The 54,735-nt window shown below is 72.8% G+C and carries 57 protein-coding genes (1 of these 57 only partly in view); 34 read left to right on the forward strand and 23 right to left on the reverse strand.

Annotated elements, in window-relative coordinates; genetic code table 11:
* Positions 1-100: 100 nt before the first annotated feature.
* The 3 genes from AB0469_RS13130 to mshD form a co-directional block, all read right to left on the reverse strand.
* Positions 101-1,057 (reverse strand): CHAD domain-containing protein, encoded by a 957-nt coding sequence (locus tag AB0469_RS13130; RefSeq protein ID WP_366451432.1) that lies wholly within the window; start codon positions 1,055-1,057, stop codon positions 101-103.
* Positions 1,038-3,407 carry an RNA degradosome polyphosphate kinase gene (locus AB0469_RS13135; RefSeq protein WP_366451434.1) on the reverse strand — a complete coding sequence of 790 codons (2,370 nt, stop codon included), beginning with the start codon at positions 3,405-3,407 and terminating at the stop codon, positions 1,038-1,040. The genes AB0469_RS13130 and AB0469_RS13135 overlap by 20 nt, the downstream gene beginning before the upstream one ends.
* A gap of 482 nt (positions 3,408-3,889) precedes the next feature.
* Positions 3,890-4,819 carry a mycothiol synthase gene (gene mshD, locus AB0469_RS13140; RefSeq protein ID WP_366451435.1) on the reverse strand — a complete coding sequence of 310 codons (930 nt, stop codon included), beginning with the start codon at positions 4,817-4,819 and terminating at the stop codon, positions 3,890-3,892.
* 138 nt (positions 4,820-4,957) lie between these two features.
* On the opposite strand from mshD, the gene AB0469_RS13145 reads away from it, so the two are divergent.
* On the forward strand, positions 4,958-6,775 hold the full coding sequence (locus tag AB0469_RS13145; protein ID WP_366451436.1) for a bifunctional metallophosphatase/5'-nucleotidase: 1,818 nt from the start codon (positions 4,958-4,960) through the stop codon (positions 6,773-6,775).
* Positions 6,776-6,893: 118 nt separating this feature from the next.
* Here the strand turns inward: AB0469_RS13145 and AB0469_RS13150 are convergent, their stop codons facing one another.
* Positions 6,894-7,679: an alpha/beta hydrolase gene (locus AB0469_RS13150; protein ID WP_366451437.1), complete on the reverse strand. Its 786-nt coding sequence runs from the start codon at positions 7,677-7,679 to the stop codon at positions 6,894-6,896.
* Positions 7,680-7,811: 132 nt separating this feature from the next.
* Here AB0469_RS13150 and AB0469_RS13155 point away from each other — a divergent pair, with 132 nt between their 5' ends.
* Both AB0469_RS13155 and AB0469_RS13160 read left to right on the forward strand, forming a co-directional pair.
* Positions 7,812-8,399 carry a helix-turn-helix domain-containing protein gene (locus tag AB0469_RS13155; protein WP_366451438.1) on the forward strand — a complete coding sequence of 196 codons (588 nt, stop codon included), beginning with the start codon at positions 7,812-7,814 and terminating at the stop codon, positions 8,397-8,399.
* Between the two features lie 89 nt (positions 8,400-8,488).
* Positions 8,489-9,415 (forward strand): phosphatidylinositol-specific phospholipase C, encoded by a 927-nt coding sequence (locus AB0469_RS13160; RefSeq protein WP_366451439.1) that lies wholly within the window; start codon positions 8,489-8,491, stop codon positions 9,413-9,415.
* On the opposite strand, the gene AB0469_RS13165 is transcribed toward AB0469_RS13160, so the two are convergent.
* The 5 genes from AB0469_RS13165 to AB0469_RS13185 all read right to left on the reverse strand — a co-directional run bounded on the left by AB0469_RS13165 (position 9,395) and on the right by AB0469_RS13185 (position 15,018).
* Positions 9,395-10,849 carry a HAMP domain-containing sensor histidine kinase gene (locus AB0469_RS13165; RefSeq protein ID WP_366451440.1) on the reverse strand — a complete coding sequence of 485 codons (1,455 nt, stop codon included), beginning with the start codon at positions 10,847-10,849 and terminating at the stop codon, positions 9,395-9,397. The genes AB0469_RS13160 and AB0469_RS13165 overlap by 21 nt on opposite strands.
* Positions 10,846-11,580, reverse strand: coding sequence for a response regulator transcription factor (locus AB0469_RS13170; RefSeq protein ID WP_042816738.1), 735 nt, complete (start codon positions 11,578-11,580; stop codon positions 10,846-10,848). Before AB0469_RS13170 ends, AB0469_RS13165 begins: the two co-directional genes overlap by 4 nt.
* Before the next feature lie 73 nt (positions 11,581-11,653).
* The gene (locus AB0469_RS13175) at positions 11,654-13,006 is read right to left on the reverse strand and encodes a trypsin-like peptidase domain-containing protein (RefSeq protein ID WP_366451441.1); all 1,353 of its coding nucleotides are present in this window, start codon (positions 13,004-13,006) and stop codon (positions 11,654-11,656) included.
* Between the two features lie 126 nt (positions 13,007-13,132).
* Positions 13,133-14,155 (reverse strand): LacI family DNA-binding transcriptional regulator, encoded by a 1,023-nt coding sequence (locus AB0469_RS13180; protein ID WP_366451442.1) that lies wholly within the window; start codon positions 14,153-14,155, stop codon positions 13,133-13,135.
* Positions 14,156-14,229: 74 nt separating this feature from the next.
* Positions 14,230-15,018 carry a response regulator transcription factor gene (locus AB0469_RS13185; protein WP_042812371.1) on the reverse strand — a complete coding sequence of 263 codons (789 nt, stop codon included), beginning with the start codon at positions 15,016-15,018 and terminating at the stop codon, positions 14,230-14,232.
* 470 nt (positions 15,019-15,488) lie between these two features.
* Here AB0469_RS13185 and AB0469_RS13190 point away from each other — a divergent pair, with 470 nt between their 5' ends.
* The 13 genes from AB0469_RS13190 to AB0469_RS13250 all read left to right on the forward strand — a co-directional run bounded on the left by AB0469_RS13190 (position 15,489) and on the right by AB0469_RS13250 (position 25,804).
* On the forward strand, positions 15,489-15,743 hold the full coding sequence (locus tag AB0469_RS13190) for a MoaD/ThiS family protein (RefSeq protein WP_042812370.1): 255 nt from the start codon (positions 15,489-15,491) through the stop codon (positions 15,741-15,743).
* 790 nt (positions 15,744-16,533) lie between these two features.
* Complete coding sequence (locus AB0469_RS13195; RefSeq protein WP_366451653.1) at positions 16,534-17,823, forward strand: hypothetical protein; 1,290 nt, start codon at positions 16,534-16,536, stop codon at positions 17,821-17,823.
* Positions 17,824-17,944: 121 nt separating this feature from the next.
* Positions 17,945-18,661, forward strand: a complete 717-nt coding sequence (locus AB0469_RS13200; protein ID WP_366451443.1) for a DUF2993 domain-containing protein — start codon at positions 17,945-17,947, stop codon at positions 18,659-18,661.
* Positions 18,662-18,822: 161 nt separating this feature from the next.
* Positions 18,823-18,906: a putative leader peptide gene (locus tag AB0469_RS13205; RefSeq protein ID WP_350206375.1), complete on the forward strand. Its 84-nt coding sequence runs from the start codon at positions 18,823-18,825 to the stop codon at positions 18,904-18,906.
* A gap of 196 nt (positions 18,907-19,102) precedes the next feature.
* Positions 19,103-19,948 (forward strand): sulfurtransferase, encoded by an 846-nt coding sequence (locus AB0469_RS13210; RefSeq protein WP_366451444.1) that lies wholly within the window; start codon positions 19,103-19,105, stop codon positions 19,946-19,948.
* A 69-nt stretch (positions 19,949-20,017) separates the two neighbouring features.
* A complete protein-coding gene (locus AB0469_RS13215; protein ID WP_042813059.1) occupies positions 20,018-20,308 on the forward strand; it encodes a DUF1416 domain-containing protein in 291 nt (96 codons plus the stop codon).
* A 140-nt stretch (positions 20,309-20,448) separates the two neighbouring features.
* Positions 20,449-20,715 (forward strand): DUF3099 domain-containing protein, encoded by a 267-nt coding sequence (locus tag AB0469_RS13220; RefSeq protein WP_042813060.1) that lies wholly within the window; start codon positions 20,449-20,451, stop codon positions 20,713-20,715.
* A gap of 114 nt (positions 20,716-20,829) precedes the next feature.
* Positions 20,830-21,570, forward strand: a complete 741-nt coding sequence (locus AB0469_RS13225; RefSeq protein ID WP_366451445.1) for a hypothetical protein — start codon at positions 20,830-20,832, stop codon at positions 21,568-21,570.
* Complete coding sequence (locus AB0469_RS13230) at positions 21,567-22,460, forward strand: hypothetical protein (protein ID WP_366451446.1); 894 nt, start codon at positions 21,567-21,569, stop codon at positions 22,458-22,460. The genes AB0469_RS13225 and AB0469_RS13230 overlap by 4 nt, the downstream gene beginning before the upstream one ends.
* Positions 22,457-23,395 carry a hypothetical protein gene (locus AB0469_RS13235; RefSeq protein WP_366451447.1) on the forward strand — a complete coding sequence of 313 codons (939 nt, stop codon included), beginning with the start codon at positions 22,457-22,459 and terminating at the stop codon, positions 23,393-23,395. The genes AB0469_RS13230 and AB0469_RS13235 overlap by 4 nt, the downstream gene beginning before the upstream one ends.
* A gap of 266 nt (positions 23,396-23,661) precedes the next feature.
* Positions 23,662-24,234, forward strand: coding sequence for an FABP family protein (locus AB0469_RS13240; RefSeq protein ID WP_366451448.1), 573 nt, complete (start codon positions 23,662-23,664; stop codon positions 24,232-24,234).
* Between the two features lie 82 nt (positions 24,235-24,316).
* Positions 24,317-24,784: a Fur family transcriptional regulator gene (locus AB0469_RS13245; RefSeq protein WP_366451449.1), complete on the forward strand. Its 468-nt coding sequence runs from the start codon at positions 24,317-24,319 to the stop codon at positions 24,782-24,784.
* A gap of 51 nt (positions 24,785-24,835) precedes the next feature.
* Positions 24,836-25,804 carry a folate-binding protein gene (locus AB0469_RS13250; protein WP_366451450.1) on the forward strand — a complete coding sequence of 323 codons (969 nt, stop codon included), beginning with the start codon at positions 24,836-24,838 and terminating at the stop codon, positions 25,802-25,804.
* An 11-nt stretch (positions 25,805-25,815) separates the two neighbouring features.
* Here the strand turns inward: AB0469_RS13250 and dtd are convergent, their stop codons facing one another.
* Positions 25,816-26,241 (reverse strand): D-aminoacyl-tRNA deacylase, encoded by a 426-nt coding sequence (gene dtd, locus AB0469_RS13255; RefSeq protein ID WP_042801357.1) that lies wholly within the window; start codon positions 26,239-26,241, stop codon positions 25,816-25,818.
* Between the two features lie 132 nt (positions 26,242-26,373).
* Here dtd and AB0469_RS13260 point away from each other — a divergent pair, with 132 nt between their 5' ends.
* The 4 genes from AB0469_RS13260 (at position 26,374) to AB0469_RS13275 (ending at position 30,179) form a co-directional block, all read left to right on the forward strand.
* The gene (locus tag AB0469_RS13260) at positions 26,374-27,015 is read left to right on the forward strand and encodes an AmfC protein (protein ID WP_366451451.1); all 642 of its coding nucleotides are present in this window, start codon (positions 26,374-26,376) and stop codon (positions 27,013-27,015) included.
* 109 nt (positions 27,016-27,124) lie between these two features.
* The gene (locus tag AB0469_RS13265; protein WP_366451452.1) at positions 27,125-28,369 is read left to right on the forward strand and encodes a GNAT family N-acetyltransferase; all 1,245 of its coding nucleotides are present in this window, start codon (positions 27,125-27,127) and stop codon (positions 28,367-28,369) included.
* Between the two features lie 36 nt (positions 28,370-28,405).
* The gene (locus AB0469_RS13270; protein WP_366451453.1) at positions 28,406-29,185 is read left to right on the forward strand and encodes a putative protein N(5)-glutamine methyltransferase; all 780 of its coding nucleotides are present in this window, start codon (positions 28,406-28,408) and stop codon (positions 29,183-29,185) included.
* A gap of 103 nt (positions 29,186-29,288) precedes the next feature.
* Complete coding sequence (locus AB0469_RS13275; RefSeq protein WP_366451455.1) at positions 29,289-30,179, forward strand: sigma-70 family RNA polymerase sigma factor; 891 nt, start codon at positions 29,289-29,291, stop codon at positions 30,177-30,179.
* Positions 30,180-30,245: 66 nt separating this feature from the next.
* Here AB0469_RS13275 and AB0469_RS13280 read toward each other — a convergent pair whose 3' ends face one another.
* Positions 30,246-30,584 carry a DoxX family protein gene (locus AB0469_RS13280; protein WP_366451456.1) on the reverse strand — a complete coding sequence of 113 codons (339 nt, stop codon included), beginning with the start codon at positions 30,582-30,584 and terminating at the stop codon, positions 30,246-30,248.
* 178 nt (positions 30,585-30,762) lie between these two features.
* Between AB0469_RS13280 and AB0469_RS13285 the strand changes: the two genes are divergently transcribed.
* The 3 genes from AB0469_RS13285 (at position 30,763) to AB0469_RS13295 (ending at position 32,304) form a co-directional block, all read left to right on the forward strand.
* Complete coding sequence (locus tag AB0469_RS13285; protein WP_366451457.1) at positions 30,763-31,242, forward strand: helix-turn-helix transcriptional regulator; 480 nt, start codon at positions 30,763-30,765, stop codon at positions 31,240-31,242.
* A gap of 22 nt (positions 31,243-31,264) precedes the next feature.
* The gene (locus AB0469_RS13290) at positions 31,265-31,846 is read left to right on the forward strand and encodes a hypothetical protein (RefSeq protein WP_366451458.1); all 582 of its coding nucleotides are present in this window, start codon (positions 31,265-31,267) and stop codon (positions 31,844-31,846) included.
* A 116-nt stretch (positions 31,847-31,962) separates the two neighbouring features.
* Positions 31,963-32,304: a DUF2516 family protein gene (locus tag AB0469_RS13295; RefSeq protein ID WP_366451459.1), complete on the forward strand. Its 342-nt coding sequence runs from the start codon at positions 31,963-31,965 to the stop codon at positions 32,302-32,304.
* Between the two features lie 7 nt (positions 32,305-32,311).
* Here AB0469_RS13295 and AB0469_RS13300 read toward each other — a convergent pair whose 3' ends face one another.
* From AB0469_RS13300 to AB0469_RS13310, 3 genes are all read right to left on the reverse strand, one after another.
* The gene (locus tag AB0469_RS13300) at positions 32,312-33,544 is read right to left on the reverse strand and encodes a SpoIIE family protein phosphatase (RefSeq protein WP_366451654.1); all 1,233 of its coding nucleotides are present in this window, start codon (positions 33,542-33,544) and stop codon (positions 32,312-32,314) included.
* Positions 33,545-33,997: 453 nt separating this feature from the next.
* Positions 33,998-35,095, reverse strand: a complete 1,098-nt coding sequence (locus tag AB0469_RS13305; protein WP_366451460.1) for an NlpC/P60 family protein — start codon at positions 35,093-35,095, stop codon at positions 33,998-34,000.
* A 212-nt stretch (positions 35,096-35,307) separates the two neighbouring features.
* Positions 35,308-36,120, reverse strand: coding sequence for a class I SAM-dependent methyltransferase (locus AB0469_RS13310; RefSeq protein WP_366451461.1), 813 nt, complete (start codon positions 36,118-36,120; stop codon positions 35,308-35,310).
* A 211-nt stretch (positions 36,121-36,331) separates the two neighbouring features.
* Here AB0469_RS13310 and mshA point away from each other — a divergent pair, with 211 nt between their 5' ends.
* The gene (mshA, locus tag AB0469_RS13315) at positions 36,332-37,714 is read left to right on the forward strand and encodes a D-inositol-3-phosphate glycosyltransferase (RefSeq protein ID WP_366451462.1); all 1,383 of its coding nucleotides are present in this window, start codon (positions 36,332-36,334) and stop codon (positions 37,712-37,714) included.
* Complete coding sequence (locus tag AB0469_RS13320; RefSeq protein WP_366451463.1) at positions 37,707-38,207, forward strand: YbjN domain-containing protein; 501 nt, start codon at positions 37,707-37,709, stop codon at positions 38,205-38,207. Before mshA ends, AB0469_RS13320 begins: the two co-directional genes overlap by 8 nt.
* A 24-nt stretch (positions 38,208-38,231) precedes the next feature.
* Here the strand turns inward: AB0469_RS13320 and AB0469_RS13325 are convergent, their stop codons facing one another.
* Positions 38,232-39,542 carry an MFS transporter gene (locus AB0469_RS13325; protein ID WP_366451464.1) on the reverse strand — a complete coding sequence of 437 codons (1,311 nt, stop codon included), beginning with the start codon at positions 39,540-39,542 and terminating at the stop codon, positions 38,232-38,234.
* Between the two features lie 151 nt (positions 39,543-39,693).
* Here AB0469_RS13325 and AB0469_RS13330 point away from each other — a divergent pair, with 151 nt between their 5' ends.
* The gene (locus AB0469_RS13330; protein WP_362055608.1) at positions 39,694-40,455 is read left to right on the forward strand and encodes a phosphoglyceromutase; all 762 of its coding nucleotides are present in this window, start codon (positions 39,694-39,696) and stop codon (positions 40,453-40,455) included.
* Between the two features lie 78 nt (positions 40,456-40,533).
* Here the strand turns inward: AB0469_RS13330 and AB0469_RS13335 are convergent, their stop codons facing one another.
* The 5 genes from AB0469_RS13335 to AB0469_RS13355 all read right to left on the reverse strand — a co-directional run bounded on the left by AB0469_RS13335 (position 40,534) and on the right by AB0469_RS13355 (position 45,765).
* Positions 40,534-41,769 carry a tyrosine-type recombinase/integrase gene (locus tag AB0469_RS13335; protein ID WP_366451465.1) on the reverse strand — a complete coding sequence of 412 codons (1,236 nt, stop codon included), beginning with the start codon at positions 41,767-41,769 and terminating at the stop codon, positions 40,534-40,536.
* A 273-nt stretch (positions 41,770-42,042) separates the two neighbouring features.
* Positions 42,043-42,279, reverse strand: a complete 237-nt coding sequence (locus AB0469_RS13340) for a helix-turn-helix domain-containing protein (protein WP_366451467.1) — start codon at positions 42,277-42,279, stop codon at positions 42,043-42,045.
* A 251-nt stretch (positions 42,280-42,530) separates the two neighbouring features.
* A complete protein-coding gene (locus AB0469_RS13345; RefSeq protein ID WP_366451468.1) occupies positions 42,531-44,174 on the reverse strand; it encodes an ATP-binding protein in 1,644 nt (547 codons plus the stop codon).
* Complete coding sequence (locus tag AB0469_RS13350) at positions 44,171-44,959, reverse strand: HNH endonuclease (RefSeq protein ID WP_366451469.1); 789 nt, start codon at positions 44,957-44,959, stop codon at positions 44,171-44,173. Before AB0469_RS13350 ends, AB0469_RS13345 begins: the two co-directional genes overlap by 4 nt.
* Entirely contained in the window at positions 44,956-45,765 is an 810-nt protein-coding gene (locus AB0469_RS13355; RefSeq protein WP_366451470.1) for a sigma factor-like helix-turn-helix DNA-binding protein, read from the reverse strand. Before AB0469_RS13355 ends, AB0469_RS13350 begins: the two co-directional genes overlap by 4 nt.
* Before the next feature lie 326 nt (positions 45,766-46,091).
* On the opposite strand from AB0469_RS13355, the gene AB0469_RS13360 reads away from it, so the two are divergent.
* Both AB0469_RS13360 and AB0469_RS13365 read left to right on the forward strand, forming a co-directional pair.
* Positions 46,092-46,850: a GntR family transcriptional regulator gene (locus tag AB0469_RS13360; protein ID WP_366451471.1), complete on the forward strand. Its 759-nt coding sequence runs from the start codon at positions 46,092-46,094 to the stop codon at positions 46,848-46,850.
* Positions 46,847-47,407: an ATP-binding protein gene (locus AB0469_RS13365; protein WP_366451472.1), complete on the forward strand. Its 561-nt coding sequence runs from the start codon at positions 46,847-46,849 to the stop codon at positions 47,405-47,407. Before AB0469_RS13360 ends, AB0469_RS13365 begins: the two co-directional genes overlap by 4 nt.
* A gap of 1,205 nt (positions 47,408-48,612) precedes the next feature.
* On the opposite strand, the gene AB0469_RS13370 is transcribed toward AB0469_RS13365, so the two are convergent.
* Entirely contained in the window at positions 48,613-48,915 is a 303-nt protein-coding gene (locus AB0469_RS13370; RefSeq protein WP_366451473.1) for a hypothetical protein, read from the reverse strand.
* 513 nt (positions 48,916-49,428) lie between these two features.
* On the opposite strand from AB0469_RS13370, the gene AB0469_RS13375 reads away from it, so the two are divergent.
* Complete coding sequence (locus AB0469_RS13375) at positions 49,429-49,644, forward strand: hypothetical protein (RefSeq protein WP_366451474.1); 216 nt, start codon at positions 49,429-49,431, stop codon at positions 49,642-49,644.
* A 255-nt stretch (positions 49,645-49,899) separates the two neighbouring features.
* Here the strand turns inward: AB0469_RS13375 and AB0469_RS13380 are convergent, their stop codons facing one another.
* Both AB0469_RS13380 and AB0469_RS13385 read right to left on the reverse strand, forming a co-directional pair.
* A complete protein-coding gene (locus AB0469_RS13380; RefSeq protein ID WP_366451475.1) occupies positions 49,900-50,637 on the reverse strand; it encodes a VOC family protein in 738 nt (245 codons plus the stop codon).
* A 53-nt stretch (positions 50,638-50,690) separates the two neighbouring features.
* Complete coding sequence (locus AB0469_RS13385) at positions 50,691-50,948, reverse strand: hypothetical protein (RefSeq protein ID WP_366451476.1); 258 nt, start codon at positions 50,946-50,948, stop codon at positions 50,691-50,693.
* Between the two features lie 492 nt (positions 50,949-51,440).
* Between AB0469_RS13385 and AB0469_RS13390 the strand changes: the two genes are divergently transcribed.
* From AB0469_RS13390 to AB0469_RS13410, 5 genes are all read left to right on the forward strand, one after another.
* On the forward strand, positions 51,441-51,725 hold the full coding sequence (locus AB0469_RS13390; protein WP_366451477.1) for a hypothetical protein: 285 nt from the start codon (positions 51,441-51,443) through the stop codon (positions 51,723-51,725).
* A complete protein-coding gene (locus tag AB0469_RS13395; protein WP_366451478.1) occupies positions 51,718-52,776 on the forward strand; it encodes a hypothetical protein in 1,059 nt (352 codons plus the stop codon). The genes AB0469_RS13390 and AB0469_RS13395 overlap by 8 nt, the downstream gene beginning before the upstream one ends.
* A 500-nt stretch (positions 52,777-53,276) precedes the next feature.
* Positions 53,277-53,537: a hypothetical protein gene (locus AB0469_RS13400; protein WP_366451479.1), complete on the forward strand. Its 261-nt coding sequence runs from the start codon at positions 53,277-53,279 to the stop codon at positions 53,535-53,537.
* Between the two features lie 54 nt (positions 53,538-53,591).
* Positions 53,592-53,891 carry a hypothetical protein gene (locus AB0469_RS13405; RefSeq protein ID WP_366451480.1) on the forward strand — a complete coding sequence of 100 codons (300 nt, stop codon included), beginning with the start codon at positions 53,592-53,594 and terminating at the stop codon, positions 53,889-53,891.
* Positions 53,892-54,157: 266 nt separating this feature from the next.
* Positions 54,158-54,735 carry the 5' portion of a helix-turn-helix transcriptional regulator gene (locus AB0469_RS13410; RefSeq protein ID WP_366451482.1) on the forward strand. It continues 310 nt past the right edge of the window, so only the first 578 of its 888 coding nucleotides appear in the window; it begins with the start codon at positions 54,158-54,160; its stop codon lies beyond the right edge, outside the window.

The raw sequence follows: 54,735 nt of genomic DNA on the forward strand, positions 1-54,735 counted from the left end.
GCCCCCGCCCACCGCCCCGCCCCGGGGGTGGGGGTGGCCACCCCCCGGCCCGCCACCCTCCCCCCCTCGTCGAGGGGGGGGAGGGTGGCGGGCCTGTGGCTCACGATCCCGCCGGCACCGGCTGCCACAGGGTGTGGAAGGTGAGGCGGCTGGCCTCCACCGCGTGGCGCTGGTCGGCGTGCAGGACGCCCAGGGCGTAGGCCGTCGCCGGGGCGATGCGCGGGGTGCGGGCCGCCGTCGCCGAGGCGGTGGCCGCCTCCGAGGCGTCCCGGTGCTGGTTCAGGGCCTCGCTCGCCGCGGCGAGGCGGGGGGCGTCGTCCCCCAGGGCCTCCTGCGCGTACCGGTGCACGCGCAGCAGGCGGCGCACCTCGTGCCAGGCGGCGTCCGCGTGCGCCGAGTACGGGGCGGAGGCGTCCGTGGCCGGGAGGGAGTCGACCGTCGCCGCCAGGCGGGTCCGGGCCACCTCGGCCAGCGGGGTCAGGACGTCGTCCACGCGGCCGCCCGCAGCCACCGGGTCCAGCGGGACCTCCGAGGCGAGCACCGCCACCGCGTCCGCCACCGCGTGGAACCGCGCCGACCCCAGCGCCTGGAGGGTCGCCGAGTGCGCGCGGGTACGGGCGAGGGTCAGCTGCCGTTCGAGCAGGGCGCCCGCGCGCGCCGAGCCGACCGTGAGCGCGCCCGCGGCGGTGCCGCGCGGCGCCGGGACCTCGGGGGAGGCCGAGAGCCGCTGCAGGGCCTCCATCAGGCGGGACAGCCGGGCCGCGTACGCGTGCTCGTCCGCCAGGGTGGCGGAGAGCCAGACCAGCTCGGTGCGCAGCGGGTCCGCCCAGCCCGACCGGGTGACGACCCGGAACGTGCTCAGGGACGAGGCGATGCGGCGCGCGGCCCCCCGCAGGCCGTGCGCCGCCTCCGCCCCGTCCCCGGCGTCGGGGCCGGCCCCCGCGCCCGCCGCGCCTGCGTCATGCAGGCGCAGCGCGCGCAGGAAAGCGGTGGCCTGGGAACGCAGGTACGCGCCGAGCACGTCACCTGCGGTCGGGTCATGGTTTGGCTGAGCCACGCCGGCGCCTCCGGGCGTCTATGAGCATCTCCTGTACGTGCCGCAGCGGCTGGCCCTCGGCGTCGGTGCTGTGCCGGGTCCATTCGCCGTCCGGGCCCAGGTGCCAGGAGGAGGTGGCGTCGGACATGCCGGTCTCCAGCATCCGGTCCAGGGCCGCGCGGTGGCCGGGGTCGGTGACCCTGACCAGCGCCTCGATGCGGCGGTCGAGGTTGCGGTGCATCATGTCGGCGCTGCCGATCCACACCTCGGGCTCGCCGCCGTTGCCGAAGGCGAAGACCCGGGAGTGCTCCAGGAAGCGGCCGAGGATCGAGCGGACCCGGATGTTCTCCGAGAGCCCCGGGACCCCGGGGCGCACGGCGCAGATGCCGCGCACCCAGATGTCGATCGGGACCCCCACCTGCGAGGCCCGGTAGAGGGCGTCGATCAGGGCCTCGTCGACGATCGAGTTCATCTTCAGCCGCACGGAGGCCGGGCGGCCGGAGCGGTGGTGGTCCGCCTCCTTGTCGATGCGCGCGATGAGACCGTCGCGCAGGGACTTCGGGGCGGTCAGCAGCCGGCGGTAGGTCTCGCGCCGGGAGTAGCCGGACAGCCGGTTGAAGAGGTCGGAGAGGTCCGCGCCGACCTGCGGGTCGGCGGTGAGCAGGCCGAGGTCCTCGTAGAGGCGGGCGGTCTTGGGGTGGTAGTTGCCCGTGCCGACGTGCGAGTAGCGGCGCAGGGTCTCGCCCTCCTGGCGGACCACGAGGGAGAGCTTGCAGTGGGTCTTGAGGCCGACCAGGCCGTAGACCACGTGGCAGCCGGACTCCTCCAGCTTGCGCGCCCACTTGATGTTCGCCTGCTCGTCGAAGCGGGCCTTGATCTCGACGAGGACGAGGACCTGCTTGCCGGACTCGGCGGCGTCGATCAGGGCGTCGACGATGGGGGAGTCGCCGGAGGTCCGGTACAGCGTCTGCTTGATCGCGAGGACGTCCGGGTCGGCGGCGGCCTGTTCCAGGAAGGCCTGGACGGAGGTGGAGAAGCTGTCGTACGGGTGGTGGAGCAGGACGTCGCGCTCGCGCAGCGCGGCGAAGATGTCCGGCGCGGAGGCGGACTCCACCTCGGCGAGGTCGCGGTGGGTGCCGGCGACGAACTTGGGGTACTTCAGCTCGGGCCGGTCGAGGGAGGAGATCCCGAAGAGGGCCGTCAGGTCGAGGGGGCCGGGCAGCGGGTACACCTCGGCGGCGGAGACCTTCAGCTCCTGGACGAGCAGGTCCAGCACGCCGGGGTCGATGGACTCCTCGACCTCCAGGCGCACGGGCGGGCCGAAGCGGCGCCGCATGAGTTCCTTCTCCAGGGCCTGGAGGAGGTTCTCGGCGTCGTCCTCCTCGACCTCCAGGTCCTCGTTGCGGGTCACGCGGAACATGTGGTGCGCGAGCACCTCCATGCCGGGGAACAGCTCCTCCAGGTGCGCGGCGATGACGTCCTCCAGCGGGACGTAGCGCTGCGGGGATGCCTCCAGGAAGCGGGAGAGCAGGGGCGGGACCTTGACCCGGGCGAAGTGGCGGTGGCCGCTGACGGGGTTGCGCACGACGACGGCCAGGTTGAGGGAGAGGCCGGAGATGTACGGGAAGGGGTGCGCGGGGTCCACGGCCAGCGGGGTGAGCACCGGGAAGATCTGGTTGCGGAACAGGGTGAAGAGGCGGGCCTGCTCCTTCTCGGTGAGGTCGGGCCACCGGATGAGGTGGATGCCCTCCTCCGCGAGCTGGGGGGCGATGTCCTGCTGGTAGCAGGCGGCGTGCCGGGCCATGAGCTCGCGGGAGCGGGTCCAGATGAGGTCGAGGACCTCGCGGGGCTGGAGGCCGGAGGCCGAGCGGGTGGCGACGCCGGTCGCGATGCGGCGCTTGAGGCCGGCGACGCGGACCATGAAGAACTCGTCGAGGTTGCTGGCGAAGATCGCCAGGAAGTTCGCGCGTTCGAGGAGCGGGGTGGTGGGGTCCTCGGCCAGCTCCAGGACGCGCTCGTTGAAGGCCAGCCAGCTGCGTTCGCGGTCGAGGAACCGGTTGGCGGGGAGCTCGCCGTCGTCGTCCTTGTCCTCGTAGGCGTCGAGATCGGCGTCGAGGTCGGGATCGAGGTCGACGCGGGCGGTGCCGCCCGTGGCGTGCGGGGTGTGGGGGCGGTGGGCGGCTATGGAGCCGAGGCGCGACCTCGTGGGCGCCTTTTCCTCCGTCTTTTCCTCTGCCGTGGCCGATGTCTTCGCCGTTCCCTCGTCCTGCGCCTTCGCCGTCGTCTTGGAGGCGGCGGAGGCGGTGGCGGAAGGGCGAGACGGGTGCTGTGCGGGGACCTCGGTGGGGCCTGCGCTGGGCTGGTGGCTCATGACTCCATTCTTCCGCGCACGGGGCAGGACAGGCGCGTCGGAAGTGTCCGCGGTCAGTCGGAGTCGGGGCTGCATGCTGGGAGGCTCGCAAGCGTGTCTGAATGCCCGGTTAATGGCGTATGGCTTCCAGGCTCCGGCTGGTGGATGGGGTGTGGGGGTTCGGCGGGGTGGCGGCCGGGCGGAGGCGGAGGCGGAGACGGCGGCCGGGCGGTGGCGGAGAGGGCGGCCGGGACCGGGGAAACGGCCGTCCCGACGCGGAAGGACGATGAGACTGACGGGAAACCCCCAAGCCCTCCCCGTACCGTCCCGCCACGACTCCGCCGTTTCCCCGGTCCCGGCCGCCCTCTCCGGCTCCGCCCGGCCGCCACCCCGCCGAACCACCACCCCCGCCCCGCCCCCACCCCCCGGGAGGCGGGTGGGCAGGCGGCGGCCCGCCCCCGGCCCCTGGCGGGGGCGATGGCGGGCCCGGGCCCCGTGTGCCCTCAGCTCTCCGTGCGGTACATCAGGTCGACCTCGTGCGTCGTGAAGCCCAGGCCCTCGTAGACCGCGAGGGCGGCCGGGTTGTCGGCGTCCACGTAGAGCATCGCCGTCGGCAGGCCCGTGCCCGCCAGGTGGTGGAGGCCGATGGCGGTGAGGGCCTTGCCGAGGCCGCCGCCCTGGGCGCCCGGGCGGACGCCGACGACGTAGACCTCGCCGAGCTGTTCATCGGCGTGGACCTTCGTCCAGTGGAAGCCGACCAGTTCGCCCTCCCGCTCCGCCAGGAAGAAGCCCTTGGGGTCGAACCACGGCTGCGCGATGCGGTCGTCGAGGTCCCGCTGGGTCAGGGAGCCCTGCTCCGGGTGGTGGGCGAAGGCGGCGGCGTTGGCGGCGAGCCAGGCAGCGTCGTCCTGGCCGGGGACGAAGGTGCGGACCGTCACCCCGGCGGGCAGGGCCGGCTCGGGGAGCGGGGGAGAGTCGGGGCCCAGGGGGCGGCGCAGCTGGCGGAGTTCGCGGAAGAGGGTCAGGCCGAGGACCTGCGCGAGGTGGCGGGCGGCGGACTTGCCGCCGTGGGCCCAGACCCGGATGCGCTTGCCGGAGGCGTTGAGGAGGGCGGTGCCCAGGGCCCGGCCGTGTCCGCGACCGCGCAGTGCGGGGTGGACGACGAGTTCCGCGGCGGGGGCCTCCACCGGGTCGGTGTCCTCCAGCTGCCCGTATGCGACGAGCCGGCCGTCGGCGGTGGCCAGGAAGTGGCGGATGCCCTCGCGGGGGCCGCCGCGCAGCTGGAGGCGGCCCTGCTCGGAGACGGCGGTGGTGCCGTCGGTGCGGGCCGCCTCGTGGATCAGCCCGAGGACCGCCCCGGCCTGTTCCTCCGTCAGTTCGTCGAGGATCTCGATGTGCCGTCCCGGCTCCAGGGCCGTTGCTGCGTCAGTCATGTTCCGAGCCTACGACCGACATCCCCCGACGGTTGCGCGTAACCAGCTCGCAACCCGTACCCCCCTGTTGGTGCTACGCGCGTTGACCATAGGCTGCGGGCACTTCCCAGTTGTCTCGCTGTCCAAAAAGGGGAACAGATGTCAGCGAAGCCACAACGGCACCGCACGGCCCGCCGGTTGACCTTCGGCGCCCTCGCCCTCACCGCGAGTGCCGGTGTGATGGTCGCCGCCGCACTGCCGGCCGGTGCCGCGAGTGGCGGCGGTGTGCCGGCCAAGGGCCGGACCGTCGACGTACAGATGCTGTCGTTCAACGACTTCCACGGCACGCTGGAGCCCCCGCAGGGCTCCTCGGGCACGGTCGCCGAACTGCAGGCTGACGGCACCACCAAGTCCATACCCGCAGGCGGCGTCGAGTACCTGGCGACCGGTCTGCGCGAGGCCCGCAAGGGCCACGAGTACTCCGTCACGGCCGCGGCCGGCGACATGATCGGCGGCAGCCCGATGCTGTCCGGTCTCTTCCACGACGAGCCGACCGTCGAGGCGCTGAACAAGCTGAAGCTCGACGTGACGAGCGTGGGCAACCACGAGTTCGACGAGGGCAAGGACGAGCTGCGCCGGATGGCGTACGGCGGTTGTCACCCGGTCGAAGGCTGCTTCGAGTACGGCAAGACCTACACGGGAGCGGAGTTCAAGTACCTCGCCGCGAACGTGACGGACGAGAAGACCAAGCGTCCGCTGATGTCGCCCACCTTCATCTGGAAGAAGGGGGACGTGAAGATCGGTTTCATCGGCGTCACCCTGGAGGGCACCCCGGACGTCGTCACGGCCGACGGCGTGAAGGGCCTCAAGTTCGGCGACGAGGTCGAGACGATCAACAAGTACGCCGCCGAGCTGGACAAGCAGGGCGTGAAGTCGATCGTGGCGCTGATCCACGAGGGCGGTCTGCCCGCGAGCGGCGCGTACAACTACGACTGCAACGTGCCGGGTGCCGGCGCGGGCGTCTCGGGTGCGATCGTCGACATCGCGAAGAACGTGAGCCCGAAGGTCGACGCGCTGGTGACGGGTCACACCCACCAGGCGTACTCGTGCAACATCCCGGACCCGGCGGGCAACCCGCGCACGGTGACCTCGGCCGCCTCGTACGGCCGGCTGTTCACGGACACCACGCTGACCTACGACCGCGCGACCAAGGACATCGTCCGTACGCCGGTGCAGTCGCCGAAGCCGGTGAACAAGGTGGTCGGCCGGGACCTGCCGAAGGCCCCGGACATGAGCGAGCTGATCGACCGCTGGAAGAAGCTGGCGGCCCCGGTCGCGAACCGTCCGATGGGCTACATCTCCGCCGACATCGCGGGCCGCGGCTCGGAGGCGCCGGAGAAGCCGCTCGGCGACCTGATCGCCGACGCGCAGCTGGACGCGACGTCCGCGGCCGACAGGGGCGGGGCGCAGCTGGCCATCATGAACCCGGGCGGCATCCGTGCCGACCTGGCGTACAAGGCGGCCGGTGACGAGGGCGACGGTGTCGTCACGTACGGCGAGTCGTACACGGTCCAGCCCTTCAACAACCTGCTGAACGTGGTGGACCTGACCGGCGCGCAGCTGATCACGGCGCTCCAGCAGCAGGTCAGCGGTCCGGTCAACGGCCCGAACCCGAAGATCCTGCAGGTCTCGAAGGGTCTGACCTACACCCTGGACATGACGAAGTCGGGCGCGGACCGGATCGTCGTGGACTCGGTGAAGCTGAACGGCGCAGCCATCGACCCGGCCAAGACCTACCGGGTCGTGATGAACGAGTTCCTGGCGGGCGGCGGTGACGGTTTCACCGTCCTGAAGGACCACAAGAACAAGCTGGTCGGCGTGCCGGACCTGGAGGCGTTCAACAACCTCCTGGCGAAGTCGACGGCGGCCTCGCCGATCGCTCCGCCGAAGGCGGACCGGATCACGGTCGTCAAGTAGTCGTCGTGTAGTCGCCGCGTGGTCGTCGTCGGGTGGGACCCGACGGCGACCGGGCGGGGAGGGGCGGTGGGCCGGAGCGGCCCGCCGCCCCTTTCGCACGTCCGGGGGCGGTCGGTCCTCAGACCTGGGCGAGGTACTTGGCGACGGCGGCGTGGAAGGCGTCCGGGTCGGTGAACGGGACGAAGTGGTCGCCGTCGAGGGCCGTGTAGGAGGTGCGGGGGCGGCGGGCGACCATGGCGTCGGCGACGTCCTGGCGGAGCGCCTGGCTGCGGGCGGCGTGGACCAGCAGGGCCGGGCAGGTGCCGGCGAGCCAGGTGTCCCAGTGGTCGCCGTTGCAGGCGCGGATGGAGTCGAGCATGTCCTGGCCGTGGAAGGCGAGCCGCCAGCCGCTCCCGTCGGGCAGGGGGCGTACGCCGTCGGTGACGAAGGGCAGGGCGGCCGGGTCGACGGCGGCGAGCAGTTCCTCGCGCGTGGGCGCGGTGTAGGGGAGCGCGCCGAGGAAGTCGAACCAGTTCGGCCCGGTGGGGACGTTGATCTCCACGGTGGCGTCGACGCCGATCAGGACGCCGATGCGGTCGGGGTGGGCGGCGGCCAGGTGGTAGGCGTTGAGGCCGCCGAGGGAGTAGCCGAGGAGGGCGACCGGTCCGGTGAGGCCGAGGTGGTCGAGGAGGGCGACGGCGTCGGCGACGTATCCCTCGCGGCGGTAGTGCGGGGCGCGGTCGGAGTCGCCGTGGCCGCGCTGGTCGGGGGCGATGACCCGCCATGCGTCGCCGAGGGCGGCGGCCAGGCCGGTGAAGGCGGCGGCTTCGGACATGCCCCCGTGCAGGGCGAGCAGCGGGCGGCCGGTGCCGCCGAAGTCCAGGTACGACAGTGCGCGTCCGTCGATGTCCAGTGTGTGGCGCATGGTTCGGCTCTCCCCGTTCGTTGCCGGCTGTGGTGCTCGGTGACGGCTTCAGCCTGACAGGGTTTGGGCAAGCGCGCAATACGTACGTGTAGGGCGAGCGCCCAAATGCAGGGGCCCGGCTACGATCCCGGCATGGGAAATCGCGAGGACCTGCTGGCCGGAGCCCGCCGCTGCCTGGAGGAGAAGGGGTACCTGCGCACGACCGTGCGCGACATCGCCTCGGCGGCGCAGGTGAGCATGGCCGCGATCGGCTACCACTTCGGCTCCCGCGAGGTGCTCCTCAACCAGGCGCTGTTCGCCGCCATGGAGGAATGGGCCGCCGGCGCCGGCCGGCTCGTCGGGCAGGGCGACACGCGCGAGGCGCGCTACGCCGACACCTGGGACCGCAAGATCCGCGACTTCGGCGAGATGCGCTGGCTGTGGACCGCCTCCGTCGAGGCCTTCGTCCACGCCCAGTCCTCACCCGAGCTGCTCGCGATCCTCGCGGAGGGCCAGCGCCGCAACCGGCGCATGGTGGCCGCGGCGCTGCGCGGGGTCCCCGAGGACGCGGTGACGGAGGAGGAGGTGCGCTCCCTCGGCTCCCTGCACATCGCCCTGCTGAGCGGGGTCATGGTGCAGGTCCTGACCGACCCGGAACAGGCGCCGACAGGGGCGGAGCTCGCCCAAGGGCTGCGCACGATGACCGGGTTGCTCGGCGAACCCGCCCGTACCGACGGGTAGTAACCCCGCGCTCCGCACGCCATAATCCCGTCCGGCCACGGTGGCCGTACGACGGACTGCGGACGAAGACCGCGGACAAAGGGGCGGGCATGGCACTGGACCGACGGACCTTCCTGACCGGCGCACTGGCGGTGGGAGCGGGTGCCGCCGCACTCGGACTGGGAGCGGCCGCCCCGGCCGCGGCGCAGGGCCGGGCCCCCTCGCCCGCGGTCCCGGCGCCCCGGGCCGCCGCCAGAACCCTGGGTACCCAGGACTGGATGGCGGGCCTCGGCGACTCCACCGCCCTCCAGCGCATGACCATCCCCGGCACCCACGACTCCGGCGCCCGCCAGGGCGGCCTCTACGTCGCCTGCCAGAACACCTCGATCGCCGAGCAGCTCGACTCCGGCATCCGCTTCCTCGACGTCCGCTGCCGGGTGACGGGCGGCTCCTTCGCCATCCACCACGCCGCCTTCTTCCAGAACCTGATGTTCGGGGACGTCCTCGTCGCCTGCGCGGAGTTCCTGGCCGCGCACCCCTCGGAGACCGTCCTGATGCGGGTGAAGCAGGAGTACTCCACCGAGAGCGACGCCACCTTCCGCGCCGTCTTCGACGACTACCTCGACCACCGCGGCTGGCGCCCGCTCTTCCGGATCGCCGACACCCTGCCCACCCTCGGCCAGGCCCGCGGCAGGGTGGTGCTCCTCGCCGACAACGCCGGGCTGCCGGGCCTGCGCTACGGGGACGGCGGGGTCTTCGACATCCAGGACGACTACAACACGGAGCCATTCGGCAAGATCGGCCGGATCGAGAACCAGTTCCGCAAGGCCGTCCAGCAGCCCGGCAGGCTCTTCGTGAACTACACCAGCACCGCCGCCTACATGCCCCCGCGCTGGAACTCCGACCGGCTCAACCCGCAGGTCCACGCCTTCGTCGACGGCTCCGAGCTGGCCGGCCGGACCGGGCTCGGCATCGTCCCCATGGACTTCCCGAACACCCGCTCCGGCCTGGTCGCCTCACTGATCCGGCACAACTGACCCCTGCGACCGCGGATCCGCCGAGGGCGGCGGCGCCGGGGCGCCCGGGATGCGCAGCACCGCCTCCGTGCCGCCCGCCCCGTCCGCCGCCGCCCGCAGCTCGGCCGTACCGCCCGAGCGGGCGGCCGTACGGGCCACGATGGACAGGCCCAGCCCGCTGCCGGGCAGGGCGCGGGCCGACTCGGAGCGCCAGAACCGCTCGAAGACGTACGGGAGGTCCTCGGGCGGGATGCCCGGCCCGTGGTCGCGCACGATCAGCTCGCCCGCCCGCAGCGAGACCTCGACCGCCCCGCCCGGCGGGCTGAACTTCACCGCGTTGTCGAGGAGGTTGACCACCGCCCGCTCCAGCGCGGCCGCCTCGCCCCGCACGTACCAGGGCTCCAGCTCCGCGCCGAAGCGCAGCTCCGGGCCGCGCAGCCGGGCCCGGGACAGGGCCGTCCCGGCGACGTCGTGCAAGGCCACGACGCCGAGCGGGGCGTGCGGGGCGGCGTCCGGACGGGACAGCTCCTGGAGGTCCCCGATCAGCGAGGCCAGCTCCGTCATCTGCGCCTTCACCGAGGCCAGGAGCTCCCGGCGGTCCTCGGGCGGGATGGCCCGGCCGGTCTCCTCGCTGCGCGCGAGCAGCTCGATGTTGGTGCGCAGCGAGGTGAGCGGGGTCCGCAGCTCGTGCCCGGCGTCCGCGATCAGCTGGGCCTGGCGCTCCTGGGAGGAGGCCAGGGCGGCGGTCATGGAGTTGAAGGACCGCGACAGGCGGGCGATCTCGTCGTCGCCCTCCTCGGGGATCCGGACGGTGAGGTCCTCGGTGCGGGCGATGTGCTCGACCACCCCGGTGAGCTCGTCCACGGGCCGCAGCCCGGTCCGGGCCACCCACAGTCCGGCGGCGCCCGCGCCGACCACGCCGACGCCGGAGACCAGGAGCAGCACCCAGGTCAGGGTGGAGAGCGGCTGGTCGATGTCGGCCAGCGGCTTGGCGATGGAGACCCCGAAGCTCGCGCCGGTGGTGAGGCGCTTGTTGATCGTGTACACGCGCATCTTGGTGCCGTCGGGGGTCGCGGCGTCGTGCAGGGTCTTGCCGCTCAGGCCGGCGGCCACGGCCTTGTCGGCCTCGGAGACCGGCAGGTCGCTGCGTCCGCTCACCAGACAGCGGGCGCCGTCCGCGGTGACGATCTGCACGGTCGGGCCGAGCTCCTCGGCGATGTTGGGCGGTCCCACCGCCGGGCGGGTCACGCAGCCTTCGCGCAGGGTGCGCACCACCTGTTCGTCGGGCTGGGTGGCGAGCAGCGACTGGTTCAGCTGGTCGTTGAGCTGCGTCCGCACCATCACCCAGCACACCCCCGCCACCGCCGCGACCGCGACGGCGACCGCGACGGTCACCAGCAGCGCCAGCCGGGAGCGCAGCGGCAGCGCGCGGAAGCGGGCGGCCGGACCCGTCATTCGGGCCCGCCCTCGCCGGCCCGCAGTACGTACCCGACGCCGCGCACGGTGTGGACCAGGCGCGGCTCGCCGCCCGCCTCGGTCTTGCGGCGCAGGTACATCACGTACACGTCCAGGGAGTTGGAGCTGGGCTCGAAGTCGAAGCCCCAGACCGTCTTGAGGATCTGCTCGCGGGTCAGGACCTGGCGCGGGTGTGCGAGGAACATCTCCAGCAGGGTGAACTCGGTACGGGTCAGCTCCACCGGCCGTCCGCCGCGGGTGACCTCGCGGGTGGCGAGGTCCATGCGCAGGTCGCCGAAGGTCAGCACGTCCTCGGGCGGGACGGGTCCGGCGGCGGGCGCGGCGTACGAGCTGCGGCGCAGCAGGGCGCGGACGCGGGCGAACAGCTCGTCCAGCTCGAACGGCTTGACGAGGTAGTCGTCGGCGCCCGCGTCGAGGCCGGTGACGCGGTCGCCGACGGTGTCGCGGGCGGTCAGCATCAGGATCGGCGTCACGGCCCCGGCGGCGCGCAGCCTGCGGGCCGCCGTCAGCCCGTCCATGCGGGGCATCTGGATGTCGAGGACGATCAGCTCGGGGGCGTACGAGGCCGCCTGGTCGAGGGCGTCGATGCCGTCGACGGCGGTCCGCACGTCGTACCCCTCGAAGGCGAGGCTGCGGCGCAGGGCCTCGCGCACGGCCGGCTCGTCGTCGACGACGAGGATCCGCTGCGGGTCGCCTTCGGCGGGATTCATTCGGTTCCCCCAGGGGTGGTGGTCGTCGGTGCGCGGGACGGGTCCGGTCCCGTCCGGGTCCCGTCCCAGGGTGTCAGAAGGATCCGAGGGAGATGCCGAACCCGTTGCCGCCGCGGCTGCTGCCCTCGGAGCCGCCGGCGGAGCCGGCACCGGATCCGCTGCCGCCCTTGCGGAGCGAGCCGAGGTCGGCCTTGACGGTGTTGACGGGGATGGCGAAGCCGAGGCCGACGCTGCCGGCGCTGGAGCTGTCGCTGGAGGGGGAGAAGATCGCGGAGGGCATGCCGACGATCTCGCCGTTCATGTTGACGAGGGCGCCGCCGGAGTTGCCGGGGTTGAGGGAGGCGTCGGTCTGGATGGCCTTGTAGGAGGTGGTGTTCGAGCCGGTGTTGCCGTTGAACTGCTGGCCGTCGTAGGAGAACGGCCAGCCGCCGCCCCCGCCGCCCTGCCGGCCGCGCTGCTGCTGGTCCTCGGACTTGGGCACGTTCACCTCGCGGTCGAGCGCGGAGACGATGCCGCTGGTGACGGTGCCGGTGAGGCGGTCGGGGGAGCCGATGGCGACGACCTGGTCGCCGACCTTGAGGTTGTCGGAGTTGCCGAGCTTGGCGGGCCGCAGGCCGCTCGCGCCCTGGAGCTTGATCAGGGCGAGGTCCTTGTCGGGGTCGGTCCCGACCGTCCGGGCCGCGTACTTCTTCCCGTCGCTCATCGTCACCTGGATCTCGGAGGCGCCGCTGACGACGTGGTTGTTCGTGACGATCTCGCCGTCGGCGGTGATCACGATCCCGGAGCCGGTGCCCTGGCCGGAGCCGGTGCGGGTGTCGATGCGGACGACGGACGGGCTGACCTGCTCGGCCACGCCGGAGACGGTGCCGTTGCTGGACTGGGAGACGTTGGTGCCGTTGAAGCCCCCGCCGCCGGACCCGTTCTGGCCGAGGAACTGCTGGACGGCGGCAGCCGTTCCGCCGCCGACCACGGCGGCGGCGAGGGCGACGGCGGCGAGCAGCGCGACGGGGCGCTTGGCGCGCGGCGCGGGGGTAGGGGCGGGGGCCCCGGCGCCCCAGTGGGCCCATCCGGCGGGGGCGGCGGGGGCGCTATCCGCGCCGAGCCCGCCGAGGCCGCTGAGCCCGCCGGTGCCGCCGGCGACGCCGTTCGCGCCGTTGGCTTCGTTTGCGTAGGTGGGGCCGGTGGGGCCGGTGACGCCCCGGTCCTCGGCGTCGTGGGCGGCCGGAGCCGGGGGCCGGTGCGCCTCGTGCCATCCCGGGGCGGGGGCCGCCGGGGGGTACGCGGGCGGCGGCGGGTAGGACCCGCCGTCCATCGCGTCGTGGGCCAGCCGGTCACGCCCCCGCTGCCACTCCTCGCCGAAGGGCGAGTGCGGGGCCGGGCGGTTCTCCTGCGGGTACTCGCCTTCGCGGCGGAAGCTGTCGGTCATGTACGTGACTCTGTCCCCGGATCATGAAAGCTTCCTGAGTCCCGGCTGAGAAGCCCGACAGAACCGCGTATGCCCGATATAAGGCCAGGGGCGGTGGGCAGGGCCACCGCCCGCTGGCGACAGGACCTAGCGGCAGCCGCAGCTGCGGCGGATCACCAGGGCCGACGGGAACTGCTTCAGGCGTTCGCGGCGCGAGCCCGCCACGCGGAGGGCGTCGTCCAGGACGAGGTCCACCGCCGCGCGGGCCATCGCCGGGCGGTCCGAGGCGACCGTCGTCAGCGGCGGGTCCGTCAGCGCCGCCTCCTTCACGTCGTCGAAGCCGGCCACCGCCAGTTCCCCGGGCACGTCGATCCGCAGCTCGCGCGCGGCCCGCAGCACACCGATGGCCTGGTCGTCCGTCGCGCAGAAGATCGCCGTCGGCCGGTCCGGGCGGGCCAGGACCTCCAGGGCGACCCGGTACGCGTCGTAGCGGTTGTACGGGGCCTCGATGATGCGGCCCTCGACGGACCGGCCGGCCTCCAGCATGGCCCGCCGCCAGCCCTCGACGTGGTCGGCGACGGGGTCGCCGACGGACGGGGTGTTCTCGATGCCGCCGATACAGGCCACGTACTCGTGCCCGTGCTCCAGCAGGTGCCGGGTCGCGAGCTGGGCGCCGCCGATGTCGTCCGTGACCACCGCCACGTCGTCGATGGCCTCGGGACGCTCGTGCAGCAGCACGATGCGCGCGTCCCAGGCCTCGATCTCCGACGCGGCGCGCTCGCTCATGCCCTGGCTGACCAGGATCAGCCCGGACACCCGCATGCCGAGGAACGCGCGCAGGTAGTGGACCTCGCGCTCGTCCCGGTAGTCGGAGTTCCCGACCAGGACCATCTTTCCGCGCTCGGCGGCGGCCTGCTCGACCGCGTGCGCCATCTCCGCGAAGAACGGCTGGCGCGCGTCCGGGACGATCATGCCTATGAGGTCGGTGCGCCGCGACGCCATCGCCTGCGCGACCCGGTCCGGGCGGTAGCCCAGATCCTTGATCGCGGCGAGTACACGCTCGCGCGTGGCCGGGGCGACCGGCCGGGGTCCGTTGTTGATGACGTAGCTCACGACGGCGGTAGACGTACCCGCAAGTCGTGCAACGTCATCCCGCGTCACCTTGGCCACGCGCGGAAGTCTACGCGGGGTGACCTACCTCTGGGCAGGGCGTCCTGGAGAGTGGATGGTCACAGGGGCTCCTCCTAATGGGGGACGGCCGCCGGGGTCTCGGCCGCGGCTTCGGCGGGAGCCTGCCCGCGGTCGGCCGGGGCCTTCTTCCGCTCGGCCTGGGCCGCCGCCTCCGCCGCCGCCCGCTCGACCTTCTCCGGGGTGACGAAGCGGTAGCCGACGTTGCGGACGGTGCCGATCAGCGACTCGTGCTCGGGGCCGAGCTTGGCGCGCAGCCGGCGGACGTGGACGTCCACCGTCCGGGTGCCGCCGAAGTAGTCGTAGCCCCAGACCTCCTGGAGGAGCTGGGCGCGGGTGAAGACCCGGCCCGGGTGCTGGGCGAGGTACTTCAGGAGCTCGAACTCCTTGAAGGTCAGGTCCAGGACCCGGCCCTTGAGCTTGGCGGAGTACGTCGCCTCGTCGACCGACAGGTCGCCGTTGCGGATCTCCATGGGGGAGTCGTCGGAGCCGAGCTGCTGGCGGCCGGTGGCCAGCCGCAGCCGGGCCTCCACCTCGGCCGGGCCGGCGGTGTCGAGGAGCACGTCGTCGATGCCCCAGTCGGCGGTGACGGCCGCCAGGCCGCCCTCCGTCACGACGAGGATCAGCGGGCAGCCGGGTCCGGTGGACCGCAGCAGCTGGCAGAGCGACCGCACCTGCGGCAGGTCGCGGCGGCCGTCGACGAGGATCACGTCGGCCCCGGGTGTGTCCACCAGGGCCGGTCCCTCGGCCGGGGCCACCCGGACGTTGTGCAGCAGCAGTCCGAGTGCGGGCAGCACCTCGGCGGACGGCTGCAGGGCGTTGGTCAGCAGCAGGAGGGAGCTCACGCCCGACCACCTGCCCGGGTCGGGCGGTCGTGCCCCTGTTTGCTTCGCTGGTCCATCACGTCGGTTCCTCCTCGGTCCCGTCGAGGACGTGCGTGGTACGGCTTCGTACGACTTGCCTGGCATGCCGTCCGGCCCCCGCGCCCTGGGGTCCGGATGGATACCACTGTTCTCGGTCCGTTCAACGTGCTGAAAGCACAAAAGGACCCGGGGGCCACACTGCCCGGATCCTCTACGCCGCCAGAATAGCCCACCCGCCCTTTCGGGGCCGAGGGCTGCCATGCACCGCATTCTGTGGTTCGCGCCACGCCTTCCTCCTGCGTATGCCCTGGTTTCACCGGATCGGTGGACCCCCTGCGGGCCGCCCGGGCGCACGGACGGCGCGCGGAGGCACGCCGGGGTGACGAGCCGGAGGGGTCATCATGGAGGCCGACGGTGGAGATCCGACGGAGCCCGACACGATAGGAGCTGCAGTGGCAACCGGAACCATCCGCTACTGGGCGGCGGCCAAGGCCGCGGCCAAGACGGCGGAGGAGCCGTACTCGGCGCACACACTGGCCGAGGCGCTCGACGCAGTGCGGGAACGCCATCCGGGGGAGCTGACCCGGGTCCTGCAGCGCTGCTCCTTCCTCGTGAACGACGAGCCCGTGGGCAAGCGCCCGCACGAGGCCGTCCTGCTGACGGAGGGGGGCACCGTCGAGGTGCTCCCGCCGTTCGCGGGCGGGTGAGGTGGAGATGAGCACTCCCGAGGAACAGCAGCGGCGGCAGCAGCAGGCGGCCGCCGCCCAGCAGGACCCGTACAGCACGCAGACCTGGCAGGCCGACACCTGGGAGACCGGGTACCAGCCGGTGCAGCCGCCGCTCGGCTCGGTGCCGGGGCAGGCGGCCCCGCCCGGTACCCCGCCCGCTGCCCCGCAGGGGCAGCAGGGGTGGCAGCAGCAGGCCGGCGGTACCGGTGGCGGCGTGCCGTGGCCGGACGCCTCCGCCGGTGGCGGTGCCGCGTACCCGCAGCCGTACCCGGGGCAGGCGCAGCCGCAGGCCCCGGCGGTGCCCGACGCGTGGTTCCGGGACGCGCAGCCGCAGCCGGCGCAGCCTCCGCAGCAGCAGACCGGCGGGGGCGTGCCGTGGCCGGACGCCTCCGCCGGGGGCGCTGCGGGCGCCGCCGCCGAGACGGCGTACCTGCCTCCGTACCCCGGTGCGGGGGAGCCCCGGCCGCAGCAGCGGCCCGCCGTGCCGGACGCGTGGTTCCGCGACGCGCAGCCGCAGCCGCAGTCCCCGGCGCAGGCCGACGCGGCCGCCCAGACGGCGTACCTGCCGCCCGTGCGGCAGCCCGGGCCGCCGCAGGGGACCGGCGGGGGCGTGCCGTGGCCGGACGCCTCCGCCGGGGGCGCTGCGGGCGCCGCCGCCGAGACCGCGTACCTCCCGCCCGTGCGGGAGGCCGCCGACGCGGCCGCGGAAACCGCCTACCTGCCGCCGTACCCGGGGCCGGGACAGGACGGGCCGCAGCAGCGGTCCGCGGTGCCGGACGCGTGGTTCCGCGACGCGCAGCCGCAGCCGCAGCCGCAGTCCCCGTCCCCGGCACAGGCCGACGCCGCCGCCCAGACGGCCTACCTGCCGCCCGTGCGGGACCCTCAGCCTTCGGTGGACGCCGCCGCCCAGACGGCGTACCTGCCGCCCGTGCGGGATCCGCAGCCGGCGGCCGATGTGGCTGCGGCGGAGACGGCCTACCTGCCTCCGGTGCGGGACCCTCAGCCTTCGGTGGACGCCGCCGCCCAGACGGCCTACCTGCCGCCCGTGCGCGACCCGCAGCCGGCGGCCGACGTCGCTGCCGCCGAGACGGCCTACCTGCCGCCCGTGCGCGACCCGCAGCCGAGCGGCGACGCCGCAGCCGCGGAGACGGCGTACCTGCCGCCCGTGCGGGACCCGAAGCCGGCGGCCGATGGCGCCGCCGCGCAGACGGCGTACCTGCCGCCCGTGCGGGAAGCGGAACCGCAGCCGGCCGGGCCCGGGGCGGAGTGGTCGCCGCCGACGCTCGGCGGGAACACCCTGCGCGCCGTCGACCCCGCCCAGGCGCGGGCCGAGGGGCGGTCGCCGATCATCGACCCGGGGCCGCAGTCGGCCATACTGACCGCCGCCCTCGGGCTGCTGCTGGCCGGCGCCGCCGCGCTGGGCCCCTACGCCCTGGTGCTGCCGCTGATCGCCCTCCAGGGCCTCACCGCCGCCGGCTGGTTCCGCCTCAACGGCATGTGGCCGGCCCGCCAGGGCATCGCGCTCGCCTTCGCCGGGGCGCTCGTCGCCGACGGCGCGGTGCTCGCGGTGGACGGCACGTACGGCCCCGGCGCGATCATCGGCACCCTCGGGGTGTGGGTGCTGCTCACGCTGGTCCTCCAGCTGCGCAGCCACGCCGATCCGGACGAGCGGATGTACGGGCTGATGGCCTCGGTGGCCTCCGCCGCCCTGGCGATCGCCTGCGCCGGTTTCCTCGCGGCCGACTGGGCCGCGGTGAGCGCCGGGGCGGTCGCCGTGGCCGTCGCCGTGTTCGCGCGCGCCCTGCCGCTGCCGACCGCGCCCTCCGTGGGCGTCTCGCTGGCCGCCGCGGCCGGCGCGGGCATCGCGGTCGGCGGACTGGTCGGGCTGGGCGCGGGCGGTGCGCTGGTCGGCCTGGCGGCCGGCGTGTGCGCGCTGGTCGGGCTGCGCGTGGCGGCGTACGACTACCCGTCGAAGTTCGTCCACATGACGGCCGGTGTCGCGCTGCCGCTGGCGGCCGCCGCCCCCGTCGTCTACCTGATCGGCCGGGTGGTGGGCTGACGGACCGGGGCGGGCCGGTGGGCGTCGGGGGAGACGGCGTTCACGGGCCCGCTCACGGCCCTCCGACCTCGATCATGGTCCACTAGAACGCACGTACCGATGAGGAGTTGGGGGAGGGCACGTGCGTTTCCTGCGTTTCGTGGTGATCGTCGCGGTGGTGCTGGGCGGCCTGTTCGTGGGCGCCGACCGGTGGGCGGTCGGCTATGCCGAGGACCGGCTCGCCGAGAAGATCCAGTCCCAGAAGGGCCTGGTCGGCAGCGCCGAGGTCGACATCCACGGCTTCCCCTTCCTCACCCAGGCCCTGAGCCACGAGCTGGAGCAGGTCGACCTGAAGCTGAAGGACGTCGATGCCGGCGCCGACGGCCGCCGCACGCGGCTCTCGCAGCTCGACGCCAGCTTCCACGACGTGAAGCTCAACGGGAACTACACCGGCGGCTCCGCCAAGCGCGCCGAGGGCACCGCGCTGATCTCGTACGCGGACCTCACCAAGGCCTCCCAGACCGGTGCCACGCTGACCTACGGCGGCCAGCCCGGCAAGCTGAAGGTCACCGCGACCGTGGACGTGCTGGGCCGGCCGATCACCCGCAGCGTGATCTCCACCGTCGCACTGGTCGACGGCAAGGGGGGCGCGGGCGGCAAGACCGTCCGGGTGCACGCGGACTCCGTGCCGGGCGAGGGCATACCGGGGATCGAGAGCGCGATCCGCAGGCGGACGGACTTCGACCGCGGCATCGACGACGGCCTCCCGGCCGGTCTCAAGCTCACCGCGCTGACCTCGGACGAGGCGGGTGTGCACCTCACGCTGACCGGTACGGACGTGAGCCTGGCCGGATCGTGAGACGGCCCGGTCCGATCCGCAGAAGGACGGGCCGCGCACACAGCCCCGGAAGGCCGGAAGAAGGCCTCCCGGGGCTTTCTCGTCCCGGCATCCGGACGATCCCGTCTCGATATATGACACACCGGTGACAGGGCGGCCGATTCGTCCCTACGATCCTCGCTATGAAGCATCAGCAGGCGGACCTCACGAAGCGGCGGGCAGTAGACCTGTGTCGCGTCGCCGCCATGCTCTGTCGCTCCATGTGAGGCGTGAGCCTTCCCGCTCCGCCGGCCGGACCGACGGCCCTTCATCCCGCGTGACCGCACCGCCCTGCCTCCTGCCCCTGACGCCTCCCCGCGCAGGGCCGGCGAGCGACAGCCGGAAACGTCGTACGCACCGCAACGCAAGCCCCACCGCAGCACCAGCACAGCCCCGCCGCACACTGCCCCGGAGGAGATCACCATGAGCCGCAGCGACGTCCTCGTAGACGCCGACTGGGTCGAGGCCCACCTGAACGACGCGAACGTCGTCGTCGTCGAGGTGGACGAGGACACGTCCGCCTACGACAAGAACCACATCAAGAACGCCGTCCGGATCGACTGGAAGCAGGACCTCCAGGACCCGGTGCGCCGCGACTTCGTGGACCAGGAGGGCTTCGAGAAGCTCCTCTCCGCCAAGGGCATCTCGAACGACGACACCGTCGTCCTCTACGGCGGCAACAACAACTGGTTCGCCTCCTACGCCTACTGGTACTTCAAGCTCTACGGCCACCAGGACGTCAAGCTCCTCGACGGCGGCCGCAAGAAGTGGGAGCTCGACTCCCGCGACCTGGTCGACGGCAAGGACGTCCCGCAGCGCCCGGCCACCGACTACAGGGCCAAGGCCCAGGACACCTCCATCCGCGCCTTCCGCGACGACGTCGTCGCCGCGATCGGCTCCCTGAACCTGGTCGACGTCCGCTCGCCCGACGAGTTCTCCGGCAAGCTGCTCGCCCCGGCGCACCTCCCGCAGGAGCAGTCGCAGCGCCCCGGCCACGTGCCGAGCGCCCGCAACATCCCGTGGTCGAAGAACGCCAACGACGACGGCACCTTCAAGTCCGACGAGGAGCTGACCGCCCTCTACGAGGCCGAGCAGGTCGACCTCGCGAAGGACACCATCGCCTACTGCCGCATCGGTGAGCGCTCCGCGCTCACGTGGTTCGTGCTGCACGAGCTCCTGGGCCAGGAGAACGTCAAGAACTACGACGGCTCCTGGACCGAGTACGGCTCGCTCGTCGGCGTGCCGATCGAGCTCGGCCCGAACAAGTAATCCCGGCGGCCGGGCACGCGACGCCCGCCCCTCGTAGCAGCAGAACCTCTCTAGGACAGGACAGAGAACATGTGTGGAGCACAGATCGGCGGGCCCGACCTCGCGACGCTCAAGCCCGGTGAGACCGCGATCCAGGGCCAGGTGACCAAGGACGGCGAGCCCGTCAGCGGCTACGTGCGGCTGCTGGACTCGACCGGCGAGTTCACCGCCGAGGTCCCCACCTCCGCGACCGGCCAGTTCCGCTTCTACGCGGCCACCGGCACGTGGACGCTGCGGGCGCTCGTGCCCGGCGGCCAGGCCGACCGCGCCGTCGTGGTCGCCGAGGCCGGCGGCGTGACGGACGTCGCGATCGCGGTCTGACGCCGCAGCGGTCCTGCGACCGCACCGCCGTACCGGCCGGAGGGCCGCACCCCAGGGGGTTGGACGCCACTGGATCGGGGTGCGGCCCTCCGTGCCGTCCGCACGCTTGTGTTCCGGGGGGCCCGTCCTACGCTGGAGGCATGTACGCCCGGCGTCGGCGCGCCTACTTCCTGCTCATGGGCGGATGCCTGTTCCTGTTCGTCTCCGCCTGGTCCTTCGTACGCCTCTTCTCCGTCCCGGCGGCGGTGGCGCTGTGCGTGGTCGCCATGGTCATCCCGCCGGTGGCGGCGATGGTCGCGAACCGGCGCGGGCCGGACGACCGCTGGTGGGACGACCCGTCGGGGGATCCGAAGTCCGACGAGTGGTGGGACGAACTGGACGGGAAGCGGCGCCCGCCCGAGGATTGAACGCGTTCGAGATAAAAGCGTAATAAAGATGCGTACAACGGCTTCCCGCCGCAGGGTGTCTTGGATGTGCGCGGGCGAACGCTCCCGCGCCTCCAGGTCTGTGGGGGGACCCCTTTGGAACACGAACAGCCGCCGCCGCGCGTCCGGCGCCGCCGCGGCCGCACCACCGCCCTGATCGCCGGCGCCCTCGTCCTCGGCGCCCTCGCCGGCACGGTCACCGGCTACGCGATCCAGTACGACCGCGAGCCCACGCCCCTCCCGCCGCTGGCCCAGCAGAAGCTGGACACGCCGAAGGCGCAGGCGCCGAACGACGCCACGACGGTCAAGACGATCAACGCCAACCGCTGGCACAAGAGCGACGGAGAGCTCACCGATCTGCTGATCGAGGCGCCGGCCGGCGCGCAGGTCGACTTCGACGGGTACGACACGCTCGACTCCCTCTCGACGACCTTCACGAAGCCGAGCGGCGCCATGCGCGCCTTCCTGAGGGACGGGTTCCGGCGCCTGGCCACCCGGTCGTGGACGCAGGGCGACATCGGCGTGGAGGTCCGGCTCATCCAGTTCCGCGACTTCTCCGGAGCCGACGAGTTCTACCGCGACCAGGTGACGTACATGCCCAACAAGGACTTCGCGGGCAACGGCGGCGTCGCCGTTCCCGGCGTCTCGGCGGGCCTCGGGCACGTCTGGGTCTACTCGGAGCTCAGCTCCGAGGGCGGGCACGCGGTCAGGGAGGCCCGCGCGGTCCTCCGCCGGGGCGACATCGTCATGGACGTCTACTACACCGACGAGCGCGCCCGCCCGATCGCCGAGAGCGACGTCCTCGACCTGGCCAAGCGACAGCTGGAGCGACTGTGACCGAGCCGCAGAACGAGCAGCAGAACGAGCCGCAGGCCGGGCCGACCGGGTCGCAGACCGGGCCGACCGAGCCGGCCGAGCCGCAGGCCGGGCCGACCGGGTCGCAGGACGTGGTGGACGGGGCTCCCGAGACCCCCGTCCCGGCCGCGCCCGCGCCGACGGCGGCCCGCCGGAAGAAGTTCCTCCTCTCCGCCGCCGCCGTGGCCGCCGCCCTCCTCGTGGGTGGCGGGGTGTGGGCGGCCTCCGCCCTCGCCGGCGCCGACCGGACCGCGCCGACCGCCTACTGGGTCGAGGCCGGCGGGAAGCTGCCCGAGGCCGAGCACCCCGCGCCGGTACCGGGCAACGACCTCACCTCCAAGCTCCTGCCGGCCCCGTCCGGTTTCCTGCCGGGGCCCGACCTCCCGGGTGAGGGGAACGACTTCTACGAGTCCGGGGAGAAGGCGGTCGAGAGCTTCAAGGAGGCCCGCAAGGGCCTGTCCGGCTCGGAGCGCAAGAAGCGCGACGACATGCTGGCCGACCTCAAGCTCAAGGGCCTGGCCGGCCGGAGCTACGCCTCCACCGGCATGGTCGTCGAGATCCGTCTCATGCAGGCCGACCCGAAGGCGGTGGGCGCGTTCGGGGACGTCTCCAAGAAGATGCTCGCCGTCATGGGCGACGACCGGGACGCGCCGACCGTGGACGGCTACCCGGACGCCAAGTGCACCCGCATGAGCGTGGGCGACGAGAAGAAGGAGACGATCGACTCCCTCTACTGCGTGGCCGTCCAGGGCGACGTGATGGTCAACTTCCGCGCGTTCGGTCCGCAGACGGCCGGCCTCTCGAAGACCGAGGCCACCAGCCTCCTCAGGAACCAGCTGTCCCGCCTGAAGTCCCCCGGGGAGTCCGTGTGACCGAGCAGAACACCACCGTCGACCCCGCTCCGGCGGACCCGGCGCCGGTGACCTCCGAGGCCCCGGCGGCAGCGGCGGCACCCGAGGCCGTCCAGGCCCCCGGGGCTCCAGGGGAGCCCGGGACTCCCGAGGCGCCCGGGACTCCCGAGGCGCCCGAGGCCCCCGGGGCCGTGGCCGCCCCCAAGGGCCGCCGCGCGCTGCGCGCCGCCCTGCGCTGGACCGCCGCCGTGCTCGTCTTCGCCGCCGCCGGCGCGGGGACCGCGTACGGGATCTCCCGGGCCGAGCGCACCGACGTCCCCGGCCTGTCCACGAAGAGCGACGGCCGCTGGACCTACCCGGCCCTGGCCAAGCCCGCCCTGCCGCCCGGCGCGCCGGCGCCGTTCGCCGTGGACGACCCGGAAGGCATCCACTACGCCGACCTCACCCAGCTCCTGCTGCCCGCCCCCGTCGGTTCCTCCCCGGACCCGGGGCTGAAGCTGGAGAAGGACTCGGCGGTCACCGTCGACACCTTCCTGGAGGAGTACGAGTCCACTGCTCGCGAGAAGATGAAGGCGGGGTTCGCCGACAACGGGCTGCGTCAGATCGCGGCCCGTGGCTGGACCACCCTGGACGGCACCCGCACCCGGGTCTACCTGCTGCGTTACCACGCCTCCGGGTTTGCCGACACGTTCATGGGCTGCGGTTCCGAGCTCAACGGGGTCAAGGGAATGGAGCCCGACGGGGACTGGGGCAAGGCCCGCGGGTCCCAGCCGGCACCCGACGCCAGCGGCATGACGGTCCTCCGGGAGTCCGTCCCCTTCGGCGACGAGCAGACCAGGATCGGGTGCGTCCAGTCGGGCGACGTCCAGGCCGTGATCCTCCAGAACCGCAAGGGCGGGGCCGCGGCGGTCCCCCTCCACCAGGCGGTGATCCTGCAGCGGCAGCTGCTGGGCTGAACCGGCGGGGCCGGTTCAGCCCACCTCACACCGTGCGCCGGTCCCCGGGCCAGTAGGCTTGGGGACCGGCCCCGTCCACCCGCACCGATTCCTCCGAGGAGCACCCCGTGCTTGAGGCTTTCTTCACCTCCCTGCTGGTCCTGGTCTGCGTCGGCGTCCTCGCCTTCACCGGCCTGGCCGTCAAGAAGCTGTACCAGGGTCAGCGCTAGCAGCCGACCGGCCGACCGCCCCGGAACCCCTCCCACAGATCGCCTGAGCAGCCAACCATGATCCAGATCCCGTCCGACCTGAACCCGGGTCTCGTCCCCCTCGCCTTCCTCCTCGGCACCTGGGAAGGCGCCGGCGTCTTCGACTTCCCCGGCGAGGAGAAGTGCAACTTCGGCCAGGAGGTCGTCTTCAGCCACGACGGCCGGGACTTCCTGGAGTACACCTCCCGCGCCTGGGTGCTCGACACCGAGGGCAACAAGGTGCGCCCGCTGGAGACCGAGTCGGGCTACTGGCGCATCGACAAGGACCGCAAGGTCGAGATCGTCATGGTCCGCGACCAGGGCGTGGTCGAGGTCTGGTACGGCGAGCTCGCCGATCAGAAGCCGCAGATCGACCTGGTCACCGACGCGGTCGCCCGCACGGCGGCCTCCGGCCCGTACAGCGGCGGCAAGCGCCTCTACGGGTACGTGAAGAGCGACCTGATGTGGGTCGGCGAGAAAGCGACCCCCGAGGTCGAGCTGCGCCCCTACATGTCGGCCCAGCTCAAGAAGGTCGTCACCCCGGAGGAGATCGCCGACATGGCGCGCAACCTCCCCGAGCTCCCGGACGACGGCATCGCCTTCTTCCGCTGAGCCCGCCGGCGGCGACGTACCGGCAGCGATGAAGGGGACCGCGGCAGGGCCGCGGTCCCCTTCGCGCGCTTACACTGGCCGGGTGGTGACCACCGACTGGAAGAGCGATCTGCGGCAGCGCGGATACCGGCTGACCCCGCAGCGCCAGCTCGTGCTGGAAGCGGTCGACGCCCTGGAGCACGCCACTCCCGACGAGATCCTCGTCGAGGTGCGCAGAACGGCCTCCGGCGTCAACATCTCCACCGTCTACCGCACGCTGGAGCTCCTGGAGGAGCTCGGCCTCGTCTCGCACGCCCACCTCGGGCACGGGGCCCCCACCTACCACCTCGCCGACCGGCACCACCACATCCACCTCGTCTGCCGCGACTGCACCGGGGTGATCGAGGCCGACCTCGACATCGCCGCCGACTTCACGGCGAAACTGCGCACCACCTTCGGCTTCGAGACCGACATGAAGCACTTCGCGATCTTCGGCCTGTGCGAGGCGTGCGCCGCCCGGCGCCGCGACGACCGCACCGAGAGCCCCCGGCCCGCGCAGGACACCGCCTAGCGCCCCCGGTGCGCCCTGGGGCCCTCCGTACGGGGTCGTAGGCTTGGTGCCATGACCAGCAGCCCCTTGCTCCATCTTCCCGGCGCCGTAGCGGCCGAAGGCCGTGACGAGGGCGTCGCCGCCCACTACGGAGAGCTCTACGGCGAACAGCGCGCCCTCGCCGACGGCCGAGGGTTCGTCGACCTCTCCCACCGCGGGGTCGTCACCGTCACCGGCCAGGACCGGCTCGCCTGGCTGCACCTGCTGATCACCCAGCACGTCACGGAACTCCCGCCCGGGCAGGCCACCGAGGCGCTGATCCTCTCCGCCAACGGCCACATCGAGCACCAGCTGCACCTCGTCGACGACGGCGAGACCACCTGGGCGCACGTCGAGCCCGGCACCCAGGAGGCGCTGATCGCCTACCTGGAGTCCATGAAGTTCTTCTACCGCGTCGAAGTCGCCGACCGCACCTCCGACTTCGCCGTCGTCCACCTGCCGGCCGGCTCCATCGCCGAGGTCGACAAGGAGCTCGTGGTCCGCGAGACCCCCTACGGCCGCGACGTGTTCCTCCCGCGCGGGCAGCTGGAGGACTTCGCCGCGGCGCACGGCCCCGCCGCCGGACTCCTCGCGTACGAGGCCCTGCGCGTCGAGGCCCACCGCCCGCGCCTGGGCCTGGAGACCGACCACCGCACCATCCCGCACGAGATCGGCCTCATCGGCACCGCCGTGCACCTCCAGAAGGGCTGCTACCGCGGCCAGGAGACCGTCGCCCGCGTCCACAACCTGGGGAAGCCGCCGCGCCGCCTGGTCTTCCTCCACCTCGACGGCTCCGAGGTGCTGCTCCCGCCGCACGGCGCGCCCGTACGGCTCGCCGCCGACGGGGAGGACGGCCGCCAGCTCGGCTTCGTCACCACCGCCGTGCGCCACCACGAGCTCGGGCCGATCGCCCTCGCGCTCGTGAAGCGGAACGTTCCGGTGGACGCCCCGCTGCTGGCCGGGAGCACCCCGGCCGCGCAGGAGGTCGTCGTGGCCCCGTAGGGCCGCGCCGCCTACACGTCGATGACGATGGTGAACGGGCCGTGGTTCGTCAGCGAGACCCGCATGTCCGCGCCGAACCGGCCCGTCGCCACCGTCGCGCCCAGCGCCCGCAGCTGCGCCACGACCTCGTCCACCAGCGGCTCGGCCACCGGCCCGGGCGCGGCCGCGTTCCAGGTGGGGCGCCGGCCCTTGCGGGCGTCCCCGTAGAGCGTGAACTGGGAGATCACCAGCAGCGGCGCGTCCACGTCGCTGCAGGACTTCTCCGCCTCCAGGATCCGCACCGACCACAGCTTGCGGGCCAGCACCGCCGCCTTCTCCGGGGTGTCGTCGTGGGTCACCCCCACCAGCACGCACAGCCCCTCGCCGACGATCTCGCCGACCGTCTCGCCGGCCACGACGACGCTCGCGCCGTCCACCCTCTGCACCACTGCTCGCATACCACCTGTGTACCAGGCGTGCACCCGTCCGGGGCCGATCGGGTGGCGTGGGACTGCGTCCGCACCACGGAGAGTGGCACCATGCACGCAGGCGGTGCCCCCAGCACCGGTCGAGGGGACGGACACGAAACGATGAACACCTCTGGTATCTCCGCACCTGCACCCGCAGCACCCGCGTCACTCGCAGCACTCGCATCACTCGCAGAACCCGGCGAAGCGACCGCGGCCGCGACCGCGACGGCGACCGCGACCCCGGTACGGCCGCCCGCGCAGCGCACCGGCGACCCCGAGGGGCTGACCACCCCCGCCGCCGCGCTCGGCCTGCCCGAGCTGCGCGCCCTGCGCCGCGACGCCCAGCGCGACGAGGCCGACCTCAGCTACGTCCGCAGGCTCCTCCAGGGCCGCATCGACATCCTGCGCGCCGAGCTGGCCCGCCGGACGGACCCCGAGGCGCCGGTGGTGGACCGGCTCTCGGAGATCCTCGCCGACGCCCCGTCCAGCCGCAGCGCGTCCGCCCGGCACGTCACCCTCGGGACCCCGCACAACGAGGAGTTCCGGCTGCTGGCGGCCGAGATGCTGTCGGACGTGGAGCTGTCGGACCTGGACGCGCGCACGGACGCCGAACTCCACGAGGCGATGGCCCGGCTGGTCCGCTACGAGCAGCAGGTCTCGCGGCGCCGCCAGCAGCTCCAGCGGACGGCGGACGACTCCAGCGCGGAGATCACCCGCCGCTACCGGGAGGGCGAGGCACAGGTGGACGACCTGCTGGCGTGACGGCGGCGCACCGAGCCCGCCGCCCGGCCGGCCGCCGCCGGGACGGGCCCCGGCGGACGGACGGAAATTCGGGCGACCGGGACCGGTGCGGCCGTTAGCGTGACCGGACATGAGTGCTGACATCCGACCGATCGCCGCATCCGAACTCTCCCACTGGCTACGGGCCCTCAACGCGGGCTTCCTGCGGACCGAGCCGGTCCCCGAGGCCGACGTGGCCCTGCGGGCCGCGTCCTGGGACCTCTCCCGGGCCCTGGGCGCCTTCGACCCCGTGACCGGCCGCTGCGTGGCCACCTTCCGCTCCTTCGCCCAGGAACTGACCGTTCCCGGCGGGGCGGCCGTCCCCTCCAGCGCCGTCACCAACGTCAGCGTGACCTCCACCCACCGCCGCCAGGGCCTGCTGACCCGGATGATGGCGGCCGAGCTGGCGGCGGCCAAGGAGCGCGGCGACGTCGTCTCCACGCTGATCGCCGCCGAGTACCCGATCTACGGGCGGTACGGGTACGGCCCCGCCGCCACCGCCGCCGAGTGGGAGATCGACATCGCGCGCAGCGGCCTCGACCCCCGCGGCTCGGGGCCCGGCGACGGCGGCCGGATCGACCTGGTCGACGTCTCCGAGGTCCGGGAGACCGGCCCCGCGCTGCACGAGCGGCTGCGGGCGTCCGTGCACGGCGCGGTCAGCCGCGACACCCGCTGGTGGAACCTGGCCACCGGGCTGGAGAAGAGCCTGGCGCGCCCCTACAAGGACGCCTTCCACGCCGTGTACCGGGACGCGTCGGGCGAGCCGGCCGGTCTGGCGGTGTACTCGGCCGACGACCACTGGACCGACGAGAAGCTCCCGCAGAACACCCTGCGGGTCAGGGACCTGATCGCGGTGACCCCGGCCGCGGAGCGCGCCCTGTGGCGGTTCCTGTGCTCCGTCGACTGGGTCCTGAAGGTCCGCACCGGCTACCGCGCCCCCGACGACCTCGTCCCGCTGCTGCTGCCCGACCCGCGCGCCGCCCGGCAGGTGACCTCGGCCGACTTCCTGTGGCTGCGCCTGCTCGACGTCGAACGGGCCCTGGCCGCGCGGACGTACGCCGTCCCCGGCGTCCTCGTCCTGGAGGTGGAGGACGCGGCCGGGCTCGCGGACGGCCGCTACCGGCTGGACGCGGCCGCCGGCGCGTGCACCCGTACGCAGGACCCGGCCGACCTGCGCCTCGACGTGTCCGCGCTGGGCTCCCTGTACCTCGGCGACGAGTCGGCGGCGCGGCTGGCGGCGCTGGGCCGGGTGGCGGAGGAGCGGCCGGGGGCGGTCGCGCTGGCCGACGCGGTGTTCCGCACGGCCCGGCGTCCGTGGTGCCCGGACATCTTCTGACCCCGCCGTCGCCGTTGTCGTTCCGGGAATCCGAGGATGGGGTACGTGACATCGATCGTTGAGCAGTTGCGCGCGGCGGGGTGCGTCTTCGCGGAGGAAGAGGCCGAGCTGCTGATCGCGGCGGCCCCCGACGGCGCGCGGCTGGCGGGGCTGGTCGCCCGCCGGGTGGCGGGGGAGCCGCTGGAGCACGTCGTCGGCTGGGCGGAGTTCTGCGGGCTGCGCGTGGAGGTGGGGGCGGGGGCCTTCGTACCGCGCCGGCGCAGCGAGTTCCTGGCCGGGGAGGCGGTGGCGCTGGCCCGGCCCGGCGCGGTCGTGCTGGACCTGTGCTGCGGGGTGGGCGCGCTCGGCGCGGCGGTGGCCTCGCAGGTGCCGGGCGGGGTCGAGCTGCACGCGGCCGACATCGACCCGGCCGCGCTGGCGTACGCCCGGCGCAACGTGGCCCCGTACGGGGGAGCGGTCTGGGAGGGCGACCTGTACGCGGCGCTCCCGGCGGAGCTGTGCGGGCGGGTGGACGTCCTCGTGGTGAACGCCCCGTACGTGCCGACCGGGGAGATCGGGCTGATGCCGCCGGAGGCCCGGGTGCACGAGCCGCTGGTCTCCCTCGACGGGGGCGAGGACGGGCTGGACGTGCACCGCCGGGTCGCGGCGGGGGCCGGACGGTGGCTGGCCCCGGGCGGCCACCTGCTGATCGAGACCAGCGCCCGGCAGGCGCCGCTGACGGCGTCCGCCCTGATGGCGGGGGGTCTCGCGGTACGGGCGGCCGCCTCGGAGGAGCTGCACGCGACCGTGGTGATCGGCCGGGCGCCGGCGGCGTAGGGGCCGGGTGGAGGGGAGTTGACGTCCCGGGCCCGAACCCGCCCGCGCGCGCGGGCGGGTGGGGTCTACTGCCTTGACCCGCACGGAGGAAAGAAGGGGACAGGTGGACGAGAGTTCTTCGTTGACGGAGCGTTTCGAGGAGCACCGCAGTCATCTGAGGGCGGTGTCCTACCGGATGCTCGGCTCGCTGAGCGAGGCGGACGACGCCGTCCAGGAGGCGTGGCTGCGGCTGGACCGCACCGATGTGAGAGAGGTGGAGAACCTCGGCGGATGGCTGACGACCGTGGTCTCGCGGATCTGCCTCAACATGCTGCGTTCGCGCGAGCAGCGGCGCGAGGATCCGGTGGAGCGGCTGGAGACACGGATCCCGGATCCGCTGATCGGCTCCGAGCGCCGGGTCGACCCGGAGCAGGAGGTGCTGCTGGCCGACTCGGTGGGGCTGGCGCTGATGGTGGTGATGGAGTCGCTGTCGCCGGCGGAGCGGCTGGCGTTCGTCCTGCACGACATGTTCGCGGTGCCGTTCGAGGAGATCGCCCCGCTCGTCGAGAAGTCCTCGGCGGCGACCCGGCAGCTGGCCAGCCGGGCCCGCCGCAAGGTGCAGGGACAGGCCCCGGCTCCCGACAAGGACCTCGCGCGCCAGCGGGAGGCGGTGGACGCGTTCTTCGCGGCCGCGCGGGACGGGGAGTTCGAGGCGCTGCTGTCCGTGCTCGATCCGGACGTGGTGCTGCGTTCGGACGGCGGGGTCGGCGGCGCGCTCACCGTGGTGCTCACGGGTGCGCGGACGGTGGCGGGCCAGGCGGTCACGTACGGCTCGCTGGCCCCGTTCGTCCGCCCGGCGCTGATCAACGGCGCCGCGGGCGTGGTGGTGGTCCGCAAGGACCGGGCCGTGTCGGTCATGGCCTTCACGGTCGTGGAGGGGCGGATCGTCGCGATCGACGTGCTGTCCGACCCGGAGCGCCTGGGGGCGCTGGACCTGTCGGCCCTGGCGGACTGAGCGGCTCCGCCGGCCGGAGCCGGAGCCGGAACCGGGGCCGGGCCGCCGCCGGCCCCGGCCCCGGTCTCAGGCCAGGGCGAGGACGGCGGCGGCGGGGGCCGCGTAGATCAGCGGGAAGGCGACGTGCGCGTACGAGCGGGCGCGCAGGACCGTGACGACGGCGCCGGTGAAGTAGAGGACCAGGCCGATCGCGGCGGCGATGCCGACGGCGGGGACGACGAAGCCGGCGAGGAGGCCGAGGGCCCCGGCGATCTTGACGGTGCCGAGGAAGGTCCACATGCCCTTCGGGACGCCGTACTCGACCAGCGGCTCGATGACGAACTTCGCCCCGCGCAGGATCGAGACGCCGGAGAACCCGGCCATGAAGGCGGCGACCAGGGTGACGACGGTGGCGGTGGTGGACATGGGGGCTCCTTCGGGGCGGTCGGTGTCGCCGGCGCTCTCGTGCGTCCGACACCCCTTTGACCCGCGGCCGCGCACGGATGTGACGGCCGGCGGGAGAACTTTTCTGCGGAGGGGCCGAGTGGGTGCTCCTGCAAGCAAGCGCTTGCAATAGTTAGCAGGGTGCGGCAGGATTCGGAGCATGGCATCGCTCAACGTCGGAAACCTCGGCGAATACCTCCGCGAGCAGCGGCGGCAGGCCCAGCTGTCGCTGCGGCAGCTCGCCGACGCGGCGGGGGTGTCGAACCCGTACCTGAGCCAGATCGAGCGCGGGCTGCGCAAGCCGAGCGCGGACATCCTCCAGCAGCTGGCCAAGGCGCTGCGGATCTCCGCCGAGACGCTCTACGTACAGGCCGGGATCCTCGACGAGCGGGACCGGGACGAGGTGGAGACGCGGGCCGTCATCCTCTCCGACCCGTCGATCAACGAGCGGCAGAAGCAGGTGCTGCTCCAGATCTACGACGCGTTCCGCAAGGAGAACGCGGCGGAGGCCGACCAGGCCCCCGGCGCGGCCGCCGGAGCAGAGGCCCGGGCCGATGTCGGCGCCGACGCCGACGCCGATGTCGACGCGGCTGCGGCCGCCGGAACCCGTGCCGACGGCGCGGTGCCCCCTACGAACTGACCGGATCCGGGAGGACCCGCACATGGCCATCGCCGATGACCTGAAGAAGACCCTCACCGACCCCACCCCCCTCTACTTCGCCGCCGGCACCGCGGACCTCGCCCTCCAGCAGGCCAAGAAGGTGCCCGGCCTGCTGGAACAGCTGCGCGCCGAAGCCCCGGCCCGCATCGAGGCCGTGCTCGACACCGACCCCAAGGTCGTCCAGGACAAGGCCAAGGTGGCCCAGGACGCCGTCACGGCGAAGGTCGTCGAGGTCTTCGGGGCGATCGACCCGAAGAAGCTGGGCGAGACCGCCCAGGACCTGGCGCTGCGCGGCGTCGGCGTGGCCGCCGAGTACGCCGTCCGGGCCAAGGAGACCTACGACCGGGTCGCCGAGCACGGCGAGCAGGCCGTGCGCTCCTGGCGCGGCGAGGTCGCCGACGAGATCGTGGACATCGCCGAGGTCGTCGAGCCGGAGCCGGTGCAGGCCGAGGTGCCCGCCCAGGACGCCCCCGCCGGGGCGGCGGGCGAGGAGAAGGCCTCCGCGAAGAAGCCCGCCGCGCGCCGCACCGCGGCCAAGAAGGCCGCCGGCGAGCCGGCCGCCGAGGCCGCCGTCGAGAGCTGACCGCGAAGGGGACGGACCGGGCACCTGCGGGGTGTCCGGTCCGTTCTCGTTTCGGAAGGCTGCCCGGGCGGTAGCGTGGAGTCAGAAGAGCTGGATGCGAGAAGGCGGTCGAGACGATGCTGATGCAGGGGTTCGATAACGGAGTCCTCCCGTTGCTCGGCTACGCCATGCTGGCGCTCGCCGTCGTGGCCTTCGTCCTCGCGCTGCTCGCGCGCGAGGACGCCTACCGGGCCGCCGACAAGCAGACCAAGACCTTCTGGCTGGTCATCCTCGGCGTCACGGTGCTGGTGGACTTCTTCCTCGGGATGCTGTTCCTGGAGATCGCGGGCCTGGTGGCGTCCATCGTGTTCTTCGTCGACGTGCGCCCCGCCCTCAAGCAGGTCTCGGGCGGCGGCAACCGGCGCCGCGGCGGGAGCAGCAGCGACGGCCCGTACGGCCCGTACAACGGCGGCCGCTAGCGGCCGGTCAGCCGCCGGCCCGGGAGAGCAGGACGACGGCGACGTCGTCGGTGAGCTCGCCGCCGTTGAGGCGCCGGGCCTCGGTGACGGACGCCTCCAGCAGCCCCTCGCCCGTCAGCCCGTCCTCCAGGTGCCGGTTGATCATCTCGACCATGCCGTCCTGGCCGAGGCGTTCGCGGCCCTCGCCGATGCGGCCCTCGATGAGGCCGTCCGTGTAGAGCATCAGGCTCCAGGTGCCGCCCAGGTCCACCTGGCGGCGCGGCCAGCGGGCCCGGGGGAGCAGCCCGAGGGCCGGGCCGCTGTTCTCGTACGGCAGCAGCCGCGCGGCGCGGCCGGGGCGGGAGACCAGCGGGGCCGGATGGCCGGCCAGGCACAGGCCGGCGCGGCGGCCGTCGGGGGAGATGTCCACCGTGCACAGCGTCGCGAAGATCTCCTCGCAGGGCCGCTCCACCTCCAGGACCTCCTGGAGGGTGGCGAGCAGGTCGTCCCCGCACAGTCCGGCCAGGGTCAGGGCGCGCCAGGCGATGCGCAGCTCGACCCCGAGGGCCGCCTCGTCGGGGCCGTGGCCGCAGACGTCGCCGATCATCGCGTGGACGGTGCCGTCGGGGGTGCGGACGGCGTCGTAGAAGTCGCCGCCGAGGAGGGCCCGGCTGCGGCCGGGGCGGTAGCGGGCGGCGAAGCGGAGGTCGGAGCCGTCGAGCAGGGGGGTGGGGAGCAGGCCGCGCTCCAGGCGGGCGTTCTCCTGGGCCCGAAGTTTCGATTCTGCAAGCTTGTACTGCGCGATGTCGGCCCGCTTTCTCTCCACGGCGTAGCGGATGGCGCGGCTGAGGAGCCGCCCGTCGAGCTCGTCGCGGAAGAGGAAGTCCTGGGCGCCGACGCGGACGGCCTCGGCGGCGCGCTCGGCGTCGGCCTCGGCGGTCAGGACGAGCACGGCGTGGCGGGGCGCGATGCGCAGCACCTCCCGCAGGGCGCCGAAGCCGTCCTCGCCGGGGCCGGGCAGGGCCAGGTCGAGGAGGACGCAGTGCACGTCGGGGGTGAGCAGCCGGGCGGCCTCGGTGAGGTTGCGGGCCGCACGGAGCCGGATGCGCTGGCCGTCGGCGTCGAGGATCTCGGGGACGGTGAGACCGCCCGCGGGGTCGTCCTCGATGACCAGCAGGGTCAGCGAGGGCGCCGCCTGGGGGGCGGGGCCGGTGATCTCCGTGGCGGGGGTCTCCCTCTGCCGCGGTACGGGTACGGGCATCGTCTCCGGTTCCTTGCCTCCCCCCGGAAGTGCGCTCATGCCGGGACCCTAGCGGGCGGGACGGGGCGGGGGAATGCCGAAACGGGCGGGGTGCGGTGTCATATGCCCCCATCCTGTCGGAAACCCGCCCATGGGCAATGACCAACGTCACGGCCCGGCCGGCCCCGCCGAAGCCCCCCGTCACGGGGTGTACGGGCACCGCTGCGCGGGGCGAGCCCCCGGCCCGCCGCGCGGCGCAGACGGAACCGGAAGCGGTGGCGGCGGCCGCGCGCCGGGGAGTCCGGGGCCGGCGGCACCCCCGGCCCGGCCCGGGTTCGGACGGGCCTGCCCCCGGCCCGGACGCGGCCCGGACGGGCCTGCCCCCGGCCCGGACGCGGCCCGGACGAGCCTGCCACCGGCCCGGACGCGGCCCGGACGGGCCTGCCCCCGGCCCCGACGCGGCCCGGACGGGGCCTACGCGTCGGGCCGGACCACGGCCTTGATCGGCATCGAGCCCGCCCCGGCCATCGTCACGTTCCGCCCCGGCCGCGGCGCGTGCACGATCGCCCCGTCCCCGACGTACATCCCGACATGGCTCGCGTCGTCGAAGTAGATGATCAGGTCACCCGGGCGCATGTCCTTCATCGCGACCTTCGGCAGCAGCCGCAGCTGCTCCTGCGAGGTGCGCGGGATCGGCCGCCCCGCCGCCAGCCACGCCTGCGAGGTCAGCCCCGAGCAGTCGTAGGAGGCCGGACCCTCCGCACCCCAGACGTACGGCTTCCCGATCTGCGCGGTGGCGAACTGCACCGCCCTCTTCCCGGCGTCCGTGGCCAGGCCCTTGACGTCCTTCATCGCGCCCGACGACAGCCACGCCGTCTGCGCCTGGTACTGGGCGTCCTGCTCCAGCTGGATCAGCCGGGCCTTCTCCTCGGCCGCGAGCCTGCTCTCCAGGGCCTCCGCCGTCTTGATCTTCTCCTCGATCTCCTTCTTGGCGGTCTCCTTCTTGGCCCGGTTGTCCTCCATCTTCTGCCAGAGGGCGCCCGCGTCCTTCGCGTACCGCTCCAAGTCGGCCTGGGTGCGGTTCAGTTCGGCCAGCAGGTCCGTGGTGGCCTTCTCGCCCTGCCGCAGCCGGTCCGTCCCGTCCAGGAAGTCGGAGGGGCTGTTGCTCAACGCCAGCCGCGCACCCGGCGGCAGGCCGCCCGAGCGGTACTGGGCGCGGGCGGCGGCGCCCGCGCGGTCCTTCAGGGTGGAGATCCGGTCCTGGCCCGCCACCACCAGCTTGGCGATCTCGACGATCCGCTCGGACTGCGCCTTGGTCTCGCTCTCCGCGAGGTTGTAGGCGTCCGTCGCGCTGCCCGCCTGGCGGTAGAGGTCCTCTATCTCCTTGCGCACCTGCTCCAGGGACTTGCTCCCCGGCTCCGGCAGGGGCGCGGCCGGAGCGGCGGGCGCCGACGGGGCCGCGTACGCCGTGCCCGCCGCGAGTCCGGGGGCCGCCAGTACCGCCATCGCGCACAGCAGCGTCAGGGCGGACGCCCCCCTCCGGCGCGACGACGCTCGCTTCACGGTCCCCATGGCTCCCCCAGGCGCCCCGAGTCAGAGCCGACATCACCGGACATCAGATCTGACTATTCGTCAGTAACTTTGCACTGTCCCCGGGATGGTGCCACGAACCGGAGAATTCCAACACCCTCCGGATTCCGCTCCGATCACGACCGGACACGCACCGTCCATCCCAGTCGACTCAACGGGCCGCCCCCACCCCCGGTTCCCCCTTCCCGCGAGGTTCACCCCGCCGGCCGCAGGGCCTCCCAGCGCACCGTCAGCTCCCCCTGCCTCCAGCGCACCGGCCCGTCCGCCAGCGGCCAGTCGACGGCCAGCGCCCGCGCCGTCCGGATCCAGCGCTGCCGCGCCCCGTACGAGGCGTACGGCGCGGCCGCCGCCCACGCCCGGTCGAAGTCCCGCAGGAACGCGTGCACCGGCTCCCCCGGCACGTTCCGGTGGATCAGCGCCTTCGGCAGCCGCTCCGCCAGGTCCGACGGCCGCTCCAGCGAACCCAGCCGCGTCGCGAAGGTCACCGTCCGCGGCCCCTCCGGCCCCAGCGCCACCCACACGTGCCGCCGCCCGATCTCGTCGCAGGTCCCCTCCACCAGCAGCCCCTCCGGAGCCAGCCGCGCGCACAGCCCCCGCCAGACCTCCTCGACCCGCTCCTCCTCGTACTGCCGCAGCACGTTCGCCGCGCGGATCAGCGCCGGCCGCTCCCCGCCGTCCAGCGGCACCTCGAACCCGCCGTGCCGGAAACTCAGCCCCTCCCGCTCGTACGGCTTCGCCCCCGCCACCCGCGCCGGCTCGATCTCGATCCCGACCACCCGCACCCGGGGAGCCGCCTCCCGCAGCCGCGCCAGCAGCTCCACCGCCGTCCACGGTGCCGCCCCGTACCCCAGGTCCACCGCCACCGGCGCGTCCGCCCGGCGCAGCGCCGCCCCGTGCACGGCGGCGATCCAGCGGTCCATGCGCCGCAGCCGGTTCGGGTTCGTCGTCCCCCGCGTCACGGTGCCCACGGGGCGCTTCGGGGGTGGCGGAGTGCTGCGGGAGACCATGCGCCGAGCGTAAGCGGAGCGCCCGGCCCGCAAAAAAATCCGTCCCGGCGAGCAGGAAGTTCCCGAGCCCCGGAATGCGGGGGACGGCCATCCGGGTTGCACTCCTTGCAGGGCGCCGCGCGCGCTCCCGCCGTCATGCCGCAAGACGTGCCGCCCCACCGGCACCACCCCGTCCGCCGTCCGCGCGATCCGAGCGAGAGGAACTGCTCCTTTGAGCCAGTACGTGTCCCGCCTCGGCGGCAGCATCAGCGGCCGCATCGCCGCCGCCCGCGGTGCCCGCCAGGACGCGCCCCGCCTGCGCCTCCCGGCCGTGGGCCACCACCGCAAGCCCCGCCGCGTGGCCATGCTCAGCGTGCACACCTCACCGCTGCACCAGCCGGGCACCGGCGACGCCGGCGGCATGAACGTCTACATCGTCGAGCTGGCCCGCCGCCTCGCCGCGATCAACATCGAGGTGGAGATCTTCACCCGGGCCACCACCGGCGGCCTGCCGCCCGTCGTCGAGCTCGCCCCCGGCGTCCTCGTACGGCACGTGGACGCCGGCCCCTACGAAGGCCTCGCCAAGGAGGAGCTCCCCGCCCAGCTCTGCGCCTTCACCCACGGCGTCATGCAGGCCTGGGCCGGCCACCGCCCCGGCTACTACGACCTCGTGCACTCCCACTACTGGCTCTCGGGCCACGTGGGCTGGCTCGCCGCCGAACGCTGGGGCGTCCCCCTCGTCCACGCCATGCACACCATGGCCAAGGTCAAGAACGCCGCGCTCGCCGAGGGCGACACCCCCGAGCCGGCCGCCCGCGTCATCGGCGAGACCCAGATCGTCGCCGCCGCCGACCGGCTGATCGCCAACACCGCCGAAGAGGCCGACGAACTCGTCCGGTACTACGAGGCCGACCCCGGAAAGGTGGCCGTCGTCCACCCCGGCGTCAACCTCGACCGCTTCACCGCCGGCGACGGCCGCGCCGCCGCCCGCGCCCGGCTCGGCCTGCCGCAGGACGCCGTGATCCCCCTCTTCGCGGGCCGCATCCAGCCGCTCAAGGCCCCCGACATCCTGCTCCGGGCCGTCGCCGAGCTCGTCGACCGCGACCCCGCGCTGCGCGGCCGCCTCTTCGTCCCCGTCGTCGGCGGGCCCAGCGGCAGCGGCCTCGCCAAGCCGGAAGGACTGCAGAAGCTCGCCGCGAAGCTCGGCATCACCGACCTCGTGCACTTCCAGCCGCCGGTGGCCCAGGACCGGCTCGCCGAATGGTTCCGGGCCGCGTCCGTGCTGGTCATGCCCTCGTACAACGAGTCCTTCGGGCTGGTCGCCATCGAGGCCCAGGCCACGGGCACGCCGGTCCTCGCCGCCGCGGTCGGCGGACTCCCCGTCGCCGTCGACGACGGGGTCACGGGCGTCCTCGTCCCCGGCCACGACCCCGTGGACTACGCCCGCGCGCTGCGCCGCTTCGTCGACGACCCCGGCCTGACCGACCGCATGGGCGCCGCCGCCGCACGGCACGCACAGCACTTCGGCTGGGACACCGCCGCCAGCGGAACCGCCGACGTGTACACCGCGGCGATGCATGATCACCGCCGTCGCGTACGCTCCCACCATGGCTGACACCGCCGCGATCATCGAGTCCACGCTGGCCGACGCCGAGCTGGGCTGGGAGAGCCCCCGGCCCGGCACGTACGTCGTCCAGCTCCCCGGCACCCGCAAGCTGAGCACCACCTGCTCGCTGCGGATCGGCCGCCACTCGCTGTCGGTGAACGCCTTCGTGATCCGCCACCCCGACGAGAACGAGGCCGGCGTCCACCGCTGGCTGCTGGAGCGCAACCTCAAGCTGTACGGGATGGCGTACGCGGTCGACCCGCTCGGCGACGTCTACCTCACGGCGCGGCTCCCGCTGTCCGTGGTCACCCCCGAGGACCTGGACCGCCTCCTGGGCACGGTCCTGGAGGCGGCGGACGGAGCCTTCAACACCCTCCTGGAACTGGGCTTCGCGAGCGCGATCCGCCGCGAGTACGCATGGCGCACGGAGCGGGGCGAGTCCACCCGCAACCTGGACGCCTTCAGACACCTGACCCGCCCGTCGGCTGTCCGGGCGGAGTAGCCCCCGCCCGGCGCCCCGCCCGGCCTACGCCTCGGCGGGAGCCTGAGCGGTGGGAGCGGCCGCCACCGGAGCCGGGGCGGTACCGGCGGCAGGGGCGCCGCCGGAGGCCCCCCGGTCCTCCGCCCGCCCGGGAAGCCCCCGCATCAGGAACCAGTACCCGGCCCCCGCCACCGTCCCCAGAACGCCCGTCGTGGCCCACAGCCACCCCGCCCCGTACCGGTCGATCACGAACCCCGACATCAGCGGAGCCACCAGCGAGGCCACCGCCCAGGACATCGTGTACACCCCCTGGTACCGGCCGCGCCCCTGCACCGGCGACAGCCGCACCACCAGCTCCGTCTGCGTCGGCGCGTTCACGATCTCCGCCAGCGTCCACACGCACACCGTCAGCGCGTACGCCCACAGCGGCCCCGCGAACGCCGTCAGCGCGAACCCGTACCCGACCAGCAGCGCCGAGACCACCAGCAGCCGGCGCGGGTCGCGGTGCTCGATGAACCGCGTCACCGGCAGCTGGAGCGCCACGATCAGCACCCCGTTCACCGCGATGACCAGCCCGTACTCCCCGGGCGAGAACCCGGCCGAGCCCATCGCCACCGGCAGCCCCACCGACCCCTGGGTGTAGATCAGCGAGATCAGGAACGACAGCCCGACGACCCCCATGAACCGTCCGTCGCGCAGCACGCCGCCCAGCCCGATCCGCGACCCGTCCTCCGCGGCCCCCTCGGCTCCCTTGACGGGCTCCGGCCGCGACTCCGGCAGCTTCACGAACACCAGCACCGCGCACAGCAGCGTCAGCGCCGCCTCGCCCAGGAACCCGGCCAGGTAGCTGTACTCGGCGATCAGCCCCGCCGCCGTCGAGCTGACCGCGAAGCCCAGGTTGATCGCCCAGTAGTTCAGCGCGAAGGCCCGTACCCGGTCCTCCGGCCGGACGATGTCCGCCATCATCGCCTGCACCGCGGGCCGCGAGGCGTTCGAGGTCATCCCGACCAGCAGCGCCACCGCCGCGATCGCAGCCGGGTGCTCCATGAACCCCAGCAGCGCCACCGAGCCGGCCGTCGAGACCTGCGCCACCAGCATCGTCGGCCGCCGCCCCAGCCGGTCGGCCATCACCCCCGCCCCCAGCGAGGAGACCACCCCGCCCAGCCCGTGCAGAGCCGCCACGAGTCCCGCGAAGGAGGCCGAGTAACCCCGCTCCAGGGTCAGGTACAAGGTCATGAACGTGGCGACGAAGGCGCCGAGCCGGTTGACGAGCGTGCTCGCCCACAACCACCAGAACGCGCGCGGCAGGCCCGAGACGCTCTCCCGGGCCGACCGACTCAGACGGGCAAAGGACATGGAGGTTCCCCCGGGCGATGTAAGCGTCACAGATCCGCCCGGCACGTTACGAGAGGCCCCCGCCGCCCGCCACTCAATTGACGCCGGGCGTCAATCGGACCGTGTCCTGACCGCGCGCGAGCGCCCCGGAGCGTCCACTAGGCTCGTACGCATGGCCGACGCACCGTACAAGCTGATCCTCCTCCGCCACGGCGAGAGCGAATGGAACGCGAAGAACCTGTTCACCGGCTGGGTGGACGTCAACCTCAACGAGAAGGGCGAGAAGGAGGCGGTCCGCGGCGGTGAGCTGCTCAAGGACGCCGGCCTGCTCCCCGACGTCGTGCACACCTCCCTCCAGAAGCGCGCCATCCGCACCGCGCAGCTGGCCCTGGAGGCCGCCGACCGCCACTGGATCCCCGTCCACCGCTCCTGGCGCCTGAACGAGCGCCACTACGGCGCCCTCCAGGGCAAGGACAAGGCCCAGACCCTCGCCGAGTTCGGCGAGGAGCAGTTCATGCTGTGGCGCCGCTCGTACGACACCCCGCCGCCGGCCCTCGAGGACGGCACCGAGTTCTCCCAGTCCGCGGACCCGCGCTACGCCTCCATCCCGCCGGAGCTGCGCCCGCGCACCGAGTGCCTCAAGGACGTCGTCGTCCGCATGCTCCCGTACTGGTACGACTCGATCGTCCCGGACCTCCTGGACGGCCACACCGTCCTGGTCGCGGCGCACGGCAACTCCCTGCGCGCCCTGGTCAAGCACCTGGACGGCATCTCCGACGCCGACATCGCGGGCCTGAACATCCCGACCGGCATCCCGCTCTCCTACGAGCTCGACGCCGACTTCAAGCCCCTCACCCCGGGCGGCACCTACCTCGACCCGGACGCCGCCGCGGCCGCCATCGAGGCCGTCAAGAACCAGGGCAAGAAGAAGTAACTTTTGTGATCACGCCTCCCACCTGCGCATATGGCGCGGGCGGGAGGCGTTTTCATGCCCTGGGCCCACTCTGGGCCCTCAGCGCGGCGGGTCCTGCGGCCGGAGCGCCTCGCCGAGGGCCTTCCGGGCCCGGTCCCGGCTACTGGGCATCAGGTGCGCGTACACCTTCAGCGTCAGGCCCGGGTCGGAGTGCCCGAGGTACTCGCTGACGGCCTTGATGCTCTCCCCGGCGTCCAGCAGTACGGACGCGTAGAAGTGGCGTAGGGCGTGCATGCCGTGCTCGCGGGCGGCGGCGTGCTCGCGGCTCCTGGCCTTCGGGATGACGCCGACCTTGGCGAGGGCGGGCTTCCAGTGATCCTCGTTCAGCGACGTGCGCCAGATGTGTCCCCCGTTCGGCCCACTGAAGATGAGCCGCTTGGTCATGGGCTGGCCGTTCGTCCGCATCCACGGCAGCGTGATTTCCACCGGCGGGAAGCGCTTCATGTGGTCCTGGAGCGCTTCCGCCACCGGGTCGGGCAGGGGAACGTCCCGGAGCTTGCCGCCCTTCGGAGGGGCGAAGACGGGCTTGCTGAGGCTCAGCTTGAGCTGCTGGACCACGTGCAGGGTGCCGGTCTCGAAGTCCAGGTCGTCGACGGACAGGCCGAGGATCTCGCCCTGCCGCAGGCCGCAGCCGGCGCCCACGTCGACCATCGGCCGGAGACGGTCGACCAGCGCACCGCGCATGGCGAAGACGCGTTCGGGCCGCCACGGCACGACCCGGCGCATGCCCATCTCGGGCAGCGTCACGGTCCGGGAGTTGCAGGGGTTCCGGCGCAGGTAACCGTCCTCCACGGCGGCGGAGAGGACGGCCCGCACGTTGGAGAAGATGACGCGGGCGTACGCGCCGGACATTCCGGACCCTTCGAGCTGCGTCACGAACTCGCGGATGTGGCTCGGCTGGAACGAGCCCAGCGCGCGCGGCCCGATGCGGGGGAAGGCGTGGAGCTTGAGCTGGGACTGCATCGACGCCCGGGTGTTCGGGTCCCCGCTCTGGTTCGCCAGCCACGTCTCCGCGAACTCCTGGAAGCTCGTGCGGGACGCGTTCGGGTCGATAAAGTCGCCGCGGGCTACGTCCGCCGTGATGCTGCTGAGCCACTGCTCGGCGAGGCGCTTCTGTCCGTCGGGGAAGGACTTCGCCTTCCGCTTCCCGTCCGGCGCGAAGTAGCGGACTCGGTAGCGCATGCCCGAGCCGTGGCGGTCGGTCTTGACGCGGACGGGCTTGCCGTCGGGGCCGGTGATGGTCTTGAACCAGCGGTCTTGGATGCTGCCTGCCATGCGAGGCGTTCCCTTCGAGGGATGGCTGAGGAGTGGAGGTAGGGCGCCCCGCTCACCTGGGGCGTCACGGGGCCGTCACAGCGTCACGGGGAGCGTCACGGTGTGGTGTGACGGCGTCACGGCCCCCGTGACGCGCGACTGTCAGGGGTGTCTGGGCGGGGTGTCAGACGGGGTGTCTGACGCGTCTGACACCCCTCGCGCGCGCGTATGACCTGGGTTTGGGGGTGGGCTGCCGCCTCGGGTGTCAGACATGTCTGACACCCGTCGGACTTGTCAGGCGGCGTCGCGGTCGGCCTGTTCGACGGTCCAGGCGTGGACGGCGGCGGGGTCGTAGCGGATGTGCCGGCCGACGCGGAATCCGGGCGGGCCCGTGCGCTTCTTGCGCCAGCCGTAGACGGTCTCGATGGAGACCACGAACATGACGGCGAGGTCCTCGGGGGTCAGGTACCGGTCGGGGAGTCCGGCGCGGAGGACCGCGCGCGGGTCGCCGTCCGGGCTGCTGGCAGACATGGGTGGGGTGACTCCTCGTGTCCGTGGCGGGTGCTGGAGGGTCGGTTGCCGTGGCGGTCCTAGAGAGTTGCCGCATCGCAGCGTCCGCAGCGCCCCAGCGTCCGCCGGTCCGGTATCCGTGCAGGTCGGACGCTGCGTGGAGCGTGGACGCTGGGGTGGACGCTATGGATGCCGGAGGGTTCTAGCGTCCGAGGGGCTGACATGCCCGGGCCGCTGGTACGCGGCCCGGCCCGGAAGGTGATCCGGCGTTGTCAGTGCTGTTCGGGGATGGTGCGGCCTCGCCCGATCGGGGCCACCTCGGGCCAGTTCGGGTTCTTCGGGGGCGCGGACGCTTCGGGGGCGATGCGGGAGAGGACGAGCAGGCGGCTACGGTGCCGGTCCTGGCTGCGCTGCGTGTCGTCCACGGCCACGCCGATGGACCGCAGGAGCGGCGCGAGTCGCTTGATCCGGCCGCTGGCCCTGGTGGCGTCCTTGGGCCAGCCCTGCGGCCGGAACCCTCCCGGGACGGGGAGATGTTCGAGGAGCTGGCCGGCCGTCCCACACCAGGTCCCGCATGCCTCCACCAGGTTGGCGACGGCTGTGCCGAAGGGGTCGCCTTCCAACGCGTCTCCGGCGACGTTGGCGGAGGTGGCCAGGTAGGAGTCGAGGGTGTTCCACTCCTGGACCTGGTCGACGGCGGCCAGCACGCGGGCGAAGTCCGCCATGCGCGGCATGGACTCCAACCGGATGCCGGGCAGGACGGCGAGGACGGCGGCAAGGAGGTCGAAGAGCGCGCCCAGGACGGCAGGTCGGACCGCTTCGAAGGCGGCGTCCAGCTCTTCCTCGGTTCGGCGCCGGTCCTCCTCGATGAGCTGCAAGTCCAGCATGAGGAGTCGCTCGGCGAGGTCCCCGGCCAGGGCCCCGGCGTCGATCGTGGTCATGGCCAAGACGCGCCGGAAGGACAGCACCACCACGTCGTCGTCGGTGTACAGGGCCCGGTCCACGATTCCGTCCCCGGTCACGGCCTTGCACAGGGTGTCGGACAGCCAGGGCGGGATGGCCGAGATGTTGTCCAGGCACAGCGCCCAGGAGTTGAAGGCCTGAGCCGACCACGCCTTGATGTCCCGGGGCTGGCTCCGCTTGCTGGCGGGGGAGGGGTCGATGAGGTTGACGACCATCTGCGCGGTCTTCGACTTCCCCGTGCCCTGCTCGCCCTTGAACGTGAGCACCGGGTGGGGGATGTGCGGGATCCAGGCCGCGACGAGCCAGCCCACCAGCTGGTGGAACGTCGCGGTGTCCATGTTCAGCAGCGCGTGGAGCTTGGCCAGGCCGTCGCCGTCCAGGACCGGCGCGGGCATGGGCGCCATGGCCCCGGAGCGGCGGAAGAGGACGGGGGAGCGGTCCACGGTGTGCCATCCGCCGGCCGACACGGTGACCGCCCGGCCGTCGGCGGTGCCCAGGTCGACCACGACGCCGTCCGGGCCGCCGCCGACCCGCAGGTCGACCGGTACGGGGTCGTCGCTTTCGGCGATGCCCTCCAGGACGGTCATGGCGTCCGCGAGCGCGGACTGGGAGGCGACGTCGCCCTCGTAGGTGTCGGCGTACTGGCGGGCGAGCCGCTGGCGGAGTCCGGCCCGGCCGCGCAGGGGAAGGGCGATGTTCGGTCCGTCGATCGCGACGGCGTACGGGCGGCCGTCGGTCGAGGTGACGAAGGTGTACCCGTCACGGGCCAGCGCGACGAGCCGGGCAGCGGCGGAGGGCTTCTTTCCCTCCCCCTCACCGGTGTTCACGCCGCTTGATCGGGGCGCCGTGCGGGCCCCGTGGAGGGTGTGCGGATCGGTCGTGTGGGGCTGTGCGGGGGTGTGCGGATCGGGTGTGCGGACGTGGCCGTTCACGGCGTTCATCGAAGCGCTCACGCCGACTCCCTTCGGGGCGTGCGGATGGACTCGTGCGGGTTGGCGCACAGGTGCGTGCGGGTCGATCGATCGGTCTCCCGCGCACCCTGTGAGCTGCGGCGGGCGGGCGCGTGAGCACGCTCGTGAGCGTGGTGAACGTCCGCGTGAGCGCCCGGGTGGACGGTCGGCCGCCCACCCCGTCCACCCGACTTCACGGCCGTGCGGTCGACCGTCTCGCGGACGGGCCCGTGAACGTCTCCGTGAGCGTCGTGAGCGCGATCGTGAGCGCCGTGAACGTCCTGGTGGAAGGTCGACCGTTCACCCGACTCCGGGGCCGTGCGGTCGGCCGTGTGGTGGGCGTGCGCGAGTCGGGCCAGCAGCGCCCACCAGCCCGGTGTGAACACGGTGGTGGACGCGTGAACATCGATCCGATCCACCGTGAGTCCACCCGACTCGACCGGCGCGGGTCCGGTGACCGGGGTGGTCGAACGGTCGGGGGTGGACGGCGGGTGGAAGTCGGGATGGACTGCCGGAGCGTCCACCCCGTCCACCGTGTGGATGAGCAGCAGGGCGATCAGGAGCGAAAGCCGGTTGCCCTTTGCGGTGTTGCACGGTTGGCAGGCCAGTACAAGGGCTGTGACCGACCACGTGCGCCACAGCGAGTACGGCGCCACGTGATCGAGAGTGGCCTCCCGCAGGTCCGCGAACGGCCGTCGGCAGTAGGCGCAGTGTTGCCCGTGACGCCGCGCAAGCTGCTCTTTGCGGGTGCGGCGTCGACCGGCGTTCAGCACGTGCTTGCGGCTCATGCCGCCTGCTCCATGTCCTGAGCGGTGAGCGCGCTCAGGACAGGCGCGCACAGGGAGGCCTCAGCCACCCGATCGCGCCGGACGCCAAGGCGCTTGGCAATGGCGTGGTCGCTCAGGCCCTGGCTCTTGAGAAGCAGAGCCTGCCGGGGCCCCTCGTCCAGGCGCAGCAGCGCATGGCGCTGTGCCGCGCTCAGCTCCGCCAGAGCAGCCTGTTCCCACTCCGGCAGAGACTCCAGCGCCACCGGGTCGGCAGACAACTCCGGGTTGTCGATCTGAAGCATCAGGATCGCGGTCTTCGCCAGCCGGTCGGCGGTGGACTCGCTGCACTCCAGACGCTCGCCCATCAGCTTGTGGGGCGTACCGTCCAACTTCAGCAGCAGCGCCTCGCGCTCCCGCTCAGGCAACGCAGCCACCATCTTGGCCAGGTAGTCGGGCAGCTCGGCCCACGCGCACTGGCCGGGCAGCAGCGGGCACAGCGTCTTGCACGTGATCGGGTCCGACCAGTCCACCGGCGCCTCGGAGGAACGCAGCAACTTGAAGTGCTCGCTGATCTCTCGCTTCACCCGGGCGAACAGCACCTTCAGCGCGCTGTCCTCGGACCACGATTGGTCGCTCAGCAGGTCCCTGGCACCGCTCCGGGCCACCTGCACCCACATGGACTGCGTGATGTCCTCGGCCAGCGCCCACGCCTCGCCGTTGCCCCTGCCGGTGCGAGACAGCCGCGAATAGGCATACCGCACGAGACGGGTCCCGTGCGCCTCGTAGAGAGCGGCCAGCCGCTGCGACTGCACAGCGGTAAGCGGCACGATCTCGTCGTTCCGCAGCCTCCTTCCTCCAGGGCCATTGCCCCGACGTGCACTCCCGCCGGACGTACGTTCCGCGATAGTTCCAGGCATGATGAATACACCCCTCGTGGGTCGGGGAGCGGCTGACTGCTTGGCGGTAGGTGGCCGCTCCCTGCGTTCCCGGCGTACCGGGATTTCTGAGATCAAGCGCCCTGAGCAGGGCAATGCCGAGCCCCCCGATCGATTGGGCCCGATCGGTGAACACATCCCTAAGGTTCCCTAGGGCACCCTAGGGTGTCAAGCGGTACGCTAGGGAACGCATCCGATGAGACGAGGGAGCTGACGAGATGTCGGATCAGCCCGACAACCGCGCGCCGTACGCCCAGATCGCCGCCCACTACACGGAATTGATCTCCTCCGGCCAGCTGCAGCCGGGCTCACTCCTGCCGAGCATCAAGAACCTGGCGCAGGAGTGGAGCGTCAGCACCGCGACCGCCGAAAAGGCTCTGCGGAAGCTGCGGACCGAGGGGCTCGTCAGGGGCATCCACGGGATCGGCACGGAGGTTCTGGACCGCCCCGCCCCGATGTCCTCGGGCGCTCAGCGCCAGGACCGTGGGCGCCGCAGCGGATCGAGCTGGGGCTCTGGAGAGCGCTCCGATTCCCACCAGGCCTCGGTAGTGCCCGCGCCGGCGGACGTGGCGGAGGCTCTGGACATCGAACCGGGCGTGGAGGTCATCCGGCGTCGTCGCGTGTACCGCGACCGGCACGGCATCGTCGCGCACTCCACGTCGTGGATCCCCGCTCAGTATGGGCAGCTCGTTCCGCAGCTGGCGGAGAGTGACCGCCTGACCGGAGGAACCTCGCTTCAGCTCATTGCGCAGGCCACCGGCCGCCCGATCACTCATCGGGTCGATACGGCATCGGCCCGCCTGCTGACGCCGGAGGACGCGAGGCTCCTGGAGCTGAACCCGGAGAAGCCGCTGACCGATCCGGTGGTCGTGATGACCGCGAAGTTCGTTGACAGCGCTGGTCACGTCGTCGAGTACGGCGTCGACCTCGGCAGCCCTGGCCGTACCTGGCGAACGGAATCCGAGGTCGCCCAGTGACGACCGAAGCCCCCTCACCGCCGATCTGCGTGCTGATGGCCGGGCTCCCGGGCTCGGGCAAGACGACGCTCTCACGCGCGCTCGTCGCCCGCGGCTTCGCCAGGCTCTGCCCGGACGAAGAGATGTACCGCCGCCACGGCGTGTACGGGGTCGACTTCCCTCGGGGGACCTTCCCGACGCTGGAGCGCCCGGTTCTCGAAGAGATCTCCATCGAGCTGGGGGACCTCCTCCGGGCGGGCCGAGACGTGGTGGTTGACCACGGCTTCTGGACGCCGGACGACCGCGCACGCTGGCGGTCGATCGCCACGAAGGCCGGCGCAGTACCGGTGCTCGTCTACCTCGAAGCGAGCCACGAGGAACTCTGGGAGCGGGTGAGCAAGCGCAACGAACAGCATGCGGCGGATCCGAACTCGATCTACTTCGCCGAGAGCGACCTGGCCCGCTACCGCACCAGGTTCGTTCCTCCCTCGTCGGAGGAGCCGCACCTTCTCTTCGACGGTTCCCTCGACTCGGTCCTGAAGGCGCTGGACGACGCCGTGCCGCGAGCTGGCCGATAGGAGCAAAGAGGGGGCGGCCGAAGGCCGCGCGACTTCTGGCAGCTCGCTTCGCTCGCGCTCCGCGCCGGCCGTCGTGGCCACCTCGACATTGCGGGGCCGCCGGACATCGGGGGGCTGGGCTCTTCAAGAGAGAGGGAGGCTGTGCGGTGGTCCGCTCAGCCTCTCTGGGGGCTCATCCGACGCTCCGGCGAGACGGCCTCCCTGCCCCCCTGAAGAGCTGTTTCCGCAGGTCATGCCAGGGATGGGCTTGAGGGAGGTGGTCAGGGAGTTCTCCCTGCCTCCCTGGCGGCTCCCTGGGCTGTGACGGTTCGCTCTGCTCGCGCCCGGAGCCGTTCGCGGTGGCCATTCGGCCCACGCAGCACAGCCGCATGCGAGGAGGCCGAGGAGGCCTTCCAAGGGGCGGCAGCGCACGGACTCATCGTGGCCGAGTGCCGCGCCACGATCCGCAGCGCCCTCGACAGCTCCGCCTGTACGGTTCGCGCCCGCGAGACGGCGTGACCGCCCGAGCCCCCCTTGGAAGGCCCCACCGAAGGCCGGCACTGTCAGGCCGGTGTCAGGCAACGTCAGGGGGCGGTGTCACGTGACTCTGACAGCGGGTCTGCCTAAGGGTTTGGGTGTCACGGGCCCTGACAGTGTCAGGGGGTGTCAGGTGTCAGGCAGCGCTGCGGCCGCCGCCAAGGGAAGAGACCACCCGGCCGCGCGGCGGTGGTCTCTTCAGCGAGATGTGGGACCGCCGAGCACAAGCAAGAGGAGCACGCCCCCGCGCGCGCGGCTGCTCTTCTTGCTTTTGCACGGAGCAGCGCTCGGTAACCGGTAACCGAGGTAGGGGCGCACTCAGGGTCCGCAGGGCTTTCCAGGTTCAGCATCGCCCTGACCTGGGGTGATGCTCTTAGCCGGGGGTGGACGCTGATGGACGCTGATGGACGCTCGGGCGAGTTGTCTAGCGTCCACACCATCGGTGCAGGTCAGGAGCGGGAGGGCTGTCTGAAAGGACGCTGCGGACGCTGCCGTTCCCAAACTCTCTAGGACAGCCCCCCAACTAAGAGCTCCCTGGTGTGCCCGAACGGTCGCACCCGGCGCTCAGCGCCCACTGCCTACTGCCTCGGGGTGGGCAGTACGAGGCGCGGCTACTGCCCGCCCGCTGCCCGCAGACCTGCTCCCATCTGCACGTTGGGCAGTAGGCAGTAGGCAGTAGGCAGTAGGCACTAAACTTGCCTGGACGCCCGCTTCGAGGGCGGCTCGACGGTGAACTCGTCGCCCCCGGTTCCCTCGGTCAGCAGCTGGGTGATCAGCTCGACCGCGAGGGCCTCCTGGAGCCAGGGCGTCTCGCGTACGGCCTTCAGGAGCGTCTCGCGGGCCACAGCTTCCGGCAGGATGCCGTGCAGCCCGGCCGTACCGTCACCGAGCTTGGCGCCCTGGAGGCAGTCCAGGAAGACCTCCACCTTGCCCGCCGGCCTCCGGGCGATGCTGATGTCCGCCGCTCCTCGTCCAGATTCGCCGATGCTCAACAATGTCCCGCCCCAATCGGTTGTCGTGCCCCGAGTCTTCACGGTCGAGGCAGGTCGTGAAACGTGGCCCCGGAGGAGCGCTCCCCACGGAGCGGCTTGTCGCTTGTCGCTTGTCGCCCCGCAGGTGGGAGGCCCTGTCTCGCCCCCGCAGAGCCACAGTGGGCCTGTCAGGGTGACGACAAGCGACAAGCGACAAGCGACAAGACAAGCGACAACCTAGCGATGGGCGCACGGGGTCCCACCGCCGTCGAGGGAGTGGGTTCCGGGCTTTCGTGAGTTGGCCGCTAGATGCTAGTTCGCAGGTCACATGCCTGATGAGCTGCTAGCGGGGGTGCTAGACCTAGCGGCCACGGCTGCTAGGTCTAGCAGTGGCCCATGGGTCAGCCAGCGGCCCTCGGGCGGCCGGCGATGGCCATCCTCGGCCGCCGTCCCAAGGCTCAGGGACGGCCCGCCGTCACCCGCCGCCCTGAATCTCAGCGGCGCTTGACTATCCCGCTGTGCGATCTTGCTCGTATGAACGAGAACGCCCCGGCCCTCAGCACTATCGCCGACGCCGACATCTTGGCCGGCCGCATCCTGCCGGGCATCAAGGCTCTCCGAGCGCACCTCGGCTGTTCTCTTCAAGAGGCGTTCCTGACCTTTTACGCGCGGTATGAAGCCCTTCAGCTTGAACAGCCGGACGCGTTCGACAAGACGCCCAGTGAGTACTGGGAGGGCTTCTATTCCTGAGGCGACAGACTGCTGGCCGGGCCCCGGATCCTGGGCCCTCTCTGGGCCCTCCGAGGGTGACCCAGGACGACGAATGACGACCAACGATGACCACTCGCCCGCAGGTCAGAGAGGGTGTGCAGCCCCCTGACCAGGGGTGGAAAACGGGCCCGCCAGACCCAGGGCAAGAAGAAGTAGTACCTGCGTCGACGCCTCCCACCGCGCGCTATGGCGACGGGGGGAGGCGTTTTCGCTTGCCGGGTCCGGTTCGGGGCCTCAGCGCGGGGTGAGGAGGCAGAACTCGTTGCCCTCCGGGTCGGACAGGATCGTCCAGTGGATGGACGACTGGTCGATGCCCGGGTCGGTGGCGCCCAGGGCGCGCAGCCGGTCCGCCTCCGCGGCGGCGTCGTCGCCGCGGTAGGGGGCGACGTCGAGGTGGACGCGGTTCCATCCGCTCTTGGTGTCGGGGGTGCGCAGGAACTCCAGGTAGGGGCCGACGCCCTTGCCGGAGCGCATGGTCGCGTGGTCGTCGTCGACCTCGTGCACCGTCCAGTCCATCGCCCCGCCCCAGAACCGGGCCATCTCGCGCGGGTCGGCGCAGTCGACCACCACCGCGGCGATCGGCCCGGTGTCCCGGTAGACCGGGCGGGGTTCCAGGACGCAGAACTCGTTGCCCTCCGGGTCGGCCATGACCGTCCAGGGGACGTCGCCCTGGCCCACGTCGGCGAGCGTCGCGCCGAGGTCCTTCAGGCGTGCGACCAGCTCGGCCTGGTGTGCGGCCGAGGTGGTCGCCAGGTCGATGTGCACCCGGTTCTTCGAGATCTTGGGTTCCGGGCGGGCGATGAGGTCGATGCAGACGGCCGAGGGATCGGGGTAGGTGATGTCCACGGGTTCCAGGTTGGTCACGCCGGGGGCCTCGCTGTCGATGCCCCACCCCAGGGCCTCGGCCCAGAACCGGCCGAGCGCGGAGTCGTCCCGGGCCTTCATGTTGATCTGCACAAGTCGTGTGGTCATGCCGCAGATCCTAGGAGCCGGGCCGGGCGAACGGCCTCGGGGTTTCCGCTGGTTCAGAGGTGGACGGACGAGGACCCGCACGCGTCGCAGGCGGCCGTGCCGACCGCCTCGGGCGCGATCGCGGGCAGGCTCCTCCGGGGTGGTCTCGTCTCCTCGACGTGCAGGGACAGGATGTCCTCGAACCGTTGTTTGCGCCGCAGTTCGCGGGCGTCCAGGTGGTGCAGGCGGCCAACGCCCGACGAGGTCCAGGCGGTGACACCCGTGCCCAGGACCGAGCAGATCAGTGCGAACCACACGAGGGTGTCTGTCACTGCGGCTCCTCTCCGTGGAGGTGATCAGGGGGCGCGCTCCGGCCCCCGGCGACACCTCGTCATAACGCGTCGGCATATGCCGGGTTGCGCTGCGTCAGCCGTTTGCCGCCGCGGGCGCACCGGGGCGAGGAGGGGTCGGGGGCGGGGCGCGGGGGCGCGCGTGCGGGAGTGAGCGCCGTGGTGCCGCTCAGTGCGCGGCGTCCTCCGGCGGCCCGATCATGTGACCGCAGCGGGCCGGGGCGGGGGTCATGGGCGCGTAAACCGGTCGAGCCCGATCGAACCGATCGGGCTCCGCCTTCCCCGCTTCGAGCTGGCAGGATCGCTGCGCCAACCGGGTGCGCAGCGACGTCCGGACGGGTGGCCGCTGAGCGTAGAACCGATAAAAGACACTGGTCAACACTCCTTTACTTCGCCACCATCACCTGGACGGAGCACACCCTCGCCGGTATCCGGAGCGTTGGGTGGACTATGACAACAGCACAGCACACAGCAATGTTCCCGTGGGGCGCACAGAGCGACGTGCGCGACGGTCACACCCGGGCCGCAAGGGTGGGCAAGTGGACCTACACGCCCGTCCCGGCGGGATCGGCGCCGGAGAAGGGCGCGACCCTCCGGTGCGAGGGGCTGGAGGTCGACCTCCACTACTCGTCCTCGGTCCTGGAGGACTTCCTGGACGTGGTGCGCCGGATCCAGAGCGAGTTCAACCGCCGGTCGCAGGAGGCCGCACCGTTCACGACGCCGGCCGGCGAGTGCTCCGGGCAGATGTTCCGTGAATGAGCAGTACGGCCATTACGCCCCGCAGCCGGAGCCCACCACGTTCTGGCAGGAGCCGGAGCAGGAGCACCACACCGGCTACGGCCGGCCGCTCTTCGGCCTGGGCGAGGCGAGCGCCTCCTGGGACCCGTCGGAAGAGCTGGCCTATCTCTGCCGGGAGGCCATGGCGCCCGGTCGGGCGGAGCCGCTCGACCAGGTCGTCTTCGGCGAGACCGGTGAGACGGTCAGCGGAGCCGGCCTCGCCTCCGGCCTGTCCGCCGGCTTCACCACGACCCTCACCTCGGGCCTGGCCTCGGGCCTGAACCCGGGCCTCACGACGAGCCTGTCCTCCGGCCCGTCCTCCGGCGTCACCTCCGGCCTGTCCTCCGGTCTCGCCTCCGGTCTGAGCCCGGGCCCGTCCTCCGGCCCGGCCGGCGGGGGGTTCTCGCCGGGGACCGGGCACCGGCCCCGCGCCTCGGCCCCGGGCGGGCACCGCCGGGGGAGCCGGGCGAAGACGTCGGTCGTGGCCCTCCTGCGGACCGGCAGCCTCTGCACCGCCGTCCTGGTCGCCGTCATCGCCGCCGTGGTCAGCATCTTCAGCGGCCTGGCCATCTGCGAGGCCCTGCGCCACAGCGCCGGACCGCGCACCGCGCACGACGTGGCCAGCTGGTGGCCCCTGCTGATCTACGGGCCCTGGATGGTCGCCTCCCTGTCCATCCTGCGGGCCGCCCTGCACCAGCGGCGGGCCGTGCACTCCTGGTCGATCGTCCTGCTGTTCTCCACCCTGGCCACCCTGCTGTGCGTGGCCCAGGCGCCGAGAACCCTCGCCGCGCAGGCGGCGGCCACCCTCCCGCCCATCGCCGCGCTGGCCTGCTTCCAGCAACTCGTCCGGCAGATCACCCTGACGCGCCCGCCCCGGCAAATCGCCCCCCGGCACCGCACCAGCCGGTCCGCACCGCTGCGGCCGCCGGCCACGGCGAGCAGCCCGGGTGCCGCACTCCCCGACTACTCGGTGCGGGACCGGAGGGAAACCCTCCGAGCCTCCACCGGCTACCGGTTCCGCTACGGGTCATGAGGGTGGCGCGCTCCCGTCCGGCGGCGACCGGGGGAGCGGCCGGCCGGACACCGCGCCGGCCGGGGCCGCCGTCGCCGCGAACCGGTGGACGCGGCGGGACGGGCGGGCCGGGCGAGGGGCATAAGCGCCAGGCGGGGGAGAGGCCCTGCCGCCGGCCGGTGCGCCACGGGGGCGGGGCGGCTCCACGGGAGTCCGCGACGGCGGCTCCACGGAGCACGGCGTCGCCGGCACTCGACGCAACGAGGTCGAGCGTCGCCAACTTCTCGGACACCTCGGGCCTTCCCGGACTTCAACGAACGTGATCACGTGCATCTCAGGAACGAAGATCCAAACCCATAAGTCACGGGCTGTGCACAGTCTCAGCCCTACGGGTCTCCCGCGCTGACCTGCCGCGACCCGGGCCCACGGGGACCCCCCTGCCACCACCGGGGGCCCCCGGCCCGCCGTGTCCGCGGCGCGACGCGCTCCATCCACTCCACGCAGACCGAGAGGGCGACACCATGATCCACGAGCTCACCCACGCCGAACGCATCCGGTACAAGCGGCGCCAGGACGCCGCCTACCAGGCCGGCGAGGAGGCCGTCGCGAACCTCCAGGCCGCACTCGCGCTCGCCGGGCTGGCCCTTCCCTCGCTGTGCAACGACGGGCCCCTGGGCTGCCGGGGCTTCGTCCGGCTCGGGGGGTGCAGCGTCGCCCTCGCCAACCGGCTGGCCGAGGTCATCGCCGCGGGCGCCCGCGCCCTGGAAGGCGGGCAGTCGTGAGCCCCGCGCCCGGACCGGAGACGTCGGGCAGGTGACCGGTCCGGAGGAGGCCGCATGAAAGCGTGGCAGACCGACCCCTACCGCCTCCCCGGCTTACGGGGGTTACCGAACGAGGGGGAATCCGGCGCCCGGCTCCCCCCGACCCCCCTGTCCGTCCCCCTCCCCGCCCCGGACCGCCGGCCGGACGCCCCGGACACCGCGGAGCGCCGGCGCCGGCGCCTCGACCTGCACGCGTGCCTGACCGTCGCGGGCATCCCGCCGCACGCCGGCGACCTGCACGCCATCGAGGTGCTCTCCCTGGTCGACGACACCACCTACGCGGCCCTCCGGCGATGGATCACCGGCACCTCCTGAACGGGCCCCCGGTCCACCCCCGCGTCCCCGCCGTCCGCACCCGCCGTCCGTCTCCGACAGTGCGGCACGAATATGCCCATCCACGGCCTGATCGGCCATTACGGGCCGCAAGCGGACGTCCGGTGAACTCCGCATTGGGCCGAACAGGTGGTGCTCGCCCCGCGGGTGCCCGGCCTGTTCGGCCGCGTATGCACAATGCGTTTTGTCGATGTCGACCGTGGGGGTGAGTAGCCTGCGCGTGTTCTTGAGCTGGAGGTAGACCGCCCATGGCGGCGAACGGACAACCGACGGTCAGGAGGCGCCGTCTGGGTGCCGAGCTCCGACAGCTCCGCAAGGCCGCGGGTATGACGTCGACGCAGGCCGCAGGCCACCTGCTGGTGTCCCAGTCCAAGATCAGCCTCATCGAGACCGGCCGCCGCCCCATCAATCCGCGGGACGTGCGCGACCTGTGCCGGCTCTACGGGGTCACCGACCAGGACATCGTCGAGGCGCTGATGCGGGCGGCGAAGGAGTCGGGCCAGCAGGGCTGGTGGGTCTCCTGCGGCGACGTCCCCTACGGCGTCTACATCGGACTGGAGACGGGCGCCTCCTCCATCCACACCTACGAGCCGCTGGTGCTCCCCGGCCTCCTGCAGACCCGGGCCTACGCCGCCGCCCTCATCGCCGAAACGGTCCCGCGCATCACGGACGAACAGGCCGCCGTCAGCCTGGAGGTCCGGCTCCGGCGGCAGCACCGGGCGCACCACCCCGCCCGCCCCTTCCGCTTATGGGCGGTCCTGGACGAATCCGCGCTGCACCGCACGGTCGGCGACCGCGAGACCATGCGCGAACAGCTGGAGCACCT

The organism is Streptomyces sp. NPDC093801 (assembly GCF_040701585.1).
Classification (GTDB): domain Bacteria; phylum Actinomycetota; class Actinomycetes; order Streptomycetales; family Streptomycetaceae; genus Streptomyces.

Bases quoted from the DNA above. Each gene is read 5' to 3' on its own strand.
- AB0469_RS13290 (WP_366451458.1), top strand. From the start codon at position 31,265: ATGGCCATCGCCGATGACCTGAAGAAGACCCTCACCGACCCCACCCCC.
- AB0469_RS13380 (WP_366451475.1), bottom strand. From the start codon at position 50,637: ATGACCACACGACTTGTGCAGATCAACATGAAGGCCCGGGACGACTCC.
- AB0469_RS13270 (WP_366451453.1), top strand. From the start codon at position 28,406: ATGGGGTACGTGACATCGATCGTTGAGCAGTTGCGCGCGGCGGGGTGC.
- AB0469_RS13260 (WP_366451451.1), top strand. From the start codon at position 26,374: ATGAACACCTCTGGTATCTCCGCACCTGCACCCGCAGCACCCGCGTCA.
- AB0469_RS13165 (WP_366451440.1), bottom strand. From the start codon at position 10,849: ATGACGGGTCCGGCCGCCCGCTTCCGCGCGCTGCCGCTGCGCTCCCGG.
- AB0469_RS13205 (WP_350206375.1), top strand. From the start codon at position 18,823: ATGAAGCATCAGCAGGCGGACCTCACGAAGCGGCGGGCAGTAGACCTG.
- AB0469_RS13280 (WP_366451456.1), bottom strand. From the start codon at position 30,584: ATGTCCACCACCGCCACCGTCGTCACCCTGGTCGCCGCCTTCATGGCC.
- AB0469_RS13240 (WP_366451448.1), top strand. From the start codon at position 23,662: ATGATCCAGATCCCGTCCGACCTGAACCCGGGTCTCGTCCCCCTCGCC.
- AB0469_RS13400 (WP_366451479.1), top strand. From the start codon at position 53,277: ATGATCCACGAGCTCACCCACGCCGAACGCATCCGGTACAAGCGGCGC.
- AB0469_RS13335 (WP_366451465.1), bottom strand. From the start codon at position 41,769: ATGGCAGGCAGCATCCAAGACCGCTGGTTCAAGACCATCACCGGCCCC.
- AB0469_RS13160 (WP_366451439.1), top strand. From the start codon at position 8,489: ATGGCACTGGACCGACGGACCTTCCTGACCGGCGCACTGGCGGTGGGA.
- AB0469_RS13210 (WP_366451444.1), top strand. From the start codon at position 19,103: ATGAGCCGCAGCGACGTCCTCGTAGACGCCGACTGGGTCGAGGCCCAC.
- AB0469_RS13150 (WP_366451437.1), bottom strand. From the start codon at position 7,679: ATGCGCCACACACTGGACATCGACGGACGCGCACTGTCGTACCTGGAC.
- AB0469_RS13360 (WP_366451471.1), top strand. From the start codon at position 46,092: ATGTCGGATCAGCCCGACAACCGCGCGCCGTACGCCCAGATCGCCGCC.
- AB0469_RS13340 (WP_366451467.1), bottom strand. From the start codon at position 42,279: ATGTCTGCCAGCAGCCCGGACGGCGACCCGCGCGCGGTCCTCCGCGCC.
- AB0469_RS13285 (WP_366451457.1), top strand. From the start codon at position 30,763: ATGGCATCGCTCAACGTCGGAAACCTCGGCGAATACCTCCGCGAGCAG.
- AB0469_RS13350 (WP_366451469.1), bottom strand. From the start codon at position 44,959: ATGAGCCGCAAGCACGTGCTGAACGCCGGTCGACGCCGCACCCGCAAA.
- AB0469_RS13220 (WP_042813060.1), top strand. From the start codon at position 20,449: ATGTACGCCCGGCGTCGGCGCGCCTACTTCCTGCTCATGGGCGGATGC.
- AB0469_RS13170 (WP_042816738.1), bottom strand. From the start codon at position 11,580: ATGAATCCCGCCGAAGGCGACCCGCAGCGGATCCTCGTCGTCGACGAC.
- mshD (WP_366451435.1), bottom strand. From the start codon at position 4,819: ATGACTGACGCAGCAACGGCCCTGGAGCCGGGACGGCACATCGAGATC.
- AB0469_RS13330 (WP_362055608.1), top strand. From the start codon at position 39,694: ATGGCCGACGCACCGTACAAGCTGATCCTCCTCCGCCACGGCGAGAGC.
- AB0469_RS13295 (WP_366451459.1), top strand. From the start codon at position 31,963: ATGCTGATGCAGGGGTTCGATAACGGAGTCCTCCCGTTGCTCGGCTAC.
- AB0469_RS13265 (WP_366451452.1), top strand. From the start codon at position 27,125: ATGAGTGCTGACATCCGACCGATCGCCGCATCCGAACTCTCCCACTGG.
- AB0469_RS13175 (WP_366451441.1), bottom strand. From the start codon at position 13,006: ATGACCGACAGCTTCCGCCGCGAAGGCGAGTACCCGCAGGAGAACCGC.
- AB0469_RS13305 (WP_366451460.1), bottom strand. From the start codon at position 35,095: ATGGGGACCGTGAAGCGAGCGTCGTCGCGCCGGAGGGGGGCGTCCGCC.
- AB0469_RS13300 (WP_366451654.1), bottom strand. From the start codon at position 33,544: ATGCCCGTACCCGTACCGCGGCAGAGGGAGACCCCCGCCACGGAGATC.
- AB0469_RS13310 (WP_366451461.1), bottom strand. From the start codon at position 36,120: ATGGTCTCCCGCAGCACTCCGCCACCCCCGAAGCGCCCCGTGGGCACC.
- AB0469_RS13155 (WP_366451438.1), top strand. From the start codon at position 7,812: ATGGGAAATCGCGAGGACCTGCTGGCCGGAGCCCGCCGCTGCCTGGAG.
- AB0469_RS13135 (WP_366451434.1), bottom strand. From the start codon at position 3,407: ATGAGCCACCAGCCCAGCGCAGGCCCCACCGAGGTCCCCGCACAGCAC.
- AB0469_RS13145 (WP_366451436.1), top strand. From the start codon at position 4,958: ATGTCAGCGAAGCCACAACGGCACCGCACGGCCCGCCGGTTGACCTTC.
- AB0469_RS13215 (WP_042813059.1), top strand. From the start codon at position 20,018: ATGTGTGGAGCACAGATCGGCGGGCCCGACCTCGCGACGCTCAAGCCC.
- AB0469_RS13390 (WP_366451477.1), top strand. From the start codon at position 51,441: ATGTTCCCGTGGGGCGCACAGAGCGACGTGCGCGACGGTCACACCCGG.
- AB0469_RS13375 (WP_366451474.1), top strand. From the start codon at position 49,429: ATGAACGAGAACGCCCCGGCCCTCAGCACTATCGCCGACGCCGACATC.
- AB0469_RS13320 (WP_366451463.1), top strand. From the start codon at position 37,707: ATGGCTGACACCGCCGCGATCATCGAGTCCACGCTGGCCGACGCCGAG.
- AB0469_RS13325 (WP_366451464.1), bottom strand. From the start codon at position 39,542: ATGTCCTTTGCCCGTCTGAGTCGGTCGGCCCGGGAGAGCGTCTCGGGC.
- dtd (WP_042801357.1), bottom strand. From the start codon at position 26,241: ATGCGAGCAGTGGTGCAGAGGGTGGACGGCGCGAGCGTCGTCGTGGCC.
- AB0469_RS13405 (WP_366451480.1), top strand. From the start codon at position 53,592: ATGAAAGCGTGGCAGACCGACCCCTACCGCCTCCCCGGCTTACGGGGG.
- AB0469_RS13250 (WP_366451450.1), top strand. From the start codon at position 24,836: ATGACCAGCAGCCCCTTGCTCCATCTTCCCGGCGCCGTAGCGGCCGAA.